The sequence below is a fragment of the Arsukibacterium sp. genome, from assembly GCF_018402695.1.
In the GTDB taxonomy this organism is placed as follows: Bacteria; Pseudomonadota; Gammaproteobacteria; order Enterobacterales; family Alteromonadaceae; genus Alishewanella.
In genome coordinates this window covers 1-57,671 of sequence record NZ_JAGYIM010000016.1, presented here as the reverse complement: position 1 = coordinate 57,671, position 57,671 = coordinate 1, and the positions used below count along the sequence as shown (strand labels likewise).

The 57,671-nt window shown below is 46.8% G+C and carries 56 protein-coding genes and 1 tRNA gene (1 of these 57 running past the window's edge); 30 read left to right on the top strand and 27 right to left on the bottom strand.

The genetic code is table 11. The annotated features are described in order from the left end of the window. Together KG631_RS07830 and KG631_RS07825 are read right to left on the bottom strand one after the other, a co-directional pair. Positions 1-879, bottom strand: the 5' portion of a protein-coding gene (locus KG631_RS07830) for a diguanylate cyclase (protein ID WP_213997650.1). The gene continues 975 nt to the left of window position 1, outside the view; only the first 879 of its 1,854 coding nucleotides appear in the window; the start codon lies at positions 877-879; its stop codon lies off the left edge, out of view. Positions 880-1,041: 162 nt separating this feature from the next. Further along, entirely contained in the window at positions 1,042-1,434 is a 393-nt protein-coding gene (locus KG631_RS07825; RefSeq protein ID WP_213997649.1) for a c-type cytochrome, read from the bottom strand. Between the two features lie 606 nt (positions 1,435-2,040). Here KG631_RS07825 and polA point away from each other — a divergent pair. Next, complete coding sequence (gene polA / locus KG631_RS07820) at positions 2,041-4,818, top strand: DNA polymerase I (RefSeq protein WP_213997648.1); 2,778 nt, start codon at positions 2,041-2,043, stop codon at positions 4,816-4,818. 451 nt (positions 4,819-5,269) lie between these two features. On the opposite strand, the gene yihA is transcribed toward polA, so the two are convergent. Beyond that, entirely contained in the window at positions 5,270-5,899 is a 630-nt protein-coding gene (gene yihA / locus KG631_RS07815; RefSeq protein ID WP_213997647.1) for a ribosome biogenesis GTP-binding protein YihA/YsxC, read from the bottom strand. Between the two features lie 181 nt (positions 5,900-6,080). On the opposite strand from yihA, the gene KG631_RS07810 reads away from it, so the two are divergent. From KG631_RS07810 to KG631_RS07795, 4 genes are all read left to right on the top strand, one after another. Next, positions 6,081-6,707: a c-type cytochrome gene (locus KG631_RS07810; RefSeq protein ID WP_213997646.1), complete on the top strand. Its 627-nt coding sequence runs from the start codon at positions 6,081-6,083 to the stop codon at positions 6,705-6,707. A 616-nt stretch (positions 6,708-7,323) separates the two neighbouring features. After that, a complete protein-coding gene (locus KG631_RS07805) occupies positions 7,324-7,980 on the top strand; it encodes a methyltransferase domain-containing protein (RefSeq protein ID WP_301003685.1) in 657 nt (218 codons plus the stop codon). A gap of 31 nt (positions 7,981-8,011) precedes the next feature. Further along, complete coding sequence (gene yihI / locus KG631_RS07800) at positions 8,012-8,569, top strand: Der GTPase-activating protein YihI (protein WP_213997645.1); 558 nt, start codon at positions 8,012-8,014, stop codon at positions 8,567-8,569. Continuing rightward, entirely contained in the window at positions 8,569-9,048 is a 480-nt protein-coding gene (locus KG631_RS07795; RefSeq protein ID WP_213997644.1) for a DUF2489 domain-containing protein, read from the top strand. Before yihI ends, KG631_RS07795 begins: the two co-directional genes overlap by 1 nt. 58 nt (positions 9,049-9,106) lie before the next feature. On the opposite strand, the gene KG631_RS07790 is transcribed toward KG631_RS07795, so the two are convergent. From KG631_RS07790 to KG631_RS07780, 3 genes are all read right to left on the bottom strand, one after another. Next, positions 9,107-10,390, bottom strand: a complete 1,284-nt coding sequence (locus tag KG631_RS07790; RefSeq protein ID WP_213997643.1) for an amidohydrolase family protein — start codon at positions 10,388-10,390, stop codon at positions 9,107-9,109. Between the two features lie 102 nt (positions 10,391-10,492). Continuing rightward, positions 10,493-11,032, bottom strand: coding sequence for a DUF1285 domain-containing protein (locus KG631_RS07785; protein WP_213997642.1), 540 nt, complete (start codon positions 11,030-11,032; stop codon positions 10,493-10,495). Between the two features lie 96 nt (positions 11,033-11,128). Continuing rightward, positions 11,129-11,204: transfer RNA gene (locus KG631_RS07780), tRNA-His, on the bottom strand. Positions 11,205-11,359: 155 nt separating this feature from the next. On the opposite strand from KG631_RS07780, the gene KG631_RS07775 reads away from it, so the two are divergent. The 3 genes from KG631_RS07775 to KG631_RS07765 all read left to right on the top strand — a co-directional run bounded on the left by KG631_RS07775 (position 11,360) and on the right by KG631_RS07765 (position 15,407). Beyond that, complete coding sequence (locus KG631_RS07775; protein WP_213997641.1) at positions 11,360-12,193, top strand: mechanosensitive ion channel domain-containing protein; 834 nt, start codon at positions 11,360-11,362, stop codon at positions 12,191-12,193. Positions 12,194-12,195: 2 nt separating this feature from the next. After that, complete coding sequence (locus KG631_RS07770) at positions 12,196-12,948, top strand: DUF481 domain-containing protein (RefSeq protein WP_213997640.1); 753 nt, start codon at positions 12,196-12,198, stop codon at positions 12,946-12,948. 152 nt (positions 12,949-13,100) lie between these two features. Then, positions 13,101-15,407, top strand: a complete 2,307-nt coding sequence (locus KG631_RS07765; protein WP_213997639.1) for a bifunctional diguanylate cyclase/phosphodiesterase — start codon at positions 13,101-13,103, stop codon at positions 15,405-15,407. 10 nt (positions 15,408-15,417) lie between these two features. Here KG631_RS07765 and sbcC read toward each other — a convergent pair whose 3' ends face one another. Next, on the bottom strand, positions 15,418-18,447 hold the full coding sequence (gene sbcC, locus KG631_RS07760) for an exonuclease subunit SbcC (protein WP_213997638.1): 3,030 nt from the start codon (positions 18,445-18,447) through the stop codon (positions 15,418-15,420). Beyond that, positions 18,444-19,742, bottom strand: a complete 1,299-nt coding sequence (sbcD, locus tag KG631_RS07755; RefSeq protein WP_213997637.1) for an exonuclease subunit SbcD — start codon at positions 19,740-19,742, stop codon at positions 18,444-18,446. Before sbcD ends, sbcC begins: the two co-directional genes overlap by 4 nt. A 570-nt stretch (positions 19,743-20,312) precedes the next feature. Here sbcD and KG631_RS07750 point away from each other — a divergent pair. After that, complete coding sequence (locus KG631_RS07750) at positions 20,313-20,753, top strand: hypothetical protein (protein ID WP_213997636.1); 441 nt, start codon at positions 20,313-20,315, stop codon at positions 20,751-20,753. Positions 20,754-20,792: 39 nt separating this feature from the next. Here the strand turns inward: KG631_RS07750 and KG631_RS07745 are convergent, their stop codons facing one another. The 7 genes from KG631_RS07745 to KG631_RS07715 form a co-directional block, all read right to left on the bottom strand. Beyond that, on the bottom strand, positions 20,793-22,211 hold the full coding sequence (locus KG631_RS07745) for a UvrD-helicase domain-containing protein (protein WP_213997635.1): 1,419 nt from the start codon (positions 22,209-22,211) through the stop codon (positions 20,793-20,795). Then, on the bottom strand, positions 22,208-23,968 hold the full coding sequence (locus KG631_RS07740; protein WP_213997634.1) for an AAA family ATPase: 1,761 nt from the start codon (positions 23,966-23,968) through the stop codon (positions 22,208-22,210). Before KG631_RS07740 ends, KG631_RS07745 begins: the two co-directional genes overlap by 4 nt. Before the next feature lie 95 nt (positions 23,969-24,063). Beyond that, positions 24,064-24,855, bottom strand: coding sequence for a hypothetical protein (locus KG631_RS07735; RefSeq protein ID WP_213997633.1), 792 nt, complete (start codon positions 24,853-24,855; stop codon positions 24,064-24,066). Further along, positions 24,837-25,226: a hypothetical protein gene (locus tag KG631_RS07730; RefSeq protein ID WP_213997632.1), complete on the bottom strand. Its 390-nt coding sequence runs from the start codon at positions 25,224-25,226 to the stop codon at positions 24,837-24,839. Before KG631_RS07730 ends, KG631_RS07735 begins: the two co-directional genes overlap by 19 nt. Positions 25,227-25,284: 58 nt before the next feature. Continuing rightward, positions 25,285-26,088, bottom strand: coding sequence for an ImmA/IrrE family metallo-endopeptidase (locus KG631_RS07725; protein ID WP_213997631.1), 804 nt, complete (start codon positions 26,086-26,088; stop codon positions 25,285-25,287). Next, positions 26,063-26,500, bottom strand: coding sequence for a hypothetical protein (locus KG631_RS07720; RefSeq protein ID WP_213997630.1), 438 nt, complete (start codon positions 26,498-26,500; stop codon positions 26,063-26,065). The genes KG631_RS07725 and KG631_RS07720 overlap by 26 nt, the downstream gene beginning before the upstream one ends. After that, positions 26,497-27,084: a hypothetical protein gene (locus KG631_RS07715; protein WP_213997629.1), complete on the bottom strand. Its 588-nt coding sequence runs from the start codon at positions 27,082-27,084 to the stop codon at positions 26,497-26,499. Before KG631_RS07715 ends, KG631_RS07720 begins: the two co-directional genes overlap by 4 nt. 144 nt (positions 27,085-27,228) lie before the next feature. Between KG631_RS07715 and KG631_RS07710 the strand changes: the two genes are divergently transcribed. The 8 genes from KG631_RS07710 (at position 27,229) to KG631_RS07675 (ending at position 35,003) form a co-directional block, all read left to right on the top strand. Beyond that, a complete protein-coding gene (locus KG631_RS07710) occupies positions 27,229-27,579 on the top strand; it encodes a YegP family protein (protein ID WP_213997628.1) in 351 nt (116 codons plus the stop codon). 32 nt (positions 27,580-27,611) lie between these two features. Continuing rightward, positions 27,612-28,373: a hypothetical protein gene (locus tag KG631_RS07705; protein WP_213997627.1), complete on the top strand. Its 762-nt coding sequence runs from the start codon at positions 27,612-27,614 to the stop codon at positions 28,371-28,373. Between the two features lie 190 nt (positions 28,374-28,563). Further along, the gene (locus tag KG631_RS07700) at positions 28,564-29,622 is read left to right on the top strand and encodes a CBASS cGAMP-activated phospholipase (RefSeq protein WP_213997626.1); all 1,059 of its coding nucleotides are present in this window, start codon (positions 28,564-28,566) and stop codon (positions 29,620-29,622) included. 20 nt (positions 29,623-29,642) lie between these two features. Continuing rightward, complete coding sequence (locus KG631_RS07695; RefSeq protein ID WP_213997625.1) at positions 29,643-30,941, top strand: cyclic GMP-AMP synthase DncV-like nucleotidyltransferase; 1,299 nt, start codon at positions 29,643-29,645, stop codon at positions 30,939-30,941. Positions 30,942-30,946: 5 nt separating this feature from the next. Further along, entirely contained in the window at positions 30,947-32,704 is a 1,758-nt protein-coding gene (locus tag KG631_RS07690; RefSeq protein WP_213997624.1) for an E2/UBC family protein, read from the top strand. Then, entirely contained in the window at positions 32,697-33,173 is a 477-nt protein-coding gene (locus KG631_RS19205; protein ID WP_213997623.1) for a Mov34/MPN/PAD-1 family protein, read from the top strand. The genes KG631_RS07690 and KG631_RS19205 overlap by 8 nt, the downstream gene beginning before the upstream one ends. A 214-nt stretch (positions 33,174-33,387) precedes the next feature. Continuing rightward, entirely contained in the window at positions 33,388-34,314 is a 927-nt protein-coding gene (locus KG631_RS07680) for a hypothetical protein (protein WP_213997622.1), read from the top strand. Then, positions 34,311-35,003, top strand: a complete 693-nt coding sequence (locus KG631_RS07675) for a hypothetical protein (protein ID WP_213997621.1) — start codon at positions 34,311-34,313, stop codon at positions 35,001-35,003. Before KG631_RS07680 ends, KG631_RS07675 begins: the two co-directional genes overlap by 4 nt. Positions 35,004-35,189: 186 nt before the next feature. On the opposite strand, the gene KG631_RS07670 is transcribed toward KG631_RS07675, so the two are convergent. Then, positions 35,190-35,747 (bottom strand): recombinase family protein, encoded by a 558-nt coding sequence (locus KG631_RS07670; protein ID WP_213997620.1) that lies wholly within the window; start codon positions 35,745-35,747, stop codon positions 35,190-35,192. A 334-nt stretch (positions 35,748-36,081) separates the two neighbouring features. On the opposite strand from KG631_RS07670, the gene KG631_RS07665 reads away from it, so the two are divergent. Then, positions 36,082-36,465 (top strand): hypothetical protein, encoded by a 384-nt coding sequence (locus KG631_RS07665; RefSeq protein WP_213997619.1) that lies wholly within the window; start codon positions 36,082-36,084, stop codon positions 36,463-36,465. Between the two features lie 379 nt (positions 36,466-36,844). Here the strand turns inward: KG631_RS07665 and KG631_RS07660 are convergent, their stop codons facing one another. Genes KG631_RS07660 through KG631_RS07625 form a run of 8 tightly spaced genes read right to left on the bottom strand, consistent with a single transcriptional unit; the run spans position 36,845 to position 45,557 of the window. Continuing rightward, positions 36,845-37,177: a DUF6488 family protein gene (locus KG631_RS07660; RefSeq protein ID WP_213997618.1), complete on the bottom strand. Its 333-nt coding sequence runs from the start codon at positions 37,175-37,177 to the stop codon at positions 36,845-36,847. A 27-nt stretch (positions 37,178-37,204) separates the two neighbouring features. Beyond that, positions 37,205-37,732, bottom strand: a complete 528-nt coding sequence (locus KG631_RS07655; protein WP_213997617.1) for a hypothetical protein — start codon at positions 37,730-37,732, stop codon at positions 37,205-37,207. A 47-nt stretch (positions 37,733-37,779) separates the two neighbouring features. Beyond that, complete coding sequence (locus KG631_RS07650) at positions 37,780-38,475, bottom strand: HupE/UreJ family protein (protein WP_213997616.1); 696 nt, start codon at positions 38,473-38,475, stop codon at positions 37,780-37,782. After that, positions 38,465-41,608: a CusA/CzcA family heavy metal efflux RND transporter gene (locus tag KG631_RS07645; protein WP_213997615.1), complete on the bottom strand. Its 3,144-nt coding sequence runs from the start codon at positions 41,606-41,608 to the stop codon at positions 38,465-38,467. Before KG631_RS07645 ends, KG631_RS07650 begins: the two co-directional genes overlap by 11 nt. An 11-nt stretch (positions 41,609-41,619) precedes the next feature. Then, positions 41,620-42,870: an efflux RND transporter periplasmic adaptor subunit gene (locus KG631_RS07640; protein WP_213997614.1), complete on the bottom strand. Its 1,251-nt coding sequence runs from the start codon at positions 42,868-42,870 to the stop codon at positions 41,620-41,622. 8 nt (positions 42,871-42,878) lie between these two features. After that, positions 42,879-44,165: a TolC family protein gene (locus tag KG631_RS07635; protein ID WP_213997613.1), complete on the bottom strand. Its 1,287-nt coding sequence runs from the start codon at positions 44,163-44,165 to the stop codon at positions 42,879-42,881. Positions 44,166-44,178: 13 nt separating this feature from the next. After that, entirely contained in the window at positions 44,179-45,171 is a 993-nt protein-coding gene (locus KG631_RS07630; RefSeq protein WP_213997612.1) for a M56 family metallopeptidase, read from the bottom strand. 5 nt (positions 45,172-45,176) lie between these two features. Next, entirely contained in the window at positions 45,177-45,557 is a 381-nt protein-coding gene (locus KG631_RS07625) for a BlaI/MecI/CopY family transcriptional regulator (protein WP_213997611.1), read from the bottom strand. 84 nt (positions 45,558-45,641) lie between these two features. On the opposite strand from KG631_RS07625, the gene KG631_RS18875 reads away from it, so the two are divergent. From KG631_RS18875 to KG631_RS19200, 8 genes are all read left to right on the top strand, one after another. Beyond that, positions 45,642-45,776, top strand: a complete 135-nt coding sequence (locus KG631_RS18875; protein WP_290610502.1) for a hypothetical protein — start codon at positions 45,642-45,644, stop codon at positions 45,774-45,776. 363 nt (positions 45,777-46,139) lie between these two features. Then, the gene (locus tag KG631_RS07620) at positions 46,140-46,544 is read left to right on the top strand and encodes a hypothetical protein (protein WP_213997610.1); all 405 of its coding nucleotides are present in this window, start codon (positions 46,140-46,142) and stop codon (positions 46,542-46,544) included. 108 nt (positions 46,545-46,652) lie between these two features. Then, positions 46,653-46,976 carry a hypothetical protein gene (locus KG631_RS07615; protein WP_213997609.1) on the top strand — a complete coding sequence of 108 codons (324 nt, stop codon included), beginning with the start codon at positions 46,653-46,655 and terminating at the stop codon, positions 46,974-46,976. Between the two features lie 2 nt (positions 46,977-46,978). Beyond that, entirely contained in the window at positions 46,979-48,403 is a 1,425-nt protein-coding gene (locus KG631_RS07610) for a TolC family protein (RefSeq protein WP_213997608.1), read from the top strand. A 9-nt stretch (positions 48,404-48,412) separates the two neighbouring features. Further along, a complete protein-coding gene (locus KG631_RS07605) occupies positions 48,413-49,828 on the top strand; it encodes a copper oxidase (protein ID WP_213997607.1) in 1,416 nt (471 codons plus the stop codon). Positions 49,829-49,844: 16 nt separating this feature from the next. Continuing rightward, a complete protein-coding gene (locus KG631_RS07600) occupies positions 49,845-50,183 on the top strand; it encodes a copper-binding protein (protein WP_213997606.1) in 339 nt (112 codons plus the stop codon). Positions 50,184-50,219: 36 nt separating this feature from the next. Beyond that, complete coding sequence (locus tag KG631_RS07595) at positions 50,220-51,014, top strand: copper resistance protein CopC (protein ID WP_213997605.1); 795 nt, start codon at positions 50,220-50,222, stop codon at positions 51,012-51,014. 43 nt (positions 51,015-51,057) lie between these two features. Further along, entirely contained in the window at positions 51,058-51,921 is an 864-nt protein-coding gene (locus KG631_RS19200; protein ID WP_213997604.1) for a CopD family protein, read from the top strand. 78 nt (positions 51,922-51,999) lie between these two features. Here the strand turns inward: KG631_RS19200 and KG631_RS18865 are convergent, their stop codons facing one another. Genes KG631_RS18865 through KG631_RS07580 form a run of 3 tightly spaced genes read right to left on the bottom strand, consistent with a single transcriptional unit; the run spans position 52,000 to position 54,011 of the window. After that, complete coding sequence (locus KG631_RS18865; RefSeq protein WP_290621940.1) at positions 52,000-52,134, bottom strand: hypothetical protein; 135 nt, start codon at positions 52,132-52,134, stop codon at positions 52,000-52,002. A 46-nt stretch (positions 52,135-52,180) separates the two neighbouring features. Further along, a complete protein-coding gene (locus tag KG631_RS07585) occupies positions 52,181-53,497 on the bottom strand; it encodes an APC family permease (protein ID WP_213997603.1) in 1,317 nt (438 codons plus the stop codon). A 58-nt stretch (positions 53,498-53,555) separates the two neighbouring features. Continuing rightward, a complete protein-coding gene (locus KG631_RS07580; protein ID WP_213997602.1) occupies positions 53,556-54,011 on the bottom strand; it encodes an ATPase in 456 nt (151 codons plus the stop codon). A 327-nt stretch (positions 54,012-54,338) separates the two neighbouring features. Here KG631_RS07580 and KG631_RS07575 point away from each other — a divergent pair, with 327 nt between their 5' ends. From KG631_RS07575 to KG631_RS07560, 4 genes are all read left to right on the top strand, one after another. After that, positions 54,339-54,848: a DUF305 domain-containing protein gene (locus tag KG631_RS07575; protein ID WP_213997601.1), complete on the top strand. Its 510-nt coding sequence runs from the start codon at positions 54,339-54,341 to the stop codon at positions 54,846-54,848. A gap of 216 nt (positions 54,849-55,064) precedes the next feature. Continuing rightward, the gene (locus tag KG631_RS07570) at positions 55,065-55,439 is read left to right on the top strand and encodes a transposase (protein ID WP_213997600.1); all 375 of its coding nucleotides are present in this window, start codon (positions 55,065-55,067) and stop codon (positions 55,437-55,439) included. After that, complete coding sequence (tnpB, locus tag KG631_RS07565) at positions 55,436-55,783, top strand: IS66 family insertion sequence element accessory protein TnpB (RefSeq protein WP_019677928.1); 348 nt, start codon at positions 55,436-55,438, stop codon at positions 55,781-55,783. The genes KG631_RS07570 and tnpB overlap by 4 nt, the downstream gene beginning before the upstream one ends. 49 nt (positions 55,784-55,832) lie before the next feature. Further along, positions 55,833-57,362, top strand: coding sequence for an IS66 family transposase (locus KG631_RS07560; protein WP_213377575.1), 1,530 nt, complete (start codon positions 55,833-55,835; stop codon positions 57,360-57,362). Positions 57,363-57,671: the final 309 nt, after the last annotated feature.

Sequence of the window (57,671 nt, the reverse complement as noted above, 5' to 3'; positions counted from 1 at the left end):
CCGTTCCCGCGCCGGAGGTGAATACTGGTCCAGATAAAACGGAAAGGTCAGCTTGGTCTGATCAGCATTGAGCAGCGCGATATAGCAGTTATCTGCTGACATTAAACCTGACAGCACCTTGTGTACTGCTTTATAAAAGCTTTGCATATCGCGGCTACTGGCAGTCAGCTCAGAAATTTCATATAACGCCGCCTGCAAACGCTCGGCATTGGTGCGTTCTTTAATTTCTTTTTGTAATGACTGATTAATCAGCTGCAGTTGCTGGGTCCGTTCCTGTACGGTCAGTTCCAGTAGCTCACGACTTTTTACCCTATCCAGAGCAGTAACAGTATGGCCACCAATGCTCAGAAACATCGCCAGCTCTTCGTCACCATAACGATAATCGTTGTCGTAGGTTTGGATAGCCATAACACCGATTAGCTGAGCGTCGCGCCATAGAGGAATACCCATCCAGTGGGTACATTCTGAACCCTGAGCCTGAATATCACCATTGGCAATCATGGCATTAAACTGCTCTCTGTCACACAATAATGGTTTGCCGGTTTTGGTGACATAACCGGTCAGGCCACTGGAGAAGGCCGTTGACGGTACCTGCTTAATGTATTGCTGGTCTTTCTCGTCAGAAAAGTATTGCAGCTGGTATTGTTTTGTACTGGTATCGTACAGCACCACATAAAAGTTTTCGGCGTGCAGCAACTCCGAGACCATTTTGTGAATAGCCGGGTAAAACTCCCGCATATCACTGATGGTGCTGGCCAGTTCAGATAACTTTAACAAAGCCCCCTGAATAGTATAAGCCTGCTTGTAACGGCCAATCAGGGTGGTAAGCCGGCGTGCTTTGGCTTTAAACAGTTGGAGTTGCGATCCGTTTAGCTTCAACTTAATTCTGCTCTGCTTCTGCTGGCCTTATGATAATTGTTATTATGCATAAAGTTTCGCCACATGGAAGGGATCGACTGTTAAACAACTGCACTTTAGTGCCTTTTTTATAAACAAAAGCCGTGCAAAGCACGGCTATCGTTTATTTTGCTTTACTAAAAATCACACGCCATCAATCATAAATCGGATGGCCGCAGCAATTTCATCTTCACTACAGGTAGCACAAGTGCCCATTGCCGGCATGTTATTAAACCCTTCAATTGAATGTTTCAACATCACATCAAAGCCCTGGGCAATACGCGGTTTCCAGCTATCGGCACCCGGCTTTGGCGCGTCCAGCGCGCCCGTGCCATGGCAAGCGATACAGGCACCTTTATATACATCTTCACCAGAACGTGGGCCACTGGCCTCGGCGGCAACGTCGGCTTGCTCGCCTGCAACATATATCTGTCCTACCGGTGCTATGCGCTTAGCTAATTCTTCGTTGTTGTCCGTACTTGCAGTCGCACCAACAGCAAGCAGTAACGAAGCCAGCGCAAAAGTTAGTTTCTTCATTAAAAATTTCCCATAGCTTAAGGCAGAATTATATTGGCGTTATTATAGCCTGCAAGCGAACGCAATTAAAAGACTACAGTACCGATCTGAACTGCTGTTTTATTAGTCAATCCCTTACACTGGTTAATTACGCTTACCGGATCGGGCAGGATCAGTACAAATGTCTGAGCCAGCAGCCCGCTAAGCCGCGCTTAGCCTGCTTTATGCTTTTAGCTTCTTTCGCAGCTGGCTTTTAATAGCAAAATTATTTAAAACAACTACTATGCAACGGCCCGCTTTGTGGTAGTCTAATCGACCTACTCAGTCAGGGAATGACCAGGTTGTCGTACTACCCCCAGACCCCGTAGAAAGTTTTTCCACAAAGTGGATGTAAAAATAATAATAACAAGGGCGTTCGCGACTTCCCCTCGTTTACAATACAAATCATGTAGTTAGCTAGTATACCTACCCATCATTTAAAAAAATGTGTGGTACTACGCTATTAGTTTTACACAAAGTTATCCACAGCTTGTCCGCAAAAATTCACTATTTTCACCTGACAGCAATTCTGGCTGTCGTCCGGCTGCTGTGGCATGCTATAGCAAATTTCTGCAGGACAGCTTACCCATGGTTTATATCCCGAAAAACCCATTGATATTAGTAGATGGCTCTTCCTATCTGTTTCGCGCTTACCACTCTCCACCACATTTAACTAATTCACGCGGAGAAGCGACCGGTGCTATATACGGTGTGATCAATATGCTGAAAAGCCTGTTACGCCAATATAATCCGAGCCATATGGCCGTGGTATTTGATGCGAAAGGCCCGACGTTTCGCAACGACCTGTATAGCGAATATAAAGCTCACCGGCCACCAATGCCAGATGATCTGCGCACTCAGATAGCACCTATCCATCAAATTGTCAGGGCAATGGGCTTGCCACTACTGTGTATTGATGGTGTGGAAGCCGATGATGTCATTGGCACGCTGGCCCGTCAGGCCAGTAATGCCGGACGCCACACCCTGATTTCGACTGGCGATAAAGATATGGCGCAGTTGGTGGATGCTCACGTTACCCTGATTAACACCATGACCAACACCTTGCTTGATCCCGAATCGGTAGTCACGAAATTCGGGGTGGGCCCGGAGGCGATCATAGATTTTCTGGCGCTGATGGGTGACAAAGTTGATAACATTCCCGGCCTGCCTGGGGTTGGTGAAAAAACAGCCGCCGCTTTATTACAAGGGCTGGGCTCTATTGATAATATTTATCAGCAGTTGGATAAAGTTGCTGAACTCAGTTTCCGCGGTGCCAAAACCATGGCCGCAAAGCTGGCAGAGCATAAAGCACAACTGCAATTATCATATCAACTGGCTACGATCAAAACCGATGTCGAGCTGGATTGTCAGCTCGACGACCTGGCTATCCAGCCAGCAGATCGCCAGCAACTGGCTGAGTTGTACCGACATTGTGAATTTAAGCGCTGGCTGGCAGAAATTCTGCAGGACAAAGCACCGGAGCAGCTGGTAACTGACGACCAACATACTGCCTCTGACACCCAGGAGCTTACTGCCGTGCCTCCGACGCTGGACCGCAGCCAATATCAGACCATTCTGACTCAGGATGAATTTGAGACGTTACTCAGCACCATTAATCAAGCTGAACTGACAGCCTTTGATACTGAAACCACCAGCCTTGACTATATGCAGGCAGAACTGGTCGGTATGTCATTTGCCGTTGCGCCTGGCCAGGCCTGGTATTTACCGCTGGCCCACGACTATGTCGGAGCGCCACCGCAACTGAACCGCGACGAGGTGCTGGCGGCACTGAAGTCCTGGTTGCAGGACAGTAAAAAGGCGAAAGTCGGCCAGAACCTGAAGTACGACAGCAGCGTATTGGCTCGCTACAACATAAGGCTACAAGGTATTCAGTTCGATACCATGCTGGAATCTTATGTATTCAATTCTGTTGCCAGCCGGCATGATATGGACAGCCTGGCATTGAAATATCTGGGCCATAATAATATCAGTTTTGAAGATATTGCCGGCAAAGGGGCCAAGCAACTGAGTTTTAATCAGATAGCGCTGGAGCAAGCAGCCCCTTATGCCGCGGAAGATGCCGATGTTACATTACAATTGCATCTTAAGTTATGGCCACAAATACAAGCAGAGCCGGGCCTGGCAAAGGTACTAACTGATATTGAAGTACCTTTGTTAACTGTGCTAAGTAAAATTGAGCGTAATGGTGTCCTGATCGACAGTAAAGTGCTGGGACAGCAAAGCCAGCAGCTGGCGAAACGGATTGATCAGCTTGCTGAACAGGCATATAAAGAGGCCGGCCAGACCTTTAATATGGCATCACCCAAGCAACTGCAGGAAATTCTGTTTAACCAGATGGGCTTACCGGTGCTGAAAAAAACACCGGGCGGCACCCCATCCACTGCCGAAGACGTTCTGGCCGAGTTAGCGCTGGAATATGACTTCCCGAAACTGATCACTGAGCATCGTGGCTTAAGCAAATTAAAGTCGACTTATACTGATAAACTGCCAAAAGTAATCAATCCGGTCACCGGGCGGGTTCACACTTCTTACCATCAGGCTATTGCTGCCACCGGGCGCTTGAGCTCAACTGAGCCCAATTTGCAGAATATTCCGATTCGTAGTGAAGAGGGCCGGCGTATTCGCCAGGCTTTTGTTGCTCCACAAGGTAAAAAAATTCTGGCAATAGATTATTCGCAAATTGAATTAAGAATAATGGCCCACTTATCGGGTGATAAGGCACTGCTTGATGCCTTTGCCAAAGGGCTGGATGTGCACAAAGCTACTGCTGCAGAAGTGTTTGGGGTGGCGCTGAGTGATGTCAGCTCCGAACAACGCCGCCAGGCGAAAGCAGTAAACTTTGGTTTAATTTACGGCATGTCAGCTTTTGGTTTGGCTAAGCAGCTTGGTATCAGCCGCAGCGACGCCCAAAGTTATGTGAACCGTTACTTTGAGCGTTTCCCCGGGGTTTTGCGTTATATGGAAGATACCCGCAAGCAAGCGCATGAGTTAGGTTATGTTGAGACCCTGTATGGTCGCCGGCTGTATCTACCTGATATTAATGCCCGCAATATGGGCCGCCAAAAAGCCGCTGAACGGGCCGCAATTAACGCGCCGATGCAAGGCACCGCAGCAGATATTATCAAAATGGCAATGATTAAAGTCGATAGCTGGCTGAGCAGCCAGCAAAATGATGATATAAAAATGATTATGCAGGTCCACGATGAACTGGTATTTGAAGTTCCCGAGGCTAATCTGGCAACAGTGCAGGCTGAGTTAGTTAGCATTATGGAAAGTGCAGCCAGTTTAAAAGTACCGTTGCTGGCCGAGGCTGGCAGCGGCGATAACTGGGATCAGGCGCATTGACCCGGCCCAGCGCACCAGCCATTATGGTAATTTAATTACAATTAGCGGCTAACAGCCGCTAATTTTGATTTTTTTGTAGTTTTATTACATAAAAAACTTGCAATTGTCGGCTGAGTGGCTAAAATTTGACGGGTAGGGTACAGAGGTAAGATGTTCTATCTTTCAGCGCCTGTCACGATGACAACGCACAGAAAGTAGGCTTATTTAGCCGCCCCGCTGTTTTACAGCGGGGCGTTTTTTTATCTGTAATTCGCCAGAACAGCTGATCTTTTCTGACCAGAATTGAAATTAAGCAATATTTTTTAGAGTAAATACTTTAAACAGGCAGGATTTATTGTATAATGGCGCCGTCTTAGCGATAAGACACCCTGTTGATTTAAATTATTAGCTTCTCCCCGATTGCTATAACCGACACTTTTTAGTGTCGGTTTTTTTATGGCTGCCCGGCGGCTTAACCCACCGCATCCGGATTAGTGTCAGTGCTGAACCAGTGGTCCAGGGTTTGTTCAAATTCGGTCATACCAATTTTGGTTAAAGAACTGAACATATGTACTGTGACATCCCCCATAAAAGCCAGCGAGGCTTCCCGCACTTCCAGCAAGGTCTTTTTGCGGGCACCCGGCCCCAGCTTATCGGCTTTAGTCAGCAAAATAAGCACCGGTAACTCGCTTTGTACCGCCCAGTGTACTAATTGCTGGTCCAAATCTTTTAGCGGATGACGAATATCCATCAAAACCACCAGGCCCTGTAAACTCTGGCGCTTTTCCAGATATTGCGACAGTGACTTCTGCCATTTTTCTTTGACCGCCAAAGGTACTTTCGCAAAGCCGTAGCCGGGTAAATCTATCAGCCTTTTGTTCTCAGCAAAGACAAACGTATTAATAAGTTGGGTACGACCTGGCGTTTTACTGGTTCGGGCTAAACTATTTTGCCGGGTCAGCGTATTTAAAGCACTGGATTTACCCGCATTGGATCGACCGGCAAAAGCAACTTCAATACCGCTGTCGGCCGGTAATGCCTTAATATCAGGGGCACTGGTTAAAAAAGTCGCTTGTTGGTAATTGAATTTTGCTTTGTACACTGCCTGCTCCGGCGGTTAAATTTGGGCCATTGTAACGGATCTGGCGGATCGGAAGAAGCTTTTGCAACACAGATGGGATTTTACTTTGGGCAGTTTCGTGTAAAATGGCTGCACTTATTCTTATAAACGAACTTGGTTGCCAGTTTGCTGGCGGTTTAATGCGGACAGAGACGGATATAACATGAAAAAACTCGTACTTCCACTGACGCTGTTAATCGGTTTAATCGGTACAGCCCATGCCTTTGATGGCGATGCTGAAGCAGGCAAAGAAAAATCAACTACCTGTGTAGCCTGTCATGGTACTGACGGCAACAGCATGGTAGATATTTATCCAAAAATAGCCGGTCAGCATGCTGAGTACCTTTATAAGCAGTTAACTGATTATAAACTTGGTATGACGAGCGGCGGTAAAGAAGGCCGTAACAATGCCATCATGTTCGGCATGGTAGCTAGTCTGAGTGATCAGGATATGAAAGATCTGGCCGCATACTTTGCTTCGCAACCGATGAAAAGTGGCACGACACCAGAAGATGTTATTACCAAAGGTCAACAATTATATCGCGGTGGCGACCAGGCCCGTGGTGTTGCAGCCTGTATTGCTTGTCATGGCCCGCGCGGTGTGGGTACCAGCCTGGCGGGCTTTCCAAAAATATCCAGCCAGCATGCCGCCTACCTGAAAGCAACCTTGCTGGAATTTCGCGACGGAACCCGTGCCAATGACATGAATGGTATGATGGGTGATATCGCCAGAAAATTAACCGATGAAGATATTGAAGTGCTGTCGCAGTATTTAGGCGGCCTGCACTAAGTTACCTGGTATTGAATAATGTCCTGCTGACGGGGCTTCAGCCCCCGTCACCACTTTTTTTGTGAGATATCTCTTACAACAATGTAAGAAATCTGCCATTTCATAAAAAACATTGAACTTTTCTCACTTTTTGAAAAACTTCTAACTATTTGATTTATATAAATTAGCTGAATAATAAGCGATTAAAATTGCATTTTTTTTCAGCAGAGACTTGTCATCTGCTCAGATCAGAGTAAATTAAACCCAGTTACGTTTAGTAACAAATAACAACAGGGAATTGCGCAAGCGGCAAGGAAGTAAGTGCCGGTATCGGTACACTCTATTTGGCATCAGGAAGGTGCATAGCGTTGCAAAGCGCCCACGGATGAGTAATAAAGTACCAGGACGGTCGTGAAGAAGAAAGTTTTTTACATGGAAGATAAGCAACAATATAGGGAACTTGTACTAACAGGGTCGTTGTAAACGCATCAGGATGATTTAGCGAAATTGAGAGAAGTGTCCACCTAGACACAAGTATACGGGGCGATAAGGCTATCTTATCGCCCTTTTGTTTTTTACAATACTGTATTTTTAAAATCAGGCTTGTCCTGAAGAACCTGTTTTATTGAGGTCAATAATGGCGCTGCCTGCCAATGCCAACTGCCCGCTGTGTCGGGCAACCGCGCCACAGTTATATCATCAGGATAAACAGCGCAGTTATTTCAGATGCCATCTTTGTGCCCTGGTTTTTGCCGATCGTGCCAGTTTACTGAGCCGCGACGCTGAATATGCCCAATACCTGTTGCATAATAACGATTTGAACGATGCCGGCTATCGCCAGTTTCTGTCCAGGTTAAGTGAGCCTTTACTGGCCAGACTAACCTGCGTTGGCCATAGCGGTCTCGATTTTGGCTGTGGGCCGGGCCCGTTGCTGGCTAAAATGCTGACGGAAGCCGGTCAGCAAATGCAGCTATGGGACCCTTACTTTGCCTACAACCCGGCAGCATTGCAGTGCCAATATGATTTTATCTGTTGTACGGAAGCAATTGAGCATTTTGTTAACCCCTATCAGGAATGGCAACTCTGGATGCAATTGCTGAAACCAGCCGGGCTGCTGGCTATCATGACCAAACGTTACACCGATTCAGCGGCATTCAGTGGCTGGCATTACAAAAACGACCCGACTCATGTCAGCTTTTTTCACCATGATACTTTCAGCTGGCTGGCAACTCAGCACAAAATGACCGCTGACTTTGTGACGAATGATGTGGTGATCCTGCAGAAAACTGGTTAAAATACGCGCCCTTTTTTACAGGTATCCTGTTATGACGCGTCAAAAGAAAAGTCGTAGTACCGGCAACAATGGCCAACGCCATTTGCCAGCAGCGGAAGCCCGCAAACTGCGCCAGCCCAAAGAAGAAACCAAGAAAAAAGGCGCGGGCAAAAAATCCGGTAGCCGTAATGCCATTGTTGAACAGAACACTCAGCAGCAAGCAGGCCATAGCGGGCCGAAAGACCCCAGAACCGGCAGTAAAAAACCGATAGCACTGGTCGCTGAACCTGCAATAACGCCGCAGCTGAAACCAGATTTGCAACCTAAAGCCAGGTTAAGTAAAGCCACAGTGCCGGCTTTAACTGCGGCTGAAGAGCTGGCAATGATTGAGAATGACACCCTGTTACAACAGTTGCTGGAGCGGGTGGAAAATAACGAAGTGCTGACCGGTAAAGATGCAAAGTATTTTAATGCTAAAACAGCCAGAATGGAGCACCTGCTTGAGCAACTCGGTCTGGCGGAACAAACTGATATTGCCGACGATGACGATCCGCTGGCTCAGTTTGAACGTATAGACTGGCGCAAGTCTATTTTAGGTGACGAGGATTAATGCAGAACCCCTGGCTAGTGATACTGTTAGTGTTAGCCGTAGTAATTATTGCCGGCCTGGCATTTTATGCCGGCAAGTTGTTATGGCTGGTACAGCAACAGAATAAGCAGCAAGCAGCGCTACTGGAGAAACAACAGCAGCAACAATTGCAAAATCAACAGTATGTTGAGCAAAGTATTTATACTATTTGCAAAGCGGTGGATGCCGGCCAGTGCGAGCTGTCCGAGGGGGCACTGCGGGTATGGGTGTTGCTCAACCGCTTACCTGAACAACAGCAGGGGCCGCTGGCAACCGATTATCCGGGTATTTTTCAGATGTATCAGACGGTGAAAGATATGCCAACCCACCAGGCGCGGAAACAGCAAAGTAAACAAGCTACTCAGGCGCAAGACAAGCAACGTTTGCAGGCAGAGCAAACATTAGCAACCCAGATTATGGCCGACACCAGCAAGTTGCTGCAGCGCTTTAAGGCAGGGTAAAAACTGAAAGCCGGACTTAACGCTGCTGTGATGCCTTAAGTCCGCCGGAGCCCCTGCTTTACTGCTTATAGATTTTGCCCGCTTTCATCACAAAACTGACTTCGCCCATCACAGTAATATCCTGCAACGGGTCGCCGGACACTGCAATGATATCAGCAAATTTACCGCCGCTGATACTGCCCAGTTCAGCCTCTACGCCCAGTAACTTCGCACCCTCAATAGTTGCTGACTGAATAGCAGCCATTGCCGGCATGCCAGCTTCGGTCATATAAATAAATTCCCGCCAGTTTTCACCATGTGGAAAAACACCGGCGTCGGTACCAAAAGCGATTTTCACTCCGGCCTTATAGGCGTTGCCAAAGGTTTGCTGGATTAGCTTACCGATATTGGCCGCTTTGGGTCGCACCAGTTCCGGAAAGAAGCCACTTACTGCCGCCTTTTCTGCCGCCCATTTCCCGGCACTGATGGTGGGCACATAGTAAGTCCCCTGCTTGCGCATCAGGGCAAAAGTAGCGTTATCCATAAAGGTGCCGTGCTCAATTGAATGGACGCCGGCTTTGATTGCCCGCTCCATCCCCTCTTTGCCATGCGCATGCACTGCGACTTTCATCTCATAGTCTTTAGCCGTTTGCACCACCGCAGCCAGCTCAGCATCAGTAAACTGCGGATTGGTGCCACTTTTCGCCACGCTCAGCACACCGCCGGTCCCGGTAAGTTTAATCAGATCAGCACCTTCTTTATAACGCTGCCGTACAGCTTTACGGGCCTCTTCCGGTCCATTAATCACGCCATCTTTCGGCCCGGGGTCGCCCATTCTGTTAAAAGCAACACCGTTAGTCGGATCCGCATGCCCGCCGGTGGTGGCAATAGACTTGCCTGCAGCGTAAATTCTCGGGCCATCAACATAGCCCTGATCAATCGCTTTACGCAGTGCCACGCTGATATGGTAACTGTCACCCAGCTCCCGCACTGTGGTAAAACCGGCCAGTAAAGTTTTCTCGGCAAATACCGCACCGCGCAGCGCAAAATCGGCTTCATTCAGCCGCTGCCCCTCACTGTATACTGTTGGACTGAACTGGGTGTAAAAGTGAGTATGCATGTCCATTAAACCCGGCATAACAGTATGTTGACTGAGATCTATCAGCATATCGTCCGCCGCAGGCTGGCGAAAGCCTTTCTCTACTGACGAGATTTTCTCCCCATCAATAATAATAGTTTGTTCAGTCAGTATTTTACCGTCTTCAACATTAATCAGCTTGCCGGCGTGGATTAATGTTGCTGCACTGGCAGCAGTAGCGTTAATGCTCAGACAAATGGCGACAGATAATAAGGCTTTGCGCATAGTGTGGTTTCCTTACAGTAATTATTGCACTGTGCACCTGGCCGCCAGAGGTTAGCAACCAGCCTGCGATACAGCCCAGTTTTTGTACGTTGAGTGGCTAACTCAGACCAACACGCCCAGCGTAAACGGATAACCAGCACTTTTCAGCTGATAATGACTGGCACCATTCCAATGCACTTCGCTGCATTGTTCAATTAGCTGATAATACGTATTGCGGTTTAAACGGGCTGATAAACCGCGCCATAATTGCAGATAGGGTAACTGCTGTTGCTCAAATGTCTTTAAACGCAGCGGATACTGCGGCGTGACACTAACAGCATCACCAATATTAGTGGTCAGTGTTAGCAAAGGCCCGTTTACCGTGTCCTGCCACTGGCTGGCAACCACCAGGAAAGGGGCGTCTTCAACCTGGATCCGTACTTTTTCTACCGGCGTTTGTAAATAATATTGCTGTTGCTGGCAAATCAGGACTGAAGCAAATAGCCGCACCATGGGCTGGCGGCGGATTTCACTGCCCTGATACAACCAGCGGCCATCAGCAGTGATCCGCAGCGGCAAATCGCCACAAAATTTGGGTTGCCAACTCTCAACCGGCGCAAGATTGGGGCACTGTAACTGCTGTTGAAGTGACGCTAGATCCATGTCATTACGGGTATTTACTGAACGTGATCTTAACCATAGAGGGAGGACGTAGCAGGGTCAAGCCAGGCAGAATGAGTTTGTAGGTTTAAAAAATAATGGGGTGACTGATGGGGCTCGAACCCACGACAACCGGAATCACAATCCGGGGCTCTACCAACTGAGCTACAGTCACCGTCGCATTCGTCAATTATTCTAGCTAAATTTACTTTAGCAACCAAGTTTTTTTAGCTTTTTGCCGGCCCGGCGTACCATCACAGGCTCAAGATTGCTAAACTTGCCAACAGGCTATAACAAGCTGACCTGAATTGTTTAACAAAGGGGTGGGTAATGGAAGAGATAAACACGTTTTTTCAGGAAAACCATGAAGTAATACTGGGGTATCTGCTACAACTGGTGGCAGCGATTGTCATCTTTTACGTGGGTAGGATTGTCGCCAGAGGGATTTCGCGCCTGCTTGAGCGAGGCCTGCTTGCGCGCTCAGTAGATAAAGCAGTTGTCGCTTTTCTGGTCAGTATTGTTTATGCCGTGGTACTGATTGCCACTGTATTGATGGCTTTATCGCAAATTGGGGTACAAACTACCTCGTTTATTGCCATTTTAGGTGCCGCTGGTCTGGCTATTGGTCTGGCACTGCAGGGTTCACTGGCAAACTTTGCCTCTGGTATCTTAATTATTCTGTTCCGGCCATTCAAAGCCGGCGACTTTATCGATGGCGGTGGTGTTTCCGGTACTGTTGAAAAAATAGAGATTTTCCAGACTCAGATGACAACCCCTGATAATAAACGGGTTATTGTTCCCAATGCCCAGATCACCGGAGGCCCGATTACCAACTATTCATCAGAGCCTATTCGCCGGGTTGATTTGGTGATAGGCATCAGCTACGACTCAGACTTACTGCTGGCGAAAAAATTACTGGAAGAGATTCTGCAAAATGATGAGCGGGTACTGGCCGACCCGGCATTCAGCATTAAGGTTGGCGCACTGGCTGACTCATCAGTGAATTTAAATGTGCGGCCCTGGGTTAACTCAGCCGATTACTGGGGCGTTTACTGGGACACTCTGGAAAAGGTAAAACTGACCTTTGACGAAAAAGGCATAGGTATTCCATTCCCGCAAATGGATGTGCATCTGATTAAAGAGCAAGCAGCTACTAAGGAGTAAGCATGAAGTTATTCACTGTCCTGGCGCTTGGCAGCCTGGCTGTCAGCAGCGCCCTCAGTGCGCAGGACGCAGGAACTGATGAGACAAAGGTATGGCAAACCTCAGCCGAACTGGGCGCCATTACCACCTCTGGTAACACCGTTGGCACATCGATCACCGGCAAAATTGATGCCCGTCAGGAACTGGAATCCTGGAGTAACCAGTATATTTTCAGTGCCTTCTTTAAAGAAGACGAAAAAGAGGATGCTGACGGTAATACTGTTACAGAACGATCGGCTGAACGTTACCTTATTTCGGCCAAAGGTGCCTATAAACTGGATACTGAGCACGATAACCTGTTTATAATTGGCTCGCACACCCGAGATGAGTTTGGTGCCTTTGAAAAATATAATACTGTTGCAATCGGTTATGGTACCCGGCTTTACGACGCTGAGACCCAGCATCTGGATGTGGAAATTGGTCCGGGTTATTTCAGCGGTACCCGGGCAACCGGCGAGTCAGAAAGTGGTTTTATCGTCCGTGGTGCGGCGGCGTACAACTGGCAAATTAGTGAGTCAGCGGCATTCAGCCAGACCCTGAGTGTTGAATACGGTGATGATAACACCCGTACCATTGCAGAAACTGCCCTGACCGCCAAAATTAATGGTGCCATGCAGATGAAAGCGGCTTTTCTGGTACAGAACGATTCTGACGTACAGCCTGATAAAGAAAACACCGACACCCAAACCTCGCTTACCCTGGTCTATTCTTTTTAACCTGATCGTGCCTTAGCCGTATTGTCGGCTAAGGCATTCTTATTTAATAAGAATCTTTTCAAATTAGTTTTTTAATTCAAATTTATAAACTATGCTTAAATTCATAACCGCCTATTAACGGCGCATCGCTATTTGTACCAGAGATGTAACCAATGAAACAAAGCCGCTCAGCCAGAATGTTACGTCTGTACCCGATTATGGGTGTGCTGATGTATATACTGCTTGGCGTTATCTGGATATTGTTTAGCGACCACTTACTGCTGATGCTAACCGACAATCAGGAACAACTTCTCCGTTATCAAACCTATAAAGGGTTATTTTATATTGGTTTAACGGGATTACTGGCCTGGTTGCTGTTACGTCAGCATCAACGGCTGACGGCGTCATTGCAAGCCAGCGAACAGGCGTTCAGCCAGACTTTTGATCATGCCGCTGCCGGTATTGCCCACGCGGCTCCTGACGGCCGGCTTTTGCGGGTAAATCAGCATTTCGCCGACATGCTTGGCTACAGCCCGTCCGAAATGGTTTGTATGTCGTTTCAGCAAATCACTCACCCGGAAGATTTAGATCAGGATCAGCAGCAATTTAATCAGCTATTGCAGGATAACATCAACAGCTACACCTTAGAAAAACGTTATTTTAACAAAGCAGGCCATACCATCTGGGTAAAGCTGGCAGTTGCCAAAGCAGCAGACACCCATAACGACAGACCTTATTTTATCGCAGTAGTCCAGGATATCTCTGCTCAGAAACTGGCAGAGCAACAATTGCTGGAAAGTGAGCTGCGTTTCAGAACCCTGTTGGATAATGCGCCGCAAATTTCGGTTCAGGGATATGACCAGTTTGGTACCACCATTTACTGGAACCGGGCCAGCGAGCTTATTTATGGTTACAGTAAAGAGGAAGCATTGGGCCGCAGCTTGCTGGAATTAATTATCCCGGAGGAGGCTCACTCTGAAGTGCGCCAGGCCATGACCTATATGGCAGAACATGCTGAGCCCATTCCGGCAGAAGAACTGACACTGAAACGCAAAGATGGCTCGCTGATCTCGGTGTTCTCTAATCACGCCGTAGTTAAACTACCCGACCAGCCGCCACAGATTTTCTGTATTGATATTGACCTGACAGAACGCAAGCGCCAGGCGAAAGAGCTGGCCTTTTTAGCTGAATTCGACCCGTTAACCCAGTTGCCAAACCGCCAGCACTTCAGTAACCGCTTAACCAGTGCCGTTAAACTGGCTAAGCGCAACCAGCAGTTTCTGGCGGTAATGATCCTTGACCTCGACCATTTTAAAGACATTAACGACAGCTTTGGCCACCAGACCGGCGATAGTCTGCTACTGCAAGTAACGGAACGGCTTAACCTTTGTTGCCGGGAGACCGACACCCTGGCCCGGTTGGGCGGAGATGAGTTTGTGTTTCTGGTCGAACAGCTGGGCCAGCCGGAAGACGCTGCCAGAGTGGCGGACAAAATTTTGCAGCAACTGCACGCCCCTTTTACCCTTGGCGAACAAACAGATGTCAATGTGGCGGCGTCCATCGGCATTTGTATTTATCCGATTCATGCCGACAGTGCCGAAGCATTGCTACAGGGAGCCGATGCCGCGCTTTACCGGGCAAAAGCCGATGGCCGCAATACCTATAGTTTTTATTCAGACAGCCTGACCATGCAGGCCAGAGCGCGGCTGGTGCTGGAGCAACGCTTACGAAATGCCATGAAACAGAACCACTTAACCTGTTATTACCAGCCGCAATTGGATATCAGCAGTGGCCGGATTATCGGTGCTGAAGTGCTGTTACGCTGGATAGATCCAAGCGAAGGCGTAATAAGTCCGGATACCTTTATTCCGCTGGCCGAGGCCAGCGGCCTTATTCACCCGATTGGTCACTTTGTGCTGCAACAGGCTTGCCACCAGGGCAAGGCCTGGCAACTGGCGGGTCTGGCCAATATTAACCTGGCGATCAACGTCTCAGCACAGCAATTTAATAAAGGTGATCTGCAGCAAAAAATAACCAGCATTCTGCAGGAAACCGGCTTCGATCCAGCCTGTCTGGAACTGGAAGTTACCGAAAATGCCCTGATGGGTGACGAAGATGTGGTGATCAAAACCATGCTCGCCCTTCGCGCCCAGGGCGTTAAACTGGCAATCGATGATTTTGGTACCGGTTATTCTTCCTTGGCCTATTTAAAACGTCTGCCACTGGATGTCCTGAAAATTGACCGGCGCTTTATTGAGAACCTGCCTGAAGCAGAGGACGACCAGAGTATTGCCAAAGCAATTATAGATCTGGCACATAACCTGCGCTTTAAAGTGCTGGCCGAAGGGGTAGAAACTGCCGAGCAACTGGCTTTTTTAAGGCAGCAGCGCTGTGATTATTATCAGGGTTATTATTTCAGCAGGCCGGTACCGGCTGCTGAATTCGCTGAACTGCTGAAAAAGCAGCGCGGTACGGTATAAATGGCTTTAGTTACTGACTGATCTGAATTTGACTGAAACCCAACCCCTGTTGTTTTTCCAGTTTTATTTGTACCGGCACCCGCTGTTTCAGTGCTTCCACGTGACTGATAATGCCGATCATCTTACCACTGGCATTGAGCTGATCCAGCACAGCCAGCGCGCTTTCCAGGGTATCTGCATCCAGGGTACCAAAGCCCTCATCCAAAAATAGCGAATCGATGCTGGTTTTATTACTGACTAAGTCTGACAGAGCCAGTGCCAGTGCCAGACTGACCAGAAAACTCTCGCCACCCGATAAAGTTTTGGTATCACGAGCAGCATCGGCCTGCCAGGTGTCCAGCACCTGCAGCTCCAGTTCTGCGCTCGGGTGGCGTGCCAGCTGGTAGCGGTTGTGCAGCAACTGCAGCTGCCGGTTGGCCAGCACCACTAATTGCTGCAACGTCAGGCCCTGGGCAAAGCGCCGGTACTTGGCGCCATCAGCCGAACCAATCAGACTGTTCAGCCGTTGCCACACCGTCAGTTGCTGCTCTGCCCGGGCAATCTCTGTCAGCAGGCTTTGCTGTGCGTCGCGCCGCGGCTTATCACTGCTTAGCTGATGTTGTAACTGGCCCTGCTGCCCGGTGAGCTGCTGCACCTGATGTTCGAGCTGCTGGATTTGTTGCTGCAGCTGCGATTCGCAATCGCTGCTGAGCTGTTGTCTGGTGAGCTCGTCTAAGCGTTGCTGCCGGTCGTTTAACAGCCGGTTGCCGGCAACCTCAGCTTGTTGCAATTTCTGTTGTAACTCAGTGAGTTCAGTTAGCTCAGTATCGCTAAGTAAGGCATGCAGAAAAGCCGCTTCGTCGGTAAATTCACTGGCAGCAATAGCCTGTTGCCATTGTTGTGTGGCCTGCTGCTGTTCGGTTAGGGCCTGGGCCAACTGATGCTGTAATTGTTGCTGCTGCCCTTCCAGACGCTGCATTTGTTGTTGCTGCTGTTGCAACCGGCTTGTCAGATCAGCCAGGTCATGCTCCGAAATAGCAATTTTGGGCTCGGCATGTTGCAGAGCCTGCCACTGTGTTTTCCAGCGTGCCAGCTCGCTGCTACGTGTCGCTTGCTGCAAAGCCAGATTTTGCTGTTGCTGGCTGAGCAGAGCCAGCTGATGAGTTATTTCAGTTTGCCGGCGTTCTGTTTGCTGATGTTCAGCTGCCAACTGCTGTAACTTTTGTTGCTGCTGTTCCAACTGGCTAAGCTGTTGTTCAGTGGCTGTAAGCTGTTGTTGTAATTGTTCGCAAAGCTCGCTCAGCCTCTGCGTTAAATCAGCGTCATCTGCTGACTGTGCCTGGTCAACCAAACCTTGCAGCAGCGGTTGCAACTGGCTTTGCAGCTCGTCCATCTCTGTTTGCTTTGCCAACGCCTGCTGTTGCAACTGCGTTATTGCACTGTTCAGCTCTACCTGACGGGTGCGTGCGGCCTCGCCTTCGGTTTGCACCCTGCTTAACTCCACCTCTTTTTCGACCAGTTGTTTCGCCGCAACCGAACTATCCAGCTGCTGATACTCGCTGACTGCCGGGTGCTCGGTGCTGCCGCACAGCGGACAAGGCTGCTCTGGCTGCAAATTCACCCTGTGCTCTGATAACTGCATAATCAGTTGCTGTTGTGCTAACAACTGCTTTTTATCGCTAATTTGTTCAGTCAGGCTTTTAAAGCGGTTGCGCAAGGTACTCAGCTGCTCTGCCAGCGGTGCCAGTTGCTGTTGTTTATTGCTAAGCTGCTGCTGCACGTCCGCAAGTTGCTGCTGCCATTTCTGCTGCTGCGCCAGCAACCGCCTGGCCTGTTGCAGCTGATATAAACCTTCCCGTTGTCGCTGGTATTGCTGGCGTAATGTTGCCGCATCAGCCCCCTGCGTCAGGCTTGCCAGCTGTTGTTTCACATCTGCTTGAGCCTCGGTTTGCTGTTGCAACGTTGTTGCCAGCATGCGTTGCTGTTGCTGCAGTTCCTGCTGCTGTTGGCTGAGCTTGTGCTGTTGCTGCTCTGCCTGCTGCTGATCTGCCAGCAAGCATTGCCAGCCTTGCCACAACAGCGTGGCTTGCGCAATGCGGCCCGCCTTAATTTCTTGCTGGAGCTGGTGCTGGTTTGCCTGCAAGTCTTGATGGCGCTGTTTCGTCTGTTGCAATGCCTGGTAAAGCGGTGCCAGTTTACTGGCCGGCTGGTGGTTTTTCAGCCGGGCGAGCTTTGGCTGTTGCCGGGTCTGTTCAGCGCTGAGCTCTGCGACCTCCTGCCGGCTTTGTGCCAGGGCCTGCTCCGCTGCTGTAACGTGCTGACGCCATTGTAGTATCTGCCGCTGCTGGTTAAGCGCCTGTTGCTGTTCGCTTAGCTGCGCTTTTACCGTCGCCAGCTCAGCGGTTAACGCTTGCTGCTGCTGTACAGAAAGTAGCTCAGTCGCCGAGGCTTTTACCTGGAGTAGTTCCAGCGCAGTTTTCTGCTGCCGGGCATCACTAAATACCTGCTCGGAGATCCGGCCGTAAATATCGGTGCCGGTCAGCTCTTCCAGTAATTCAGCCCGCTCATTGGCGTCAGCATTTAAAAAAGCGGCAAAACTGCCCTGCGCCAGTAACATTGATTTGGTAAAACGAGCAAAATCTAATCCGGTCAGCTCGGTAATCAACTTTAGTTTTTCATTGATTTTTTCAGCGAGAATGGTGCCATCCAGCCGGGCCAGCTCTACTTTTGCTGGCTGTAAATTGCCGTCGCTCTGACCGCGGGCGCGGCGCTGACTCCAGAATGCCCGGTAGCCCTGACCGGCTACCTCAAACTCGACTTCTGCCAAACATTCGCTGCTATGCCGGCTCATCAGCTCGTTGCTGGTAGGTGATGTTTTTATGCGGGGAGTCTGATGATATAACGCCAGACATATCGCATCGAGGATGGTGGTTTTACCGGCGCCGGTCGGGCCGACTATGGCAAATAAACTGGCGCTGTCAAACGGCGGCAGCCGAAAATCAATGGTCCAATCGCCGCGCAACGAATTCAGGTTTTGCAGTCGCACCGCCAGAATTTTCATGCGCGGCTATCCTTATTACCGGCTGTGGCATCGTTATTGGTAGCCTCAGTATGCTGCGCCTTGTCCTGCACCCTATCTAACACCTGCTGATGCAGCGCTGTCAGTTGCTGTTGCTGCTCTGCGGTTAATACTTCATCTGCAAGCCTGGCCTGCCAGACATCGGCCGGCGACAGTTCAGCCAGGCTGGTTTGCTTTAGTTGCTGCAAATTAGCACCACTGCTGGTGCGCTCGCGGCGCAGCCTCAGTAGCTCTACCGGCAGATCGCGGAGTAGCTGTTCTACCCGGGGCTGCAAGTCGGTCAAATAGCCATCGCTGCTGTTGATTACCACTTCCAGCCATAAGCTGACATCATCGGCTAAGGTATCCAGCAGCGGCTGTAGCATCACCGGCAAACTGGCTAAATCGGTTTTAATACTGGCCAGCGGCTGAAAGCACGGGATAGCAACACTATTGATGGTTTTTTCGCTGCCGTTAAACTCAATTAACCACAACTGCTTTTGCTGGCGGGCTTCATCAAAACTCAGCGGTATCGGCGAACCGCTGTAACGGATATCGGTGCTACTGTTCAGCTGTTGTGCCTGATGAATATGGCCCAGCGCAATATAGTCGGCAGCCGGAAACTGGCTCGCCGAAAAAGCCTCTAAAGTACCGATATAAATATCGCGTACCGACTCTGACTGGCTAACGCCGACAGTGGTTAAATGACCGGTCATGACTATCGGCAATTGCAACTGATGTTGTTTATTGTATTGCTGTGCCAGTGCAAATAACTGCTGGTAGTGGCGGGCGATGGCCTGTTGCAGATCCTGTTGCTTTTGCTGGCCACTCTGACCGGCCTGGCTTTGCAACACATCGCGCGGCCGGATAAATGGAACCGCCGCCAGCAAACAGGCTGGTGCGCTATGCTGCTTTCCTTGCGACTTCTCTGGCACAGCATGCAGTACCAACAACTGATCAGCCAGGTCAGCCGGAATAGCAGGCATCACAATAGCATTTAGCCTGGCCAGCAGCTGTTTGCTTTCGGCCAGTACCGCCGGCGAATCGTGGTTGCCGCCCAAGATCACCAGCTGGCATCCCGTTGGCTGTAAATCAACAATAAACTGGTTATACAGCTCGCGGGCATAACTGGGCGGGGTGGCTGTATCAAAAATATCGCCGGCGACAATCAGCGCATCAATGTTCAGCTCGCTCACCTGCGCCACCAGCCAGCGCAAAAAAGCCGCATGCTCAGCAGCGCGGCTTTTACCAATAAAGTGCTGACCTAAATGCCAGTCGGATGTATGGAGAATTCGCATGTCAGCACTATCCGTTTAGAGATCCCGCTCAGAGAACAGCCAGGCCAAAGTAAAAAGCCTGACTGAGCAGGCTTTTTGGTTATCTTACAGTTGGTCAAAACGGGACTATTACACTTACCAGAGTGTAAAGACAGTTATCTAATAAAATCAGTACGTTTACCAAGAATTACTCCCCGCTAAGTTCAAAATGTAAAGACGCCCTCAAAAACACCAAACGACTTTACATTTACCCATTTTAAACACGCCCAACGTGGTTCGACTCTACATTTTATGTATCGAGCGTCGGCCATTTTCTGTTATTTTACTACACAATAAAACCAAGCATACATATACTGTTCTTGTACCATATTGACCTAAAATTCGCTCGTAGTCACTATAAAAAGCGATCTCTAATCGACTGTTTAAGGCACTCTAAACCAAAAACTAAACTGCTCTGAGGTAGCTAAATCTGTTAGAAAGCAACTCGTAAGATACTTTTTAAAAAAAATTTGCGATCGAAATGTATAATTAGATATTAATGAATGTGCTCTATATCACCGTCTGGTTGGTGATCACGGTAACGAGGACTGCATGAAATTTGGTCTATTTTTTGCGCTGTTTAGTTTGATCGGGTATTACAATTTATCTTCCATTTTCTCTGCGGCGATGAGCCGAGCAAAGCCATCTGCAGAAGCCAGTATCGGCTTTTTATATATGAGTTCTAATTCAAAGTATGAAACAGGTTGTATTCGGGAGGCAAACTCAGTTGATGTGAGTTTCAAGATAAGAAACTTGATTAAAGACGGTTTTTTTCACTGTGCTAATGTCGAAATCTATGAGGCTGCTCACCTTTTGAACGCCGCCGTAACCTCGACTTACGTTCCAAAACAAGCTGCAGCTCCTGTAGAAATTCTCAATCAGACAACAAACCTGAACGACAACCCGGCGCCTCAGTGCCTAAAGTTTGCTAACGAAATTCATAACGTTTGCCCATTAACCTGGAGTGACGCTTCACGCTACAGAGGCCTCTGAGTTCAGCTACACTTAGCGGATAAACAATTATAATGAAGCTCACCAACCACCAACGAAATTGCTATTAGCAAAAACGTTGACAGATTTAGCTCCACGAGACAGAGCCACATAAAGATTTTTTGAGTTTAAGGCTCCTGCATCCAAGATAATTATGTGATCACATTCCAGTCCTTTAAGCAATAAAGTTGAGCCTATAGCCCTGTGGGGTATGCGCTTGTCGCCTACGTGTCGTATACGCTCTCTCACTTTGGAAGCCGCATCAAAAAGACTTTGCTCAGGTGATTGAATTGCAATAGAAATAGCTTCTTTGAGAACATGCAAAGCGGATTTTCGATAGATCCTGACGCCTGGTTTGACTTCCAGTTGCTGAAGTACATTGAGAATGTTGACCCGTGTACAATCTTGAATAAGGCAGATTAAATGATGTTCGACCGGAGTGGGCGGAGTGCGATTTCTCCTAGCCATTATAGTGGTTAATCTTTGCAAGGTTAGCGAAACCTCAACATTCGTCATCATGTTCGCTGCAGTATTCAGTACGACTTGAACCAAATTTATTCCATCAGCGTTATCTATCTGTACCGCGGAAGTGATTATGTCTCTGAATTCTACTGGTTCCACCACATCTAAGTTTGCTGTCAGTTTTGCAAACTCATGTCGGACTTTGGGTTTCGCAGAGTCACCCAATATAAGTAATGACTCATTTGGATAGTTTTGTAGAAAAGCATAATGAATGCTTTGCTGGCCCTGTAAATCTGATCGACCATTACCGGTTAGTTGATGGTGAGACACATGCGCAGGACAAGACGTCAGGTCTATTTTATTCCCTTGGTGAAGCAATTGTCGGCAGTTAAGTATCCACTCCCCCAGTGCGGGAGTTCCCGCATTGTTCCAACGCCATGGTGTGTTTAGTTGCTCTATTGTCGGGAAGTATGCTTCAACGTCCTGTATCCAATCTGGCATCGGCCCACCAAAATTAAATATACACTGCATCGGATCTCCGAATACAACTGTTGGCAGCGTTAGGGAAAGCTCTTGAACTAATTGATGTTGGACCAGATCACAATCCTGATATTCATCAACGAGGAGTCTTGAATACGATGCTCGAATGATCTCGTTGATTTGGCCAGTGCGAAGAAGACTCAAAACTTTTTGTCTGAGTTCAGGGTAGAAAGCGTTCCCTTGTTCCGGCCTTGATTGAATAGGGCACAATGTTGGAAAGTAATTTGCTAAGCGGAGCGCCCACCCATCAATTGTTGTCACCACATAATTTTTCGCAGGCACAGATAAACGTCTGAGCTTTTGTTTAAGAGAGGCAACTCCAGCCGTTGTATGGGTCAAGACCAAGTATGGTTTGTCTTGGGAAATACTAAGCGTCTCGGTTATTAGATGAGTTTTGCCGCAGCCGGCTGGGGCAATGACTAATCCAAGATCAGCCTCCAGTACCGTTTGAACAGTCAACGCGGATCACCATTTTGAACGGACCATTGGTATAAATTAACGATGACAGCCTTAAATTCATCAGAAAAATCCTGATAACTTGGGAATAAAATCTGCCGTGCAAGCAGCTCCGCTTTTGCTATGTTCTTAAACCACTTGTACTTACCAGCCGCCGCTGCTAAAGGTTGTCTTACTGCATCAGCAGTTTGCTCTATACACATTTGAAGGCTGAGCTGGTTGCCTGAGACATTTTGAATATGCTGATCCACTTCTTGTTCGCTGTTAAGCGCGACAACCAACTGAAGCATACTGGGGATTACATTTAATGGACACCATCTGAAAATAGCTCCTTCAGTGGACATCCCATGGCCCCACTCAAATATAAATACACCTTTCGCACGACACTGTTCTATTTGCAATTGATGCGCTGCAGTAGTTATATCTGAGTCTTTGACTACTGCGGTGGGATAACCGAGGCTAGCAAACACTTCGGCACGTTTGAAAAAACTATCTCCGCCTCCATCAGCACAAAATATTCCACGATCATGGAAGCCTGGGGCTGCAATATCATGATAATAAAGATCCAACCCTCGTACGATACCTACTTCTGTGCTGCCTTCTCCCACAATTACCGCTTTGCTAAAAAAAGCTTCGGCACAAGCCCTTAACGTTGCTTGCTCTTGATCTCCATTAGAAAGACTAAATACAGTGTGTGAATCGAGAGATAGCGGTTCGCCAGCGCGAGCAATATGTTTTCTTAGCACGTGAAGTTGGCTCGCTTGAAGTTCTCTCAGCACATAGGGTGAATGAGTGGTTATGAAAACCTGTCGTATAGGGTTTGTATCTTTTGAACCGAGTTCATTCAGCAGTCGGGTAATCCGGTAAGGTTCAAGCCCATACTCCGCTTCATCAACAATAATTACCTTAGATCTACTTGCAGCTTTCTGAAGACCACTGATAAGCAACCGGGACGAACCAGTCCCCATCTGACGTAGAGGTGTGTTGTCTGTGTTGTGTAGGCTAATAGCGCCATTTGTTAGTGAGACGCCATTAACATCAAGGAGTGCTTTTAACTCCCCCACTGGAACACCCAAAGAATTGGCGATAGTTCGAACTTGGCCCAATACTCCCCCTAACTCGGGAAGTTCCTGTGCAGCAAAGCTTTCACGAGTTTGGCGACTGAGTTGCGCGAGTATCGTGGAGACATCAAAAGTTTCCTCAGACAATTTGTTGAGTATTGAGCGACTTCCCCAAGCCAAATGATGACTTGCTGTTGTGCCCAATCGAGTTGGAGCCAGCAATTCCCTATGTTTCCATTGCAAGCGTCTTTCGATCCCGGATTGAGTTGCTCGCTCAGAGAACAACCACCATTCAGGTTCCAAATCTTCACTAACTATGAGCTGAATTGTTAGCACTACCTCATCATTTTGACCCGGTTCGTCATTAATTTTCTCGCGAACCGCATCAAATCCTCGGAAGAAATTTCCGTAAGCTTCCAGATTTTTCAGGTCTTCATCTAATGCCCCTATCGTAGCTGTTATTTTTATAGGGGTATTTGTATTCATTAGATGAAAATCAGCGTCACTAAAGGGATAAGAGCGCCGAGCTCCAAGTACAAGGTCAATTGCATCTAATAGTGACGACTTACCGGAATCACCAGGTCCAATTAAGCAGTTAAGCCCCGGTTTCGGATACCACTCTGCATTGCGAATTGAACGAAAATTTTCAACTTTAATGTGCCTAATCAGAGCCATATTTGAGCAACTTTTCTGTACCAACTATCTGCACTATATGAGAATTCAAAAGCTGACACTACATATTTTGATTCGATGTTAACGAGTAGAGTCCTAAACAATGGAAGTGGTGGAAGCTTTCACTTGTCGTTGGCTTTTCTATCACTCTCAACTGCACGCTCAAACCAGTTTGGTAAAGATGCTTCAGGTACGTTGACTATTTGCTCGGGTACGTCTTGCCAGAACACTGCTATCGCGTCGGAAAATTCCCGGATATGCTCATCGCTAACCTTTAATGCCGTGTGGTCGAGATGATTTACATCGGAAAACATATCATCAAAGTTTTGCAATGGATTAAACAGATATTCTGGATTACGTTGCTTAAGTTCATTGAGTGAACTGCCGTCACCATGTTTAAATACATTGACCACCAAACGACATGCATTCAACTTCGGAAAATAGCTTTCATTTTTAAAATTCCATCCAAGGCAGGCGAAGAGCTCTGCGAGTTTTCCAACGTCGACTGACCATATCTTTGACAGTACATTTTCACCGCGATACCAACGTCTTATTTCATCATGAGTCCATTGCCGGAATTGCTTTTCCCATTCATGATAAATACCAGCAACCACGCTAAGGCGCGTCCGTTCATGTATATCGACAAGTAACTGGTAAAACTCAATTTGTATGTTATTGGCGCGCTCACATAAGTCTGCTGGGTCATGTCTATCGGGATCGAAATGACGTGACTGAGCCTCTAACCACTCCTCCGAAGCTTCAAAAGCATCCTCTTGAATATTGTCGAACTGCGAAAATAATCGAACGCGGGCTTGTTCAACATAAAATTTGTGGCGGTGTAATATTGATTGCCGAAATGGTTGCCACATCTCAAACAGAGTGATTTTCTTCCCTTTTAAATCTCTAAATACCATACTCGACCTTCTGGCGCTCTGAAAACTAGCGACGTTTTTTTAGATAAATAGTATTCTAAAGATTCATCTGAAATGATGTTTGTCACTTTCCCTTCAATTATCTGTCGATACTCAAAATCACGTCCTGCCTTCACGCCCAACCGCCTTTCCCACCATCTGGTTTCACACAGCATTCTGGCTGCTTTCTCTCTGAGCATTTTGGCATTCCTAGAGTCAGCTGTAAGCGAACACTGTGGCGGCTCTACTCCTTGCTCCTGACAGTATTTTAAAGCAGCAGAGAGACCATCTTTCAAGATTAATTCAGAGCAACGCTTCGCGTGCATTTCCGCATACGCTTGTGCGTTATCGATAAGAGCTTCTAATTTTGACAACTACTATGCCTCCTCAATGTACATTTGAGCCGATAACTGAGCATTTTTATGCAAAGGCTTACAGCTCGCCCTTTCGTTCCATGTGACGCCATATTGGCTCATCATCTTGCCACCAAACCAAGGTTAGAAATTCATCTTCAAAGTAATGAAATGCATGTTCGTGCACCACCGCATTGCTCGCCAAATCGCCTCTACACCATGTATTACCGTCAACAACGGTAGGACCCATTTCTCGATTGTCACGCAATAAGGTATGGATAGCCGAGCCTACCGGAGCACATCTCGGTGGAAAAAATTCGCCAGGTAAGCTGGGTGACGGATTGAAATAATTTCTGTTCCCCTCGCGATCATATGATGCAAAAAAGCCCATATAAGTATCCATCGCAATCAATCGTCGGAGCGTTACGATAAAACTACCACAGAACTGGCTTTTGATTTCCCGGATCGAATCAAGGGTAAACGGTCGCCCAAGAATAAGCTTTTTCATCATAAAGTTCGGCATAATCAATTCTGATGCAAAGCTGTTTGCGACCTTTTCGTTGTGTTTTATTTTTTGCCCGCAGCTTTCATCCATATCTGACTTTGAGCAGAGGTTGCCGATTTTTCCTCTGTCTTTAAACCAATGCCCTAACTCATGGCCTATAGAAAAGTTCTGTCGCTCCGATGAAGAACCCTCATTAACCGTGATAATAGCCTTGCTATCCACACCTATTATACGAGCTTCGCAACCAGTTAATGGCTTTCGTTTTACTACCGCGTCTTTGTAAAAAGCAATTGCTTCAAGATCAATTTCACCAGGTTCAGTAATACCCAACTCATAATAGAGCTTGAATACCTCATTTTGAACGGCCAGATTCGTCATCCTTTACGACCCCCAGGCTAATCAAATCTTCTAATATGCTCTCTGCTTCTTCGTCACTGATTTCCTTACCATCACGAAAAGCCATCGTTATCTGTGCCGGCACTTGCCCACTGAAAACGAGCTCAGTAAGTACCGCTCGGATGTCTTTTCCCGCGGCCTTAAAATTTTCGATAACAACATTCGCAGAAGACTTTATATCAGTGCATTTTTCAGACTGAGCTTTAGCATTTCTCAAACGCGCTTTACGATATTCAAGTGATGGGGCATCCATAAGCTGGCGAAACTCGCTAACTTTTTCATCTACATTGATCCCCATAATCTGCAATTCTGACTCAATCTCATCGTCACTTAACATCAGAATATCGTCGATAATGAAGTCACTGAGGTTTTCATGTGCGCTTTTCCTGCTCATATCTCTGCTCCTTCAACCTTCATTTTAGCTATCCCTCTCATTAACCTTTTCCGCGTGGTATCGTATTTGACCTGGCTACCACCAAAAGTGTTCTTCACTATGTCCCTTGCTTTAAGTCCTTTCGTTATCGAACGAAGAAGACTTAAGACTTCAGAGTCATTTTCAAAGCATACAAAGATTGCTTTAACTTTCTCGGTAACAGCGGCAACCTCTTGCTCTTCCAGCAACTCGTCTTCAGGTGACGCGCCAAAAACGGAAACGTCACTCATTGCCTCGTCGGTTTCGTCAGACACCACTTCTAATTGCCACGCTCTATTAGACGCCGAGTTCACAAGATCGTTTGCAATGCTCTTTATGACATTAGCGATCCCGGCGACCAGCGGAACATCCTCCGGAATTCTGCGCTCACTCCCAATTATCCTGGTAAGTGCCTCTTGCATTAAATCTTTGGGTTCCAGCTGCAAGCGGTAGACATTACGAAGACTGTAGCAAACTCCAACGAGCCGACTTACATCTCCATCTGTTAATGCCTGGTAGCCCTGTAGAAACTGATCAACAGATAAATACGAATATTCCTTACTCACTACTCATTCCTTAATGACGCAAAAAAAATATTTTCAGGACAATGTCCAGAAAATAAATTACCTCAGTCTTTAGTTAATAAGCACTGATAGAAAAAGCTCAGTGCTTATCAGTTGATAGCAATTAACTTATATGAGGACACAACAATGTCAAAACGTTTTGAAGTTTTTTTGGGGACGAACAGTCAATATTATTTCCGCCTGAAAGCAGCCAATCATGAAATTATCCTGGCAAGCGAAGGGTACACAACCAAAGCCAACTGCCTTAATGGCGTGCAATCTGTTAAAACGCATGCGCCGTATGATGTCTATTACAGCAAAAAAGTATCGCGTAATGATCAATACTTTTTCACTTTAAGTGCCACCAATGGACAGGTAATTGGTGTCAGTGAAATGTATACCACCGAAGCAGCCAGGAACAACGGAATTGCTGCTGTGAAACGTGATGCACCGGACGCGCCGGTTGTCGATTTAACAACTCACAGAGCGTTTAGCTAAGGCTTTATGCCTTAGCTTACTTTGGGGGTTGTATGTTAGAAATTTTCTCAAATTCCGTGCTACAAAGTTTTCTATTTTCTCCGCTTATGGGAGTTGTCTTTGGTGCTCTATTCGCCGGCCTGTCAGCAAGACCATCAGCCGCCGCAACGATCACGGTTGTAGAGACCCGCAGAGTTTTTATTGAACGCACTAGGGTCAATAGAAGGAGCCAAAGCGATGGAGGTGAGGTTTTTGGTGTCGCCATTTTAATGGCTTTTGTTGTCTGGAAGTACCTGCAGTTCGCTCCAGAGGTTCTTGCTTATATTCAAATGGCTTTGATTTCGATGACTGCTTTTGGCTTAACGTGTTTCTTTATGTCAGCAATCAAAGGCCATTTTACAAGCAGTGACTGGTTTGTGCGAGTCGCTGTACCAACAGCAATTCTTGTTTTGTGCTTAATGGTTTTGGCTATCGCCAAACAGAAAATAACCCCTGATTTAGTTGCGTTAGCACAGAATAACCACATCACTAAATTCTTTACCTCGCTAACACAATATGGGCGTTACTTAGTCATCTCTCATGTACTGGGCGTGTGTTTGTTGGTCCTTGTGGCAATTATCAACACTCTCAATTTACTGCATTACCTCTCGTTAATGAATCAGCGCAATTACAGCTCCACATCTAACGTGTGGTTTTTTCTAACTCGTATAACGTTTAGGTTTTCCGGTAAAGGGGCTTATATCGTCACTGCATTGTTTTTTACTTTATCGTTTTTGCTGGTAAGCGGAAAAATTGCTCTGTGGATTACTCAGTAACCCACCCTTTAATGGTAATGAGGCGTGCTTTACCTCAGAGAAATAGATCTAAGGTAAACCACACAGGACGCAGTACTTTTAAAGTAAATCGTGCCTCGACATGATTTACCAGAAAGATGAAAAATAAAGAGTTGCCAACAAAATCTGTATAAGTATACAGTTTGGCCTTCATTAAGGAGCAGGACATAACATGCAAAGCGATGACTATAAAATCAAAATCCTGAGCCTTAACGGCGGCGGTGTTCGTGGATTGTTTACGATTAGCGTATTGGCTGAAGTTGAGCGGATCATTGAAGACAAAACGGGGGCAACCAATGTCAAGGTTGGCGATTATTTTGACCTCATCACTGGCACGTCGATTGGAGGCATTCTGGCCCTAGCTTTAGCATGCGGTAAAAGTGCACGTGAGCTGGAAACTGTTTTCAGAGAAAAAGCTCCTCTCATTTTCCCAAAACGTAACCGTTTCTTTGCTCCAATTAAAGCAATCTTTAGTGCTCGTTATGCGAGTAAGCCGCTAAAGGACACCGTAGAAAGCATGATTGGAGAGTCGGTTACATTTAATGACTTAGAGCGTCGAGTGATGATACCGGCCGTCAATTTATCTACCGGTAAGCCCCAGTTTTTCAAAACACCACATAACCCTCAGTTTAATAGAGATGGTCGCCTAACACTAATTGATGCGGCAATGGCCACGTCAGCAGCGCCAACGTATTTTTCTCCGCATTATTGCGCCGATTTAAGTTCTTATTTTGCAGATGGTGGTTTGGTAGCGAATAACCCCAGCTTCATTGGTTTGCTGGAAGTGTTTTTAGATATGCAATCTGATTTTCCAGACGCAAAGATGGAGAACATTCACATACTTAATATCGGCACGCTAGGTGAAGAGTACACAATCAGTCCTTCTTCACTAGAAGCTAAAGACTCCTGGTGGAGAGGTGGTTACTTTGGCCTATGGGGTAAAGGTGAGCGGTTGGTATTGGCGACAATGACTGCTAATCAAATATTACATAAAAGCATGCTAATCAGAGAGCTTAGAACCAGAGGTAATCCTGAAAATTACGTTTATTTGGATGACACTGTTCCAAATGAAGCTGCATCGGATATCACGCTTGATAACGCCAGCGAAGCCAGCCTTAAGAATTTATCAAGTCGTGGTAAACAGCTAGCGACAACAGAGTACACAACTAACACTAAACTGAAGAAATTTTTTGCAAAACCTGCAAAACCCTTTATCCGTAAATCACTATAAATCGCGCGAGGAGTTGAGTTATGACATGGGATTTTCACAATTACTATAACAATTCGAGCGATGGCCTAGTCGCTAAATTAAAGTTAAGCGATGCACAGCATAGCGGATTGAAAGAACTCAGAAAGACGGTTCGTGTACGGATCAGAGATGTATTTGACGAAGCTAAGGCTGTCGTAAAAACGACGTTCGTTATGTCTCTATCAGTTTTTGAGATAAGGCAAAGATTAGCAAACACGAGATTTAGATATTTAACGCCGGCTTCGCTACAAAAGGTAGCAGAGCTGATAAGCAGTATGGATGAGAATCAGCGAAAAGCCTTTCAGAAGTTATCACCTCGTTTTTGGACTCAAGGCAGTTTTGCGTACGACACCCTTAATCTACCGTACACAACTCCACCGCAAGAAATGGACATCGACGACGGCACATATTTGCCGATGGAAATTTTTAATGATCAGCCCGCTATAGGGCATAGCTTGCTTATATTACTTGTCGATACAGCTCTGGAGTCATTGGTAGCAGAAAACAAGGGTTGGCAATTTGAGGCCAAGAACACATGTGGTCGCATCCGAATTCCGTCAATGTATGTCCACATTGATGTGCCGATGTACGCAGTGCCCGAAGACAAGTTCATGATAAATGAAGCTGCGTTGAAGGCGATTCATTTCAACAGTGATATGTATCAAGACGCTCTGTTTTCAGAGGCGAGGGCTAAGCGAGACTACAATTTAGATCCCAAAAGTGTTCACCTTGCCATCCGGGATGGTGTAGAAGCCTGGCGAAAGAGCGACCCTAAAATTGTTGAAAATTGGTTTAATGATGCCTGTATCAGGATCGGTCCGCATTTACGGAAAATATGCCGGATTATTAAGGGATGGCGAGACGCCCAGTGGCCAGAGAAAGGACCATCATCAATATCCTTAATGGCTGCCATTGTAGACATCCTCGATAAACATCCGACTAAAGGCAACGATTTGAATCATGCCTTGAAGGTTGTCACAAACCACCTGCCACAGAAGTTCTTAGCGGGTATTGAGAGTCCAGACAATACAGATAAAGACCTATTGTTTCCTAGCCAGGTAAATCATGGACCAAGGGAAGAAGAAATTGTTGCAAAGCTCTTAGATTTACGAAGTGTGTTATCTACAGCAGAAAGTGCTCATAGCAATACCTATGCGCTGATAGTGATTAATCAAGCCTTTGGGCAGCGTGTAACGAAGCACGAGCTCATTGTGAAGAAGGAAGCTGCGCCCGCATTTTTGCATGAACCACGCAAAGATCCAGCGCCGGCAACTATCAGTTCAACGCTGAGAAGTGGTTAACTAAATTGCAGGAAGATCTTCATTACCATTTACTATGTTTAGGGTTTGAACGCACCAAAGCACAGCATATTCCAGCTGATTCCCCCCTGCTGAAGCATGATAATTCATCAGGCTTTTACGTAAAGGTGTACTCAACCTTAGGGGGAGATTTCAGGGTTGCTCTTCGGTTTTCCGGCGACCCGCATATTCAGTTGCCATATGCCTATGTAATATCTTATCCCGAGCAGTACTCCGGCAAATTAATACCGCATATTAATCACGGTTACTATCTTTGCTACATACAAGAGATGGAGGCTGACTGGAACCCAAACGATCTACAAGGGACTCTGCAGGTTGTCGATCTTCAAATCCAGCAAACACTCGACAGCGCAGTAAATCAAATAAGCGCAACGGCGTTACCCGGCGCAGAGCTTGAGGGAGAATTTGCAGCCTATTGGTTAGCTAGTGAGTCGCTTTATCTGTTGACCGATGAAAACTCAGGACTCATCTGTCGGATAGCGAAAGCCGAAAGCAACGACATCAAGAATACTCAACCAGAGTGGATTGTATCCGCCAAAGACCAGCAGAACGAGCTTAGTCGCTGGATGGAACAGAGAAAGCTCAGCTCAAACGGGAATACTTTTGTAACAGCCCGTATCAAGGTTAAACCGAATAAGCTTTCAGGCGCAGAGTGGCCTCCAAAAACTTTTAAATCGCTGTTGGATTGGCTGTTTCACGTCGATAACGGCGCCTGGTCTCAAGTTATTAGCCATTTTGTTAATGCTCCGGTTAAGAAGCATGCCATTCTTCTGGATGTTCATAATCAGGCCATAATAGCAGCATACGTAGAGCTTGATATAAACGCTATCTCACTTGAACGATTTAAGAATAGGCCTGGAAAAGCACGCAAATCAACTAAGTACAAAGATCTAGCTGTTCTCTTGGGTGGAAGGCAAAGTGTTAAAGCTTTTAAGAGACTCTGCGTCACCAGTGCGGACAAAGGAACAATCCTAAGCCGGAACCGAAAGCGTCCTGAAATTGGAGATCTGGGTAAACTACGCATAGCGTTAGTTGGCTGCGGCACTATTGGCGGTAACCTGGCACCATTATTAGTTCGAGCGGGAGCAGGCTGCGGATCAGGTAGGCTTGACCTTTTTGACGGCGATACTTATATGCCCCACAACTTTAGCCGTCATAGCCTCAATACTGAGCATTTTGGCCAGAATAAAGCGACCAGTCTGAAAGAAGTTCTGCAACGCTCGACTCACTTTGACACTAAGATCCAGGCTAAAGAAGATTGTTTTCCTATCACGCCTTGTGAGCTCGCAAAATACGATATCGTGATTGATGCCACTGGTCGTCCACCAGTATCCAAGAGATTGGCTCATGTTGTGCGCATATTGAGTAAAGAGAAACGACCTGTTCTGATCCACGGTTACAATGATGGAAATGGGCGGGTCTCAAAAGTCTTTGTTGACGATAGCTGCGCCTGCTACGAATGTTTACATACTGATCCGGCTTTTTACCGGAATGGCACTGACTCGAGATTTGTTGGAGTTGATTTGCAATCAGAAAAACGACTGAGTTGTGGTAGTACATTCGTACCATATGACGCATCGGTTAGTGTCATGACAGCTGGACTCATGCAGGATGCAGTGCTTCAGACTTTGGAAAATAAAAGACTTTGGACTTATAACGAGGTTAGACTAGACGGTGAACGCTCTCGGCGCCCTTCAAAAATAAAGGCTGCGACTAACTGTCGGATCTGTAATAGCCATGTCTGAGATAACATACATAGATGATAACGGCCACTTAGTCGTCATCATGGCTAACGTAATAGAGAAATTACAGTCCTACCGGCAGTTATCTCCTGTAAGCCGTGAAGCTGCCGGAGTATTAATCGGTGAAAGACGAGAGAACCACATTGTAATTCATGCGATCTCAGAACCAGGCCAGGGTGACATTCGGAGTCGATTTACCGTCGTCCGAAAAAGTCCCCATCATCAAGAATTGGTCAATGAGTTACACCACACCTCTGACGGAACGATGAACTATGTGGGAGAGTGGCACACTCATCCGGAGAGATTTCCGACTCCTTCAGGTACAGACAAATCCAGTTGGCATGAGGATATAAACTCTTCGGAACCCATGATATTAATCATTGTCGGGCAATGTGCGATATGGTGCGGTAAGAGAATAGCCAAAAGAATATACGTTTTGAAAGCTATCGATACTCCATTAACACACACATAATCAATTTTGAAATCCTCCGTCATCAGTGTTCTGACGTCGTGCGTTTAGCTAATAAGTAAGTAATTTTTGAGTAAAATCCACTTCTTTTACCATGCAATTAATTGCAATAGAGACCATAAACAGGTAAAAGCATATCTTTATCAAGATTTTATCCTTATCGCTTAACTAAAGCCCAATGGTTCGACATAACTTTTTAATCAAGGGGGAGAGTTCAATGGAGCTGAATGATTTTGTTGAGAGAAACTTTGGGAGCGATGCGGCGCGTCTCCTGAAGAACATTAGGAAAGGCGGCGACAATAACGAGAAAGGGTCTGGTTACGAACGATCTTTTACGGCTCATAAGATTATTGAGGCTTGGTCGCAACAGCAACAGGATGCAGAGAAAATAATCTTTGTTCTACAGGATCTTGCATTTGTAGATGACTTAGCAATCACAGACCATAGCGTTAATGCTAAAGTCAACTATCAAGCAAAGAACTCAAACACCCAAGCTGCAGCATACACTGATGAAATGCATCAACGTTTCACTATGCAAGCACAAATAGATCAAGACTATTTTAGGATAAAAAATCCTAAACAGGTGTTACTAGTATCTTGTGATGAACGCTGTCGAGCCAACAACCAGGCTATAACATCAAAGCTAAAAGGAACCACACAGATTGGCTCCTTTACTTCTGAGTTCTTCCCATATGCAACAGAACAAATGGATCTGTTCGAATATGCTCAAAATTTGAGGACAAATATATGTGCTATAATCAACAAAAATGACTTGTCAAGTATTGACAACGCGTTTAGGCTAGTAATTGGTGCGATGGACGGTAGGTCTAAGTTTAGTTTGCAAGAGGTCATAGACAAAGCTAGAGAATTGGCCAAGCCTGATTTATTTGTGCATTTTGGGCAAAACGATACTGTGCCTCCAGCTTGGCTCGTGGATATGGTTAATGCTTTTGATAATGTCGAGCTTGTGGTAAAATCGCGCGATTTTTATGTGACATGTAATGGATTTGAGGTCCGGGTCTCTGTGGACATGGCGGAACCCTCAGCAGAACAGTTGGCTATCGTTACCAAAGCATTCGATCTGTTTGCCCTTTTGATGACGCTTGCCACCCAAGAATTTAAAGTTGAGCAGGAGGAAGTATGACTTTAGAACTCAGAAGTTACAGCGATTATACTGACGTTTATGCTAAAGCATGCCTCTCAAAGCTTTTAGAGGCAGTTGACTGTCCGAGTGACTATAAGTCTGCGATGAAAGACTTGGGTAAATTGCTTGGTGCCCGACTACTTAGAGACTTGAGTACTGAGAAGTCCGTACTCGTCGCTTCAACTGCTGAAGATGCAGATTATTTAGCTAGCGGTGTTGTTGATGCAGTGGCCGGAGCTATTAGTTCTAGAGTTTACTCTGCCGTCTTCTGGAACAATCATTATCAGGTAGGTGGTTCCATTGGCAGTTTAGCGCCAATTGTCCATCAGTATCTTGAACCAGGTTACAACACTGCAAAAACATTAGTGGTTGTTAAGTCAGTGATATCGGGAAGCTGCGTGGTCAGAACTAACCTACTTCGTTTGATAGAAGAGGTTGACGCAGACAACATTCTGATTGTCGCACCGGTTATACATAAGAACTCAATCGCAAACCTTAAAAAGGAATTTCCAAAGAGAGTTTCTGACAAATTTTCGTTCGTCTATTTTGCCGTAGATGAGATGAAAGATGCCGAGACAGGTGAAGTAAAGCCAGGTATTGGTGGGCAAATTTATCAGTTGCTAGGATTAGGGATGCAACCTGTACAGACAAGCTTTATACCTGAATTAGTAGCCAGAAAATTTATCTGATTTATATATTACCGATGGAATAGTCACCTCTTACAAGGTGACTCATTTTTAGAGAGAATCCACTTTTCCTGGGTAATGCCCGTCAAAAAATACTTATTTAATTAGCTCTCTTTCACTCTGATAATGAACCCTAAAAGCGGTTATGTGTAAAATACCAGCATATATCATTTCAACCAGCGACAGTGTCTATATTTCTCCACGCAATAAGGCTTTATTCAACGTTACCCGGCTAACCCCAAAATGTTTAGCCACTTCAGTTTTAGTTATTTTCGGATCCAAAAGCATAGCCGCAGCTTTCTGAACATCAGAGGGACTCATTGATGGCTTTCGGCCACCTTTTCGGCCCCTGGCTCTAGCGGCCGCTAAACCAGCAAGTGTTCGCTCACGGATCAGGTTATGTTCAAACTCGGCCAAAGCACCAAAAATATGAAACACCAGTTTGCCGCCGGCTGTCGTGGTATCAATGGCTTCTGTGATTGACCGAAACCCAACTTGTTTCGAATCCAGTTCAGAAATAAGCTCCACTAGGTCTTTCAGTGAACGCGCCAGGCGATCCAGTTTCCATACAACGAGGATGTCGCCTTTACGAAGCATGCGCAGGCAGTTTTGCAATTCAGGCCGCTCGCGTTGCTTACCGGTAACCTTCTCACTGAGAACTTCCTCGCAGCCTGCCGCTTTTAGAGCATCAGTTTGAAGATCAAGCGACTGGTCCTGCGTACTCACCCGAGCATAACCAATAATCATTGCACACCTCCGTTAGCCAATGCGTCACATTGGATTCTAGCTCAGCCCGATAGAAAAGGTACCTAATATTTACATAGATTTCTTTACCAAATTTATTTACACATTTTGAGGTTAGAAAGAAGTCATTTGAGAACTGGCAGGGACTGTAAAGAAAACGGTCGATTGCTTTGCGGATATTATTACCACCAGGTCATATATAAGAAGACTATCCGAGTACTTTCCGTGGCTGTGACAAGCAATAGAAAAGCGCAAAAGAGAAAGTTGAAAACAACATTGCAAATGTCGCGAAATATACTATCTTTACCGTTATATTTATAACGGCAAAGAGGTTTAGGTGGTTAAACAAACTTCTACAAAAATCAATGTCTCTGATCTGGAGTTTGTTATTGAGTATCTAATCTTGCTTGCGCAGTCTAAACGTGCGCTTCAATTAAATATTCCGCTCTATAAGAGCGTAAACAGGTTGAAGTTATATAAAGCTGCTATATGTATCGAAACAGCGATACTAGAAAAACGGGATGAGGACTTCATCGATGCAATTGATAGAGTATGTATTGATGTTGAAGGGATAGTTGTCAACACAATACCGCCCGAAGAAATCCAAAGACTAAAAACGGCAATAAGGCAAAAACGTTATAAAAATAACGATTTCAATCGCCTTTTAAGCGAGTATCAGAGCACAATTACATTCATCAAAAACAGGTTGCAGAGCTGTTGACTTATAATCCTATTACATTGCGAGGGTCTGTCAGTAATTTTACGACACAATAAAACCAAGCAGGTTGAATGTTGAAACGTCATAAACTTAGTCAGAAAGGCAACGTTACCAAATTGTGTTTCCTCAAAAAATTAGACTGAAACACTTTTTTGACTTGATTAAGTGCGCTAAATTTAAATTGGCTAGTTAAATTTGTACCAAGTTCTTTCATCAATTAGTTTGTCCCTCGGCTTGTCAAAGCACTGTGCATCGGTGTTCACTATGCTTTAGAACAGCTAACGACAACTAAAAATGTAAACCAAACTTGGAAACATTAGTAAATAACCTTTGCAATGACACTGCTAGCGGACTAAGCAGTGCCTTTAGCTTTAGCGGATAACTAAAAATCGTTAACGGGCTTTACATCTAATACCTGGCCGTTGTTGGCGATTTTAAAAAAGACCTGTTCAGCTTTGCTGCTATTAACCGCGCTCACTATGAAATAGCCCTCTTCAATGCTAACGACCGAGAATTGCTTTGCTTCCAGCTCTTTCCATGACGTATCCAGTTTGCCGACAGCAAAACCAAAATCTTTAAACGTCATCTGCTGCACCGACTTCACCGCGATAGCCACAGCCTGTTGGCTACTAATGATTCCGTGGTCCGCATGAGCCATTGCGCCGCCACTGATTAATATGCAGCACAGCGCTGCTGCTGAAACTAATTTTTTCATTTGAATCTCCAAGTTATGTGGGTTGAATTATTGTTTCAGACCAATGACGTCATACTGGCCTTTTACCATCAGTTGCACTGCAACCGGTTTATCCGACTTGTTTTTCCAGTACCAGCCGTGTGAGCCTGCGAAAGGCGCGGTAAAACTGCCTTTAACCTCACTATTGGTGGCGATGGTGTAGCTCTCAAAGTATCCGGTGGTATCGCCCTCAGGCTCACCATGCAGGTCGTAGTACAAAGGCTCGCCATCGGTCAGCCATTCGAAAGTCATTTTGGCGTATTGCGGCATGGCAAATTTGTACTCAACGCCGCGACCTGCCGGTACTATGATTTCAATCGTTTGAAACTCAGCACTGCCCTTTGCTAAAGCCTGTACTGGAGCAGTTTCAGCGTTTGCCGCCTGTGCGATACTGGTCAAGCCCAGCTGTTTGCCAATACCTGTCGGGTCAATGTTGTACTCGGCAGGAAGAATTAACGTTGCCAGTGCAATAACTGCGACAACTGCCGCCGCCACACTGGCTTTAACTAAGGTTTTTGTACTTACCGTATGTTGCATAGTGTTCTCTTCATTTTTCAGTAAATTAAGTAATGTTGTTCAGTAAATTAATTGATGAAGTAACCCGTCAGCTGATAGGCCATCAGCATGATGCCGGCACTCATCAAGGCGGTGTTAGTCAGGGTAGAAAAGCGCTGAAATGACGGCACTTTTCGCCAGGCATTAATGACGAGCAGAATTAACGCTAACGCCGCGAATTGGCCCAGTTCAACACCGATGTTAAAGGCGATTAAATTGGTTAACAGTCCTTCCTGTGGCAGTTGAAACTCCTGCAACTTGGTGGCCAGGCCAAAACCATGAAACAAACCAAAGATCAGCACCGCTACGCGCGTGTCCGGTTGCCAATTAAAACAGCGCTTAAAACCGCCCAGATTGTCGAAACCTTTATAGATAACTGACAAACCGATAATGGCGTCAATCAAATACGCATTGACCTGAATATCGTTAAGGACACCGAACAACAACGTGATGCTGTGGCCCAACGTAAACATGGTTACATAGAGTAAAACGTCTTTACTACGGTACAAAAAGAAGATCACCCCGACTAAGAACAACAAATGGTCATAGCCGGTGATCATATGCTTGGCACCGATATATAAAAACGGGATGAATTGTACACCCTGATTTTGCTCTAAAAATGCTCTGGTACTGTCATCCACACCATGGGCAAAAGCGCCGATGCTAAGCAGCGATAACACGCCGATTAACAGCCATAACCCCGTTTGCATTAATTTATTTGGCATCGACAGACTCCAATACTTCAACATCAGTCAACAGTGACTCCTTATCTTTATGTAAAATGCGATACAACGCCGGAATAACGAACAGGGTAAGTAAGGTGGACGAGATAATCCCGCCTATCACCACGGTGGCCAGTGGCCGCTGCACTTCAGAGCCGATACCGGTGTTAAGCGCCATTGGAATAAAGCCCAACGAAGCCACTAATGCCGTGGTTAAAACCGGACGTAACCGCGTTAAAGCCCCATCAAAAATAGCTTGCTCAAGCCCCATGCCCTCTTTGCGCAGTTCCCGAATAAACGACACCATTACCAGACCATTTAAAATCGCTACACCGGATAGGGCAATAAAGCCAACCGCAGCCGAGATAGAAAACGGAATATCACGCAGCAATAAGGCTGCAATACCGCCGGTCAGGGCCAGTGGCACACCGGTAAAGATGATCATGGCGTCTTTGAAAGAACTCAGCGCCAGAATTAACAAGCCGATTATCATCAGCAAAGTAACCGGCACCACGATACTCAGGCGCTGTGAAGCCGATTGCAGTTTTTGATAAGTCCCGCCGTATTCCAGCCAATAACCGGCGGGGATATCCACTTTGTCTGCGACGGCTTGCTGAATATCAGCCACAAAGCTGCCAAGGTCACGCCCGCGTACGTTGGCGGTAACCACCACCCGACGTTTTCCATTTTCACGGTTAATCTGATTCGCCCCCGAGACAAGCTCCAGTGACACCAACTCCTGTAGCGGAACCGTATGGCCATCCGGCAAATGAATGGGCAGATAACTTAGCGCATCAACATCCTGTCGTCGCGACTCACCCAGGCGCACCACAATGTCTGAACGAACATCGCCCTGATAAAACTTGCCGGCCACAGTGCCGCCCATCGCAGTGGCAACCTGAGACTGTAACTCAGCCATACTGATACCGTGTTGCATTAACTTTTGCCGTTCCGGCACCAGGTTCAACATGGGCAAGCCAGTAAGCTGTTCAACCTGAATATCGGCAATGCCCTCAACCTGCTCGATAGCAGACCCTATTTCTTCTCCCAGTGCAGCCAGACTGTCAAAATCATCGCCAAACACTTTAATGGCTAATTCAGAGCGCACCCCGGCCAGAAGCTCATTAAACCGCATCTGAATAGGCTGTAAAAACTCGTAACGGTTACCGGGAATGGGCTCCACTAAAGCAGCAAGTTCTTCAACAAGCTGTGCTTTGGGCTTATTGGGGTTTGGCCACTGCTCACGGGGTTTTAAGATAATAAAGTTATCAGCAACACTGGGAGGTACCGCATCAGTTGCCACATTTGCGGTGCCTATTTTGGCAAACACCCGCTCAACCTCCGGCATCTGTTTAATTTTATCTTCCAGTGTTTCCTGTAACGTAATGGCCTGGCTGAGTGACGTGCCTGGAATACGCAGGGCATGCATGGCAATATCGCCCTCATCCAGATTAGGGGCAAACTCACTACCCAACTTACTGGCCTGGTAACCAAACACCACCACCAACGCGGAGGCGGCAATAACGACCAGCCAGCGCCCTTTCAGCACCCAGGTTAACGCGGGACGATACAAAGCCGCCGCTCCCCGAATAAGCGGGCTGTGCTTTTCTTTTACCGGCTTTTTAAATAATAAGGCAACCATTGCAGGCACAAAAGTGACAGACAGCAGCATAGCGCTAAGCAGCGCAATCACCACGGTAATGGCCATCGGATGGAACATTTTGCCTTCCACCCCTTCCAGCGCAAAAATGGGCAAGTACACAACGGTGATAATAAAAACGCCAAATAATGCCGGTCTTATCACTTCCCGGGTGGCGTCAAACACCAGTTGCATGCGCGCTTTCAATGGCAGAGGATTATTTCCGGCCTGACTTAGCCTGCGCAAACAGTTTTCAACGATAATAATTGCCCCATCGACTAACAAGCCAAAGTCCAGTGCCCCCAAGCTCATCAAATTTGCACTGACACCGGTTTGTACCATACCGGTAACGGTCATTAGCATGGCAAAGGGGATCACCAAGGCGGTTAAAAATGCCGCGCGGAAGTTACCCAGCAGCACAAATAACACCACGATAACCAGAATAGCGCCTTCTACCAGATTGGTTCGTACCGTTATTAATGTTTTATCCACCAGCGTAGTGCGATCATATACCGCAGTGGCCACGACGCCTTCAGGTAAAGTTGTGTTGATTTCCTTTAGTTTTTCCCCCACCGCATGTGCCACGGTCCGGCTGTTCTCGCCAACTAGCATGAACACAGTGCTCATCACCACTTCGCGACCATTTTGTGTCGCTGCGCCGGTTCTGAGCCCCTGGCCATTTTCAATATCCGCCACATCTTTAATGGTCAGTGCCGCGCCGTTGTCAGAGCGCAGCGGAATATCAGCGATAATCGCAATGTCTTCGGCTTGGCCGGGCATTCTGAGTAGCCACTGCGCACCATTTTGCTCGATAAAACCGGCACCACGGTTTTGATTGTTAGTAGTAATCGCATCGACGACATCAGCCTGTGTTAAACCAAACGCCAGCAGTTTTTCGGGTTTAAAGGCCACCAGGATTTCGCGCTCAAAGCCGCCAATAGGGTTCACTTCAACAACGCCCGGCACCCGCATCAGCTGGGGTCTGATGGTCCAGTCATGTACGGTGCGCAAATCCATCGGCGTAATGGGCGAGCCATCTGCATGCGTTGCGCCAGGCGCAGCATCGACAGTAAACATAAAAATTTCGCCTAAACCTGTCGCTATAGGCCCAAGTTGCGGCTCAAGGCCGGCCGGCAGTTCTGCACGGGCCGCTGATAAGCGTTCATTTACCAGTTGCCGGGCAAAATACACATCAGTTTTATCGCTGAAAATAGCAACCACCTGAGACAAGCCATAGCGGGATACTGAACGGGTATAGGTTAAGCCCGGTAAACCCGCCAACGCGGTTTCCAATGGGAAGGTAACCCGCTGCTCCACCTCAAGTGGGGTATAACCCGGTGCTTCAGTGTTAATCATTACCTGTACATTGGTAATATCGGGCACCGCATCAATGGGTAACTTCGTGAAGTTCCACAGTCCTAATCCGGCTACGGCAAATACCATAACCAGCACCAGAAATTTTCGCTTGATAGAAAAGCGTAAAATTGATTCCAACATTATTTACGCTCCTAGTGGTCGTGAGAGGCGCCAGACTTTTCAATGTCGGCTTTTAAGATAAAGCTGTTCTGGCTAACGTACTCCGTACCCGGCTTCAGGCCACCGAGCACTTCAATCCATTCGCCGTCATGGCGTCCGAGCTCCAGCATGCGAACTTCGTATTGCTCGCCGACTTTGGCATACACTACGGTAAAATCCCGAAACGCTTGCAAGCCGGTACGTTTAACCGCCAGCGGCACATCTATTGTGGCCACTTCAATCCGGGCAGTGACAAAACTGCCGGCAGTAAATTCATTTTGGCTATTTGGCAGCATTACCCAGACAATACGGGCCTGGTCATCGCGTACCTGTGGCTCTACAAAGGCAATACTGCCACGGTATGTATTGTCTGAGCCTTCTACTTTTAAGCTAACCGGGGAGCCGAGCCGGACTTTTTGGTAATCTTTAGGGTATACCGCCAGTTTTGCCACATAGTGGCTGAGGTCGGAAATCGTCAGTAAAGCACGACCGGCGGTTTGCTCTCCGTTACCGGCAAACTGTTGCGTGACAACACCTGCTAAGGGCGCTTTCACCTGATAGGGCTGCAAACTCTCGTTGCTTTCGATAGTTAGTAAGGTTTGGCCTGTTTTCACTGTGTCACCAAGCGCGACATGCAACTTAGTGATTTCACCATCAAACCGGGCTGCAATAGTGCGCCCTGCACCGGTTGGCAGTGCCAACGTGCCATAGGCAGGGATCGTCTGGTGCAAGGTGGCCGGGCCTGCTATGTCGGTTTGAATGTCCATCGCCTCAGCCACGGCCTGTTCGATAGTGGTTCGGCCTTCAAAATTGTCATACTGCCAACGGTATGACTTGCCCTGATGTTGAGCTGTGATCGTCACCACAAAAGAATGCGGCTCGAATATTTGCATATCGCCGCGCAGTAAATCCCCCTGTGCAACAAAGTTGATATCGTCCACCCCATCGCCTAGGCGAGTTAACTTGATATTCAAATCTACTGTTGCCGGATCGACTGCTTTACCGCCAGCAGTAACCCACACCCTAAATTCAGGCGGTACACCGGTTTCAAAAATTGCCAGCTCCAACGCAAATTCACCGTCGCGTAGCATCCGCCCCCCGTGTGGGCCCTTTTCTGGTTCGGCTTGCTCTGCAGCAGGTGCCGATGCCGCCATTATTGTTGTAGGTAAAAAAGCGCTGGTGGCCATACCAATATTCAGTAATAGCGCCAGACTGATTGACGAAAACGTGCTGTTATTTTTCATAGTTTGTCTCACTGAGAAATAGAAGTACCGGTCAGGCGCTGAATTTCGATGTGCTGCAAATGCAGACTCTCAAACGCTTCCAGCAGTCGGGACTGGGCACTGAGCAATTCCCGGCGCACCCCGCTGTATTGGTTGTAACTGAGTTGCCCTTGCTCAAAGGCATTACTTGCCTCTGTTAGCGCCTGCTCTAAGGTGGGCACAATCGCCGTTTGTACCGTATTAATCACATGCTGTGAATGCGCCATTTCTTGCAGCAAAACATATAGCTGAGCATCCAGGGTTTGCATCAGGGCAGTTTGTTCGCTTGCCAACACATCCTGCCGGGCTTGCAACGCTGCCAGCGTGCCGGCATTACGGTTGCTGTCGCCCCACGGGATCGACACACCGGCAACTACACCAAAGTCATCACTGGCTTCATAGCGACGCACCCCGGCAGTAAACTGCCATTGCGGTTTAGCGTCAATTCTTGCCAGCTCCATCTGCGACTGCGCAATGCGCTGAGCACTGCCGAATTGTTGCAGCCGTGGGTTTTGTTTCAACCGTGCCAGTTGCTCTTCAACCGGTGGTACTGCCGGTATGTTCAGTAAATTGCCGTTTAGCTGATACTGAGTGCCCGGCGCTCCCCAAAGCGAAGCTAACTGGTACTGGCTGGCGTTGAGTTCATGCTCGACATCCTCTACCGCCAGTTCACGGCGGATCAGCTCTGCTTTTGCCAGCTGTATTTCAACACCTGAGCTTTTACCGGCCTGAGCCCGTTTTGAAATGGCTGCCACCACGTCCTTTGCCTGCTGCAGTGCTAACTGGTTGAGCTTAAGACGCTGTTGTTTCACCAGAATATCGATAAAGCGTTTCGCTACTACCGCCGATAAATCAAGCGCGGTAATGTGCTTTTGCAACACCAGCGTATCGGCTTCACTTTTTACCGCACTAACCCGGCTGTCTATTTGCGCTTGCTGTAGTAGCCAGGAGAATGTCAGGGTAGACTGCATTCTGTTGAGGCCGCTGTGCTCACCTGTCCCCAGCGCATCTTCAACCATAAAGTCGATCTGTGGCCGCTCGCCAACCCCCGCTTGCTCAATTCGGCCCTGCAAAACACGCTGTTGTGATACCAGCGCCTGCAAATCAGGGTGTTTTTCCAGGGTCAGGGTTATTGCATTAGCCAGGCTGATGGCCTGTGGTCTTGCCTCGGGCTCTTGCGCAGTGGCTGAAAGAGATAAACTTATCCCTATTAGCACCGCACAAAACCGATAGCCAATCGGTTTTTTGATTTTGCGTTTAAACAGCATAACTGTCATTCCCGGTCCTTATTTAATGGGTAATAAAGGTTTCAATAAAGTGATGCAGGCTATCCACCGTTGACGCCACCAGCAGCGGCGAACAGCTAAACAGCAGCAGGGCCAAAACGATTGCCGACCGCGATGTCGATAATGCAGGGTTAATCAGACACTGTACCCGCACACTGGTTTGGTCATTACCAAAGTAACTGGCTACGCCATCGCAATGCGGGCTTTTATTGCCGAAATTCAGATTGCGCTGTAAACGGGCGACATCAATAAGCGTTTGGGCAACATCAAGATTATCATAAGCATCTGTGGCCGCATGGTCGGCTATCTGCTCAGTCAGCAAGGTAAATTGCGTGATCAGACCACGGGCTATTCCTGCAGGGTAAAAACAGGCAAGAGCGGCGAAGACGGTCTTAAACAATGGATCTCTGGCCGCAACATGCGCCATTTCATGCCTGACGATAATATCAAGTTGCTGCGGGTTAACCTGCTGCTGCAGTGCTGTGGTGACATAAATTCTGGGGCGAATAAGACCAGCGGTAAAGGCCGTAGGAATAGACAACGCTAACGAATAGTATCGACTCTGCTCAGTCGTTGTCTCTGGCTTAATATCAGACAAGCTTAGCAACGCTGTCATCGCGCTGGCTTGTTTGCGACGATAAAACACGTTGCGCGCTATTGACCACGTTGCATAGGCAGCCGCTGAAAACAAGGTAATAGCGTGCCAACTGGTAAAACTAAACAGATCGACATGATGCCAGTGCGCCAATCCACTTAGCCAGGTTGCGGCAAAAATATCTGACAGGCTTGGCCACAGCACAGCGACACAACCGGCGGCAATCCACCAGGGAGCACTTACCCATGCCCATAAGATGGCTTTACGCAGACCGAAAGTAAAATGCGCTAAGCGGTTTAATATGGCACGGAAACTGATACAGAGCAGGACAACGCTGATAGCAAAAGCCAACACGGCAATACTGAGCAAATTCAGTGCTATCGCCAGATCCCCAACCAGCATAATGCTTAGCCCCCTCTGCGCAGCTTACGCTGGGCTTCTATCAATGTCTGTAACTGATCCAGCTGAGCATCATTCAGGTTGGCAGAGGCTGAACTAAAAGCAGCAATCAGGCTATGTTCGCCATCGGCAACAAAGTCGCTGGTTACGTTGGTGATAAGTTTAGCTATCAAGGCCTCACGGTCTACTTTGGCGCTATAATAATAAGCATGGCCTTGCTTGGTGCGACCCAGTAATCCTTTTTTAAATAACCGATCGAGTGTGCTTTGAATGGTATTGAGTGAGTTTCCGCGCGACTGTCCAAGCACGGCATGTACCTGCTTGGCATCAGATTCAGCAGCATTCCACAAATAGTGCAAAACCTGTTTTTCTAGTTCACCTAACTGCATGACATATTTCTCTTAGCACAGTGGGCATAATCATGGCACAACAAAAACCGACAGGCAATCGGTTTTTTATTTTGAGGGGTGAATATGAGCTGGTTAATTATTAAGTATCTGGTAACGGCGGCTATAGAGGTTGCGGCCTTAGAGTTAGCAAAACGCAGTGACATTCTCGGAGCATTTATTGTCGCGCTACCGCTGGTCACGATTATTGCGATGATCTGACAGTATACCGAAAAGTAACCGCTGGAAAAAATTGCCAATCACGCTTGGTATATTTTCTGGTATATGGCGCCAACCTTACCGATGTTTTTATTGTTTCCTTGGCGACTTCATTGACTAAGCTTCTGGCCAGCTTTAGCCGATGTTACATGTATTACAGTGATTCTATGGTAATAAACCCATTTTTAATTGACGCTTGAAGTAGAAGGTTGCGTTATTAAAGCCTGTTTGTATTTCGGTCGATTGCTTTTTGGATATTATTACCACCAGGTCATATATAAGAAGATTATCCGAGTACTTTCCGTGGCCGTTTGAACTTTCATGCAAACTGACTTATCATATACTCAACACAATTATGGATCACGCATGCGCTCAGGTAATTTATTTATCATAGTACTTTGCTTGCTGTTTCTCTTTAAGGGAACTGGCCTGTATGCTATGGTCCATTGCCAAAGCCAACAACACCACCAAAGCTCAATAACATTAGATGCAATGACTGATCAGAAGTCATACGCCAATCATCATCACTCTTCATCAGATGGTGCCGAAACATCACCAAACATGCTTGTAGATAACACATTGGGTAATACTTATTTAGCCAGTGCAGAGCCTTGCGAAGCCTGTGACCATTGCTGCTCAATTCATTGTGTGCCTTTACCACTGGTATCTGCAGCAGCTGAAACAGCTTGTCATGACAAAGTACTGCAAAATGCCTACTTCCACACTACCGGTATTGTTTTACCACAAGAACGCCCACCAAAGACCGCATAACCCTCTTAGTTCGACCTAGAATTACCGATGTAATGCTTGGCAACCATGTTGGTTCGCTGACATTTTTCACCTATACATCATGTAGTTAAATTTATTGAGGATATTGATATGTGTAAGAGCATTGCCACGCAAGGGTTGGCGGTCGCTGGGCTTTGGCTATTCAGCATTTTTGCTACGAATAGTGTGATAGCAAATGAGCCAACAATACCGGCACCACTGCAAAATGATGACGTGCAAACAGCGCCGCTTTATATGCCTGTTGCACCGCAGCAAATGAAGGTCCCGGCTGTCAGTAACTGGGCAGAAGTTAATCAACGTGTCCACGAAATTGGTGGCTGGATGTTTTATGCCTCTGAGGGGGCGATGGACCACGAGCATCATAAGCAACCTAAACAGCCTGAGCCAACAACTAACAGTCACGAGGGCCACTGATTATGTCAATGCCTTCAAGAAAGCTCGCTAATACATCCTTGGTGAAGCTGGCTGTTGTTACAGCCATATTAGCCAGTTTAACAGCGTGTGCCGTTAATCCAGGCGACCCGATAAATACGGTGCAGGCTGAAATCGCTGCTATTAACCCAACGCCGTTGCGACGGATTGAAAATGACGAGCAACAGCAACAAATACAACAGCAGGTACAAGGGTTACTACTTCACCCTTTAACATTAGATACCGCGGTGGAAATCGCCGTACTTAATAATAAATCGTTGCAGGCGGAATTATTTGCGTTGGGGGTATCGGCTTCAGAACTGCAACAGGCGTCACAACTACCCAACCCAGCCATTATGCTTACCCGCAATGTGTCTGATGGCAATTATTCAACCGAATTAGAGTTTGGTTTTAATATCCTGTCGCTGCTAACGCTACCTAAAGTGCGCCAATTAGAAACGAACCGATTTAAGCAGGCACGCTTAGTAAGCGCGCAGCGTATTGCCGGTATCATTGCAGATACCCGCCACGCCTATTGGAATGCCGTGGCCGCACAAGAGGTACTGCGTTATATCGAGCAGGTGTATACCACTACGGAAGCCGGGGCTGAACTGGCAAAACGGATGCTGCAAGCTGGCAATTTCAGTAAATTAGATTACTTGCGTGAACAAGGTTTACTGACTGAAGCGACGTTGAATTTAGTCAAAGCACGACAGTTAGCTTACAACAGCCAGGCAACGCTACAACAACAGTTAGGGTTGTGGCAGGAGTCAGAGCGTTTGATCCTACCCGACCGTTTACCTGAAATTCCAGCAGAGTTGACCGAATGGCGCAGTGTAATCCAGGGAGGATTAGACCAACGGTTGGATATCAGACTTGCAAAATTAAAGCTGGAACTTGTTGCGCAAAACGCCGGCCTGACCAAAGCAACCCGGTTTATTAACGCGTTTGAATTAGAGGTAGGTGGCAATTTGCAGGATAGCTCTGAAAGAAGCTATAAAGCCGTGCTGGAGTTGCCTCTGTTCGACTGGGGAACCTATCGGGTAAAAAAAGCAGAATATCAATATAAACAAGCCTTTAACGAAGCTTTTGCTACTGGCGTGTCGGCACGTTCAGAATTAACAACAAGTTATCACAACTACGCCTCCTTCCATGAGTTGGCACTGCATTACAAAAATGCCATGTTGCCCATTCAGCAGCAAATCGCAGAGGAAAATCAGCTGCGTTATAACGGTATGTTTATTAGTGTGTTTGAGCTAATTGCTGATGCACGCAATCAAATTAACGCGGTTACTGGTTATGTCAATGCAACCCGGGATTATTGGTTGGCAAAGTCGCAATTAGATATGGCCATGATTGGTGTTTCTGTCACCAGGCAAGAGAGTACCGAACTGCAATCTGTTAGCAATGCGGCAGGCGCCGATCATTAAGGAGTCATTATGTTTTCACGTCGTGAATTATTAAAAAGTATCGGTGCTCTTACGGCAGGTGTGGGTGTCGCTGCAGTCAGCCGAGCTGCATTGGCAGGGATCCCCGAAGTGGTCAGCCAGCACTCTGCCGATACAATGGCGCCCTTATTACCAACGTCTGGCCGGCCTTATAATCCTGTTGTAACCCTTAATGGCTGGACATTGCCCTGGCGGATGAACAATGGTGTTAAAGAGTTTCATCTGGTGGCTGAACCTGTAGTCAGGGAAATTGCGCCTGGGATGAAAGCGCATTTATGGGGTTACAACGGTCAATCACCAGGGCCGACCATTGAAGTGGTTGAAGGTGATAGAGTGAGGATTTTTGTCACCAATAAGCTGCCTGAGCATACCTCCATTCATTGGCATGGCCAGCGTTTACCGAATGGCATGGACGGCGTGGCGGGATTAAATCAACCCGCTATTCCGGTGGGTAAAACCTATGTTTATGAGTTTATTGCCCGGCGCCCCGGCACCTTTATGTATCACCCTCATGCTGATGAAATGGTACAGATGGCTATGGGTATGATGGGATTCTGGGTAACTCATCCAAAAGATGCGCATCCACATATTGAAGAAGTGGACCGTGACTTTGTGTTTCTGCTCAATGCTTACGATATAGAACCCGGCGCCTATACGCCAAAAATCATGACTATGCTGGATTTTAACCTGTGGACCTTTAACAGCCGCGCCTTTCCGGGTATTGACCCATTGGTGGTGCGTAAAAACGACAAAGTGCGCATTCGCGTGGGTAACCTGACCATGACTAACCATCCTATTCACCTACATGGCCATGAGTTTACGGTAACTGGTACTGATGGCGGGCCAACGCCACCGGGTAGCCGTTGGCCGGAAGTTACCACCGATATTGCGGTTGGCCAAATGCGCCAAATTGAATTTATTGCTGATGAAGTGGGTGATTGGGCGTTTCACTGTCATAAGTCACATCATACGATGAACGCGATGGGCCACGATGTACCAACCATGATAGGCGTTGACCATCGCGGTATAACCAAAAAAATCCAGACTTTAGTGCCTGACTATATGGTAATGGGCGAACGCGGCATGGCCGACATGGCGGAAATGACCATGCCGTTGCCGGACAACACTTTACCGATGATGACCGGTGACGGCCCTTTTGGCTCGGTAGAAATGGGCGGTATGTTCAGTGTACTTAAAGTGCGGGAAGATCAGGCGCCACATGATTATTCTGATCCGGGTTGGTTCAAACATCCCGAAGGGACAGTAGCCCGTGAGTGGACCGGCGATATTGCTCAGCCTAAACGCTCTAACGAGCATGGTGGACAGCTAATGCCGCTTGAGCAACCATCGTCGAAAGAGCTGGAAGTTAAAGTGCGTAAACCTCAAGCCCATAATGGGCATAATTAGCAACGACAGGTGAATTATGAAATCATTAAAAATTAGTATGACAATAATATTAGCCGCTTTAGCAATGCCATCCGCGGTGGCGCAGGAAACTCATTCTCATCAGCATAAAAGCGAAGAGGCTCAAACTGCAGTTGACGAGATGACTACAGCCACTATTCGTAAACTGGATCTTGAATATGGCAAAATCACTCTCAAGCATGAAGCAATAAAAAGCCTTGGTATGCCTGGTATGACCATGGTTTTTCAGATTGAAGACCAGACGTTGTTTGACGGCTTAAGCCAGGGTGATAACGTGCGCTTTAAAGTGGAAAAAAAAGGTACTGCATTGGTTATCACTGCCATTGAAAAAATGTAGCACTGCTGATTTTAAAGCTATTAAGGATATTAAATAATGAACAATATTAGTTTTGCCAACGGCAGCGCGATATTTTTTGCTGCACTACTGACTTTAGTAATGCCTACAAAAGGTTGGGCTCATACCAGTTTAACATCGTCTATTCCTGCCAATGGACAAGCCGTTGCTGAAGTAAGCCAGCTGAGTCTGGAGTTTGGTGCACCACTGCGCTTGATGAGTATTTCGTTAACTGACGCTGCAGGTAAAAATATTGCACTGGAATTTAAACGTTCAGTTACTACTCAATCCCGTTTTGTAGTACCCACCAATGCTGCGTTGCCAGCGTCATCGTATCAGGTTTCCTGGATGGGTATGGGGGATGACGGGCACAAACTAGAAGGAGACTTTAGTTTTGTTGTTGATCCCAATGCAGTTACTTTGACAGCCTCTTCGACCGCAAAGCCTGAGATTTCGCTGTTTAGTGGGCTGCAACACCCTGCGGCTAAAGCGGTATTGGATTTCCATGCTGCGCTAAAAACCGGTGATACCGACGCGGTAATACGTTTACTGGCCAGTGATGTGGTTATATTTGAAGGGGGGGGCGTAGAGCGTTCAAGTGCCGAATATCAGAGCCATCACATGGCGGCAGATATAGCGTTTTTAAAAGAGATGTCAATTGAATCTGTGGAGCATCATGTGGTGGTACACGGTGGTAGCGCACTGTCGCTGGCACGTTCAAACGTCAGCGGTGTTTATAAAGGTAAACCGATAGCACATACCGGCATGGAAACCATTACGTTGCAGCAACGGAATGGTAACTGGCAAATCACTCATATTCATTGGTCGAAATAAGTTTTTGAGCACAGGAGGGCGCTGCCCTCCTTGAGGGTAAATTGTGGACATCACTAATCTTATTACCTTGCTAGCAAAAGTGTTCACTTACGTTGCGACAGCGGGTGTGGTGGGTGGTTTTTACCTTTGGCAGTTAACTCGGCCTTATGAAACTGAGTCCCACTGGTTGCAGCGTTATATCATGGTGTGCGCTGGGTTAGGCATTGCTGCTGTGCTAATTACTTTTTCAACTCAACTACTGATGTTTAGTGGTCAGGGCTTCGCCAGTTTTTACGACTGGGAGCTCTATGCCATATTGCTGTCGGGTAAGCCGGGTTTAAGTTGGGCTTTGGCGCTGGGCGGTTTTACCAGTTGTATATTAGTGGCCATTTTTTGCTTGAAAAGCAAACTTAGCACCTGGTTAATGCTGCTGGGGGCTACCGCTGTGATGGTGTCATTTACGTTTACCGGGCATCTGGTAAGTGCCCCCTGGTATGGCAAGTTAGCTTTGCTGCTACATCTGTTGGCGATATCAATGTGGGTTGGCTCATTGCTGCCGCTGTGGCATCTCACCCGAATAGCTAAAACCGAAATGCTAGCAAGCGTTATGGATAATTTTGGTAAGCTGGCAATAGTTTTTGTGGGTGCGTTGTTGGTTATGGGTGTTGTTATGCTGCAAATGCTGCTGGGAGATTTACGTCTGCTATGGCAAACAGCCTACGGTCAAACGTTGTTAATAAAATTAACCCTGGTTACGTTATTGCTTGGGCTTGGTGCGATCAATAAACTATTACTGGTGCCGCAACTGGCTAAACCGAATGCAATAAAACGCCTCAGAGCAGTTATTGGTATAGAAATGCTTATCGGCATGTTCGTACTTGGTATCACAGCCTGGGCAACGGTGGTAGTGGGTTTGGATATGTCTTGACCTTAGCTATAAAATACAATGTGAGCATCCTGACAATAGTAGCGATGCGGCAACGTCAAACGTTTGCCGCACGCTAAACTACTCGCTATCAAGTTGCAGTATTTTGGTACTTGCAGCTTTCATCTTCACTGCAACAGGTTCTTCTGCACCAGCAACAGTAGACACTTCAATTGCTTCAGTTTTAAATTCTGGGGTAAAACGCTGTTTAGTCATAACGTTCTCCTAAAGTTGTATTTTAACCGAATGAGTGTCTGGTCTTTTAGGGGGAGTTCACTCCCCGAATCTTGCTCAAATAAAACTTCTCCGCTCCTACAATTAGTACCAAGCCTATAATCGCCGACCAGATCACCAGTATATCAGTGGACGCCTTTATCCAGATAAATGCTCCCAGCACAATAATATCCAGCACTATAGCGCTAAGCACAACCGCAGCACTTGCTTTAATATCTTTGCGCAAGTGTTTAAATACGCCCCAATGAATTGCAATATCCATGAGCAGATAAAAGATTGCACCTAGTGAAGCGATTCGGCTTAAATCAAAGAAAATTGTTAGCAACATTGCTATCACGACAGTGTATACAACCGTGTGCTGTTGAATGCTGCCCGGCATGCCAAAATGCCTGTGTGGTACTAACTTCATGTCGGTCAACATCGCTAACATCCGTGATACTGCAAATACACTTGCAATAACACCGGAAACAGTGGCAACAATGGCAAAACCTACGGTAATCCAAAGTCCGCTTTTTCCAAATGCGGGTTTTGAGGCCTCGGCAAGTGCATAGTCTTTAGCGACCACAATTTCGTCTATCGTTAAATTAGTTCCAACGGCGATTGCAACTAACATGTAGATTACGAAACAGATAAAGATTGAAACGACAATGGCACGCCCAACGTTTTTCTTTGGATCAACAATCTCACCTCCGCTATTGGTAATCGTTGTAAAGCCTTTGAATGCTAATATGGCTAGTGCGATCGAACCAATGAAATTATTAACGGTGGTGTCAGCAGGCACAGCAAACGTACTAGCAATACCAGCATCTGCAACGAAGATACCCCCGCCCGCCAGCACAACTAGCCCTAAGGCCTTTGCAATACCCATGATAAAGGAGGTTGTTTGAATAATTTTATTGCCGAGCACATTAATTAAAAAGGCAGCAATCAATAATGCAACACCAAGTGCAGGTACCATCCATGCGGCAGGCTCAAAATCAAAAAGTTGGAGTACGTAGTTACCAAAGGTTCGTGCAACTAAGCTTTGATTAATGACCATAGAAAAATACATCAATAGCGCACAACATGCCGTGATTGTACTTTTCCCGTAGGCTTTTTCTAAAAACATCGCAATGCCGCCTGCCGAAGGGTATGCGTTAGATAGTTTCACGTAAGAATAGGCGCTAGCTGATGATATTATGGCGGCGATGAGAAAAGCAAAGGGAAACCATTCACGAGCAAGTTCAGCCACTTGTCCAGTAAGTGCAAATATACCTGCACCAATCATCACGCCGGTACCCATTGCAATCGCGCCGGCCAAGCTTAAACTGCCTTTATTATAATTAGAGTGTTTGTGGTCGGCCATCATTAATTGCCTTAAAAAGTCACATTGTCTTCGTTAACCTGTAGAAAAATGAGTAACTCTACATGTCTTGAAAACGGTTTAAGCCTTGTGCCATCAATATTATTTCTTGATTCTCAAGCTCTAGTAAGTTGTTCATCAGCTCTTTATGGTGAGGTATAGCAGCTTGCTCTTTTAAGTATGAATATAACGCTAAAACTTGTTGATGTTGGTCAATTACCCTTGCGCTTATTTCTGCCTCAGTCAAGTTCGCAAATTCACCGTCGCAATGCTCATGTAATACAATTGGATTTTTCTCCAAATACTCAATAAACAAGGTTTCTAACTCACCAAACTGCGCCTTGTCCGAAAATGACTTTACTAAAACCGCCAGATGCTTTTCATGAGTGAGTAAATATTGCATCACCATTTTCGATCGTTCTGATTGAGTCGGTGCACAATGCTCAAGGCAGTTAGCCAATTGCTCATGAAATTGGACAGTCCAGTGCAGTATGTCGCGCATACTTTCTATTTTCATAAATACCCTTGGTGTTTAGAGACTAACTAAGAATTCTGAAAGCAGTAATAATTTAAACGATGCGAATACAAACTTCATAACAGTCAGATTACCGTTGCATTACATCTTTGTCAGAAAACTGTTTTTATTAGGTGTTTCACTTTTTTTAGTCAAGATTTCAGTTAGGGTTTAAGCCTATCGCTTAATTAAAAAGTGTCCGTTTTAAAAAGGGGCTATTACACCTATATTTACTTGCGGGGCTAGAAGCCATGACCGGTTTCTTGTTGGTAAGTTGTTCAGCATCATTAATTTTCAAAACCATGAATAAACAATAAATTAGGAGTTGCTATGACTAAGTACACTAAATTTTTTGCAATGATCTCCACCTCAACTGCAGCAATGCTGCTGATGATGTATTTCAACACCTTTGAGTTTGGGCATGTTTTTTTTAGTGAAACCCGTTTGTATATGGCTATTTATATGGGTGCCGTAATGGCGATTATCATGCTGCTTTTCATGTTGAACATGTATGAGAGCAAGACAAAAAACACAATAGTACTCATTGGTAGTGCAGCCGTATTTGCTATCTCACTATTCTTAGTTCGTTCTCAAACAACAGTTGCAGACTCCTCATGGATGAAAGCCATGATACCGCACCACTCCATCGCAATACTGACCAGCTCCAGAGCAAATATTGAGGACGTACGCGTAAAAACATTGGCTAACGAAATAATCAAGGCTCAAGAGCGAGAAATTAAGGAAATGAAGTGGCTTCTTGCAGACATTGAAAAAAATGGCGTAGCCTCATCGGAAGCTGAAGCGTCTAAAAGAGCGGTTCCAGAATTTAGCGGACAATAATCATAAGTTAACTAGATTTATTTAAGGACCTCGAAATGAAAAAAACAGCAAAGCTATATCGCATGCATACCAGTGAACATATTTGCCCCTATGGATTACGCTCTAAAGACCTTCTTGAAAGAAACGGTTTTGAGTAAGCGTCCGGCCATCACATCTTTTATTTGCTGACTGATCACGCATCATAGCTGTCACTGTTATTAACCGTGAGAGTTATGAATGCCCGTATTAAAACAATCCGATGCGCGCCGGGCCTTTTCGGCCGAGTTTAAATGGCAGCTCGTTCAGGAATCGAAAGAACGTACGCTGTCGGTCTCTGAGTTAGCGCGCAAATACGATGTGAATACCAACCAGGTATTTCGCTGGGTGCGGGAAGTTAACGTCGGTAAGGCTTTGTGGGTCAGGCGCGCTAAAGGTGAAGTGGATACGCAAGCTGCCCCCACACCATTCCTTCCTGTCAGTATCCGGGCGGTTGAGACACCGCAGGCACTACATAAACCTGCCATAACGGTGTCGTTTCGCAGTGGTCACCAACTGGTATTGCATGAGGCAACACCGGGTATGTTGCAGCAATTGGTGGCGGCGTTGTCATGATTACCTTATCCCATGAGCTGCGTGTATGGCTGTGTGCCGGTTACACCGATATGCGCAAGGGCTTTGATGGCCTGGCGGCCATGGCACAGCATGTGTTGCAGAAAGACCCTTTTAGCGGGCATGTGTTTGTGTTTCGTGGGCGGCGTGGGGACAGGGTTAAACTGCTATGGTGGGATGGTCAGGGGTTGTGTTTATTTTACAAACGCCTGGAGCAGGGGCGGTTCGTGTGGCCCACCGCAAAAACCGGTGTAGTGCACTTAACGCAGGCCGAATTGGCGCTGCTACTGGAAGGCTTAGACTGGCGCCCGCCTGCCAGAAAAAACACACCAAAAAATGCTGCATAAGTGCAATTAATCAATGAGTTAGATTCCGATTTATGCTATCATGTACCGCATGAAAGCGATGGCATCTCACTTACCCAATGACCCGAAACAGTTGCAGGAAATTATCCTTCAACTGCAGTCAACGCTTGCCCAGCAGGATACCGTTATTGCCTCGTTACGCCACCAGTTATCCGTGTTAAAACGTGCCCGCTTCGGGCGTTCGTCCGAGCATCTCGACAAGCAAATTCATCAGTTGGAATTACAACTTGAAGAGCTGGAGATGCAGACCAGTGCCTTACCTAAGCTAGTTGCACCGGCAACAGAGGACAAAGCGACGCCACGTCGACGCGCTTCTCTGCCTGCACAATTGCCGCGAGAAGAGTTGCGTGTTGAAGCCGCCTGCCAGTGTCCGGGATGTCAGGGCGAATTAACCCATATCGGTGATGATGTCTCTGAAATGCTGGATGTGGTACCGGCATCTTACCGGGTTATCCGCATTGTGCGGCCAAAGTTCAGCTGCCAGCACTGCGACACACTGGTTCAAGGCCAAGCGCCTGAGCGTGTGATTAAAAAAGGACTGGCCAGTGCAGCGTTGCTCACACAGGTTATTGTCGATAAATACCTCGACCATCAACCGCTGTACCGCCAGGCTGAGCAGATGGAACGTGAAGGGATTGATGTTGAACGCTCTACTCTGGCAGACTGGGTAGGACAAACTGGCGCCTTACTCACGCCACTGGCTGATGCCATCGGACGCCATGTGAAAGCTGCCAACCACGTGCATGCCGATGACACCACCGCACCGACGCTATCACCCGGTAAAGGCCGCACCCAAACCGGACGTTACTGGACTTATGTGCGTGATGGTCGCCCCTGGGGAGATACCACAGCGCCAGCGGTTTGGCTGCAATACAGTGAAGACCGTAAAAGCATCCATCCCACGGCGCATTTAAAAGGCTACAAAGGCTCACTGCAGGCCGATGCTTATGCCGGTTACAACGAATTATACCAACGGCAAATAACCCAGCACGGTTGTTGGGCACACGTGCGGCGGAAGTTCTATGACATCACCCAAACAGGCCCTTCGCCGTTAGCTGATGAAGCGATAACCACTATCCAATCCCTCTATGTGATTGAGAAACAGGCGCGCGGCCAACCACCGGATGAACGACAACACATCCGGGGCATACATGCCAAGCCTATCCTTGAGCGCTTCCATATCTGGTTACAGACAACATTGCGCACCTTATCGAAAGGCTCGCCGCTGTCCAAAGCAATCCACTATGCTCTGAAACAATGGGAGGCGTTGGTTGCCTATGTGGATAACGGTTATGCTGAGATTGATAACAACAGTGCAGAGCGCTCATTGCGGCCCATCGCCCTGGGCAGGAAAAATTACTTGTTTGCTGGTTCAGCTGCCGGAGGGGAGCGGGCTGCCGTGTTGTACTCAATACTCGGCACCGCCAAACTCAATGACATCAATCCAAATGTCTACCTGACCACGGTACTCAAGCGCATCTGCAATCACCCCATCAATCGTGTCGATGAGTTGTTACCCTGGAATATCGATTTAACCACACAGCCAGGTGACGCAATTTAAGATAATAAGTGTCCACTAAAATTAAGTGGACACTTAAATTAGCGCATTACTCTGTGTTCGCCGAACACTTAAAATCAGAACATCCAGATGCACATACGTCGTCGGACACGGACTCACGTAAGGTATAGCGAAAAATATGCTACCGTTATAACGGTAATATATAGCAGGGTCAAAAAATGGCATTCTGCAACCCCCCAAAATAGCATTCTACGGTTTCACTGCTGAAACAAAATAGTGCGCTGAGAACGACTCAAATAACCAGTGCATTAATGGGCATTAAACATGAACCTGTAACGACCAGACGCTTAC

Coding starts and splice junctions, on each gene's coding strand:
- KG631_RS07825 (WP_213997649.1), bottom strand. CDS start 1,434: ATGAAGAAACTAACTTTTGCGCTGGCTTCGTTACTGCTTGCTGTTGGT.
- polA (WP_213997648.1), top strand. CDS start 2,041: ATGGTTTATATCCCGAAAAACCCATTGATATTAGTAGATGGCTCTTCC.
- KG631_RS07810 (WP_213997646.1), top strand. CDS start 6,081: ATGAAAAAACTCGTACTTCCACTGACGCTGTTAATCGGTTTAATCGGT.
- KG631_RS07805 (WP_301003685.1), top strand. CDS start 7,324: ATGGCGCTGCCTGCCAATGCCAACTGCCCGCTGTGTCGGGCAACCGCG.
- yihI (WP_213997645.1), top strand. CDS start 8,012: ATGACGCGTCAAAAGAAAAGTCGTAGTACCGGCAACAATGGCCAACGC.
- KG631_RS07795 (WP_213997644.1), top strand. CDS start 8,569: ATGCAGAACCCCTGGCTAGTGATACTGTTAGTGTTAGCCGTAGTAATT.
- KG631_RS07790 (WP_213997643.1), bottom strand. CDS start 10,390: ATGCGCAAAGCCTTATTATCTGTCGCCATTTGTCTGAGCATTAACGCT.
- KG631_RS07785 (WP_213997642.1), bottom strand. CDS start 11,032: ATGGATCTAGCGTCACTTCAACAGCAGTTACAGTGCCCCAATCTTGCG.
- KG631_RS07775 (WP_213997641.1), top strand. CDS start 11,360: ATGGAAGAGATAAACACGTTTTTTCAGGAAAACCATGAAGTAATACTG.
- KG631_RS07770 (WP_213997640.1), top strand. CDS start 12,196: ATGAAGTTATTCACTGTCCTGGCGCTTGGCAGCCTGGCTGTCAGCAGC.
- KG631_RS07765 (WP_213997639.1), top strand. CDS start 13,101: ATGAAACAAAGCCGCTCAGCCAGAATGTTACGTCTGTACCCGATTATG.
- sbcC (WP_213997638.1), bottom strand. CDS start 18,447: ATGAAAATTCTGGCGGTGCGACTGCAAAACCTGAATTCGTTGCGCGGC.
- sbcD (WP_213997637.1), bottom strand. CDS start 19,742: ATGCGAATTCTCCATACATCCGACTGGCATTTAGGTCAGCACTTTATT.
- KG631_RS07750 (WP_213997636.1), top strand. CDS start 20,313: ATGAAATTTGGTCTATTTTTTGCGCTGTTTAGTTTGATCGGGTATTAC.
- KG631_RS07735 (WP_213997633.1), bottom strand. CDS start 24,855: ATGGTATTTAGAGATTTAAAAGGGAAGAAAATCACTCTGTTTGAGATG.
- KG631_RS07725 (WP_213997631.1), bottom strand. CDS start 26,088: ATGACGAATCTGGCCGTTCAAAATGAGGTATTCAAGCTCTATTATGAG.
- KG631_RS07720 (WP_213997630.1), bottom strand. CDS start 26,500: ATGAGCAGGAAAAGCGCACATGAAAACCTCAGTGACTTCATTATCGAC.
- KG631_RS07710 (WP_213997628.1), top strand. CDS start 27,229: ATGTCAAAACGTTTTGAAGTTTTTTTGGGGACGAACAGTCAATATTAT.
- KG631_RS07705 (WP_213997627.1), top strand. CDS start 27,612: ATGTTAGAAATTTTCTCAAATTCCGTGCTACAAAGTTTTCTATTTTCT.
- KG631_RS07700 (WP_213997626.1), top strand. CDS start 28,564: ATGCAAAGCGATGACTATAAAATCAAAATCCTGAGCCTTAACGGCGGC.
- KG631_RS07695 (WP_213997625.1), top strand. CDS start 29,643: ATGACATGGGATTTTCACAATTACTATAACAATTCGAGCGATGGCCTA.
- KG631_RS19205 (WP_213997623.1), top strand. CDS start 32,697: ATGTCTGAGATAACATACATAGATGATAACGGCCACTTAGTCGTCATC.
- KG631_RS07680 (WP_213997622.1), top strand. CDS start 33,388: ATGGAGCTGAATGATTTTGTTGAGAGAAACTTTGGGAGCGATGCGGCG.
- KG631_RS07675 (WP_213997621.1), top strand. CDS start 34,311: ATGACTTTAGAACTCAGAAGTTACAGCGATTATACTGACGTTTATGCT.
- KG631_RS07670 (WP_213997620.1), bottom strand. CDS start 35,747: ATGATTATTGGTTATGCTCGGGTGAGTACGCAGGACCAGTCGCTTGAT.
- KG631_RS07660 (WP_213997618.1), bottom strand. CDS start 37,177: ATGAAAAAATTAGTTTCAGCAGCAGCGCTGTGCTGCATATTAATCAGT.
- KG631_RS07655 (WP_213997617.1), bottom strand. CDS start 37,732: ATGCAACATACGGTAAGTACAAAAACCTTAGTTAAAGCCAGTGTGGCG.
- KG631_RS07650 (WP_213997616.1), bottom strand. CDS start 38,475: ATGCCAAATAAATTAATGCAAACGGGGTTATGGCTGTTAATCGGCGTG.
- KG631_RS07645 (WP_213997615.1), bottom strand. CDS start 41,608: ATGTTGGAATCAATTTTACGCTTTTCTATCAAGCGAAAATTTCTGGTG.
- KG631_RS07640 (WP_213997614.1), bottom strand. CDS start 42,870: ATGAAAAATAACAGCACGTTTTCGTCAATCAGTCTGGCGCTATTACTG.
- KG631_RS07635 (WP_213997613.1), bottom strand. CDS start 44,165: ATGACAGTTATGCTGTTTAAACGCAAAATCAAAAAACCGATTGGCTAT.
- KG631_RS07630 (WP_213997612.1), bottom strand. CDS start 45,171: ATGCTGGTTGGGGATCTGGCGATAGCACTGAATTTGCTCAGTATTGCC.
- KG631_RS07625 (WP_213997611.1), bottom strand. CDS start 45,557: ATGCAGTTAGGTGAACTAGAAAAACAGGTTTTGCACTATTTGTGGAAT.
- KG631_RS18875 (WP_290610502.1), top strand. CDS start 45,642: ATGAGCTGGTTAATTATTAAGTATCTGGTAACGGCGGCTATAGAGGTT.
- KG631_RS07620 (WP_213997610.1), top strand. CDS start 46,140: ATGCGCTCAGGTAATTTATTTATCATAGTACTTTGCTTGCTGTTTCTC.
- KG631_RS07615 (WP_213997609.1), top strand. CDS start 46,653: ATGTGTAAGAGCATTGCCACGCAAGGGTTGGCGGTCGCTGGGCTTTGG.
- KG631_RS07610 (WP_213997608.1), top strand. CDS start 46,979: ATGTCAATGCCTTCAAGAAAGCTCGCTAATACATCCTTGGTGAAGCTG.
- KG631_RS07605 (WP_213997607.1), top strand. CDS start 48,413: ATGTTTTCACGTCGTGAATTATTAAAAAGTATCGGTGCTCTTACGGCA.
- KG631_RS07600 (WP_213997606.1), top strand. CDS start 49,845: ATGAAATCATTAAAAATTAGTATGACAATAATATTAGCCGCTTTAGCA.
- KG631_RS07595 (WP_213997605.1), top strand. CDS start 50,220: ATGAACAATATTAGTTTTGCCAACGGCAGCGCGATATTTTTTGCTGCA.
- KG631_RS18865 (WP_290621940.1), bottom strand. CDS start 52,134: ATGACTAAACAGCGTTTTACCCCAGAATTTAAAACTGAAGCAATTGAA.
- KG631_RS07585 (WP_213997603.1), bottom strand. CDS start 53,497: ATGGCCGACCACAAACACTCTAATTATAATAAAGGCAGTTTAAGCTTG.
- KG631_RS07580 (WP_213997602.1), bottom strand. CDS start 54,011: ATGAAAATAGAAAGTATGCGCGACATACTGCACTGGACTGTCCAATTT.
- KG631_RS07575 (WP_213997601.1), top strand. CDS start 54,339: ATGACTAAGTACACTAAATTTTTTGCAATGATCTCCACCTCAACTGCA.
- KG631_RS07570 (WP_213997600.1), top strand. CDS start 55,065: ATGCCCGTATTAAAACAATCCGATGCGCGCCGGGCCTTTTCGGCCGAG.
- tnpB (WP_019677928.1), top strand. CDS start 55,436: ATGATTACCTTATCCCATGAGCTGCGTGTATGGCTGTGTGCCGGTTAC.
- KG631_RS07560 (WP_213377575.1), top strand. CDS start 55,833: ATGAAAGCGATGGCATCTCACTTACCCAATGACCCGAAACAGTTGCAG.